Annotated in this window: 55 protein-coding genes and 1 riboswitch (1 of these 56 running past the window's edge); of the genes, 16 read left to right on the top strand and 39 right to left on the bottom strand. The window is 35.5% G+C overall.

The genetic code is table 11. The features are described from left to right. Both MT489_RS20550 and MT489_RS20555 read right to left on the bottom strand, forming a co-directional pair. Positions 1-708, bottom strand: a 708-nt coding sequence (locus tag MT489_RS20550) for an ABC transporter permease (RefSeq protein ID WP_244683498.1), incomplete at its 3' end; no start/stop codon positions are given. A 257-nt stretch (positions 709-965) separates the two neighbouring features. Beyond that, positions 966-1,733 carry a sugar phosphate isomerase/epimerase family protein gene (locus MT489_RS20555; RefSeq protein ID WP_244683433.1) on the bottom strand — a complete coding sequence of 256 codons (768 nt, stop codon included), beginning with the start codon at positions 1,731-1,733 and terminating at the stop codon, positions 966-968. Between the two features lie 436 nt (positions 1,734-2,169). Here MT489_RS20555 and MT489_RS20560 point away from each other — a divergent pair, with 436 nt between their 5' ends. After that, positions 2,170-3,156 carry a LacI family DNA-binding transcriptional regulator gene (locus tag MT489_RS20560; RefSeq protein WP_244683434.1) on the top strand — a complete coding sequence of 329 codons (987 nt, stop codon included), beginning with the start codon at positions 2,170-2,172 and terminating at the stop codon, positions 3,154-3,156. Between the two features lie 45 nt (positions 3,157-3,201). Here MT489_RS20560 and MT489_RS20565 read toward each other — a convergent pair whose 3' ends face one another. The 4 genes from MT489_RS20565 to MT489_RS20580 form a co-directional block, all read right to left on the bottom strand. Further along, positions 3,202-3,852, bottom strand: a complete 651-nt coding sequence (locus tag MT489_RS20565; RefSeq protein WP_244683435.1) for a bifunctional 4-hydroxy-2-oxoglutarate aldolase/2-dehydro-3-deoxy-phosphogluconate aldolase — start codon at positions 3,850-3,852, stop codon at positions 3,202-3,204. After that, positions 3,846-4,994, bottom strand: coding sequence for a galactonate dehydratase (gene dgoD / locus MT489_RS20570; RefSeq protein WP_244683436.1), 1,149 nt, complete (start codon positions 4,992-4,994; stop codon positions 3,846-3,848). Before dgoD ends, MT489_RS20565 begins: the two co-directional genes overlap by 7 nt. 469 nt (positions 4,995-5,463) lie before the next feature. Beyond that, complete coding sequence (locus tag MT489_RS20575) at positions 5,464-6,243, bottom strand: phytanoyl-CoA dioxygenase family protein (RefSeq protein WP_244683437.1); 780 nt, start codon at positions 6,241-6,243, stop codon at positions 5,464-5,466. A gap of 107 nt (positions 6,244-6,350) precedes the next feature. Next, positions 6,351-7,316 carry an ROK family protein gene (locus MT489_RS20580; protein ID WP_244683438.1) on the bottom strand — a complete coding sequence of 322 codons (966 nt, stop codon included), beginning with the start codon at positions 7,314-7,316 and terminating at the stop codon, positions 6,351-6,353. A gap of 290 nt (positions 7,317-7,606) precedes the next feature. Between MT489_RS20580 and MT489_RS20585 the strand changes: the two genes are divergently transcribed. From MT489_RS20585 to MT489_RS20595, 3 genes are all read left to right on the top strand, one after another. Then, a complete protein-coding gene (locus MT489_RS20585) occupies positions 7,607-8,812 on the top strand; it encodes an ATP-grasp domain-containing protein (protein WP_244683439.1) in 1,206 nt (401 codons plus the stop codon). Between the two features lie 118 nt (positions 8,813-8,930). Further along, a complete protein-coding gene (locus MT489_RS20590) occupies positions 8,931-9,368 on the top strand; it encodes a CotY/CotZ family spore coat protein (RefSeq protein ID WP_244683440.1) in 438 nt (145 codons plus the stop codon). Positions 9,369-9,515: 147 nt separating this feature from the next. Continuing rightward, the gene (locus MT489_RS20595; RefSeq protein ID WP_244683441.1) at positions 9,516-11,681 is read left to right on the top strand and encodes a YheC/YheD family protein; all 2,166 of its coding nucleotides are present in this window, start codon (positions 9,516-9,518) and stop codon (positions 11,679-11,681) included. Positions 11,682-11,791: 110 nt separating this feature from the next. Here the strand turns inward: MT489_RS20595 and MT489_RS20600 are convergent, their stop codons facing one another. Continuing rightward, on the bottom strand, positions 11,792-13,009 hold the full coding sequence (locus MT489_RS20600) for an ATP-grasp domain-containing protein (RefSeq protein ID WP_244683442.1): 1,218 nt from the start codon (positions 13,007-13,009) through the stop codon (positions 11,792-11,794). Positions 13,010-13,234: 225 nt separating this feature from the next. On the opposite strand from MT489_RS20600, the gene MT489_RS20605 reads away from it, so the two are divergent. The 5 genes from MT489_RS20605 to MT489_RS20625 all read left to right on the top strand — a co-directional run bounded on the left by MT489_RS20605 (position 13,235) and on the right by MT489_RS20625 (position 18,798). After that, positions 13,235-14,659 (top strand): Mur ligase family protein, encoded by a 1,425-nt coding sequence (locus MT489_RS20605; protein WP_244683443.1) that lies wholly within the window; start codon positions 13,235-13,237, stop codon positions 14,657-14,659. Positions 14,660-14,709: 50 nt separating this feature from the next. Next, entirely contained in the window at positions 14,710-15,141 is a 432-nt protein-coding gene (locus tag MT489_RS20610) for a hypothetical protein (protein ID WP_244683444.1), read from the top strand. 132 nt (positions 15,142-15,273) lie between these two features. Continuing rightward, on the top strand, positions 15,274-16,584 hold the full coding sequence (locus tag MT489_RS20615; RefSeq protein WP_244683445.1) for a YheC/YheD family protein: 1,311 nt from the start codon (positions 15,274-15,276) through the stop codon (positions 16,582-16,584). A gap of 118 nt (positions 16,585-16,702) precedes the next feature. Continuing rightward, the gene (locus MT489_RS20620; RefSeq protein WP_244683446.1) at positions 16,703-17,683 is read left to right on the top strand and encodes a YheC/YheD family protein; all 981 of its coding nucleotides are present in this window, start codon (positions 16,703-16,705) and stop codon (positions 17,681-17,683) included. After that, positions 17,680-18,798, top strand: coding sequence for a UDP-N-acetylmuramoyl-tripeptide--D-alanyl-D-alanine ligase (locus MT489_RS20625; protein WP_244683447.1), 1,119 nt, complete (start codon positions 17,680-17,682; stop codon positions 18,796-18,798). Before MT489_RS20620 ends, MT489_RS20625 begins: the two co-directional genes overlap by 4 nt. Positions 18,799-18,912: 114 nt before the next feature. On the opposite strand, the gene MT489_RS22375 is transcribed toward MT489_RS20625, so the two are convergent. The 3 genes from MT489_RS22375 to MT489_RS20640 all read right to left on the bottom strand — a co-directional run bounded on the left by MT489_RS22375 (position 18,913) and on the right by MT489_RS20640 (position 21,681). Then, a complete protein-coding gene (locus MT489_RS22375) occupies positions 18,913-20,199 on the bottom strand; it encodes an NlpC/P60 family protein (RefSeq protein WP_244683448.1) in 1,287 nt (428 codons plus the stop codon). 130 nt (positions 20,200-20,329) lie between these two features. Next, positions 20,330-20,674, bottom strand: coding sequence for a C40 family peptidase (locus MT489_RS20635; RefSeq protein ID WP_244683449.1), 345 nt, complete (start codon positions 20,672-20,674; stop codon positions 20,330-20,332). Positions 20,675-20,748: 74 nt separating this feature from the next. Further along, positions 20,749-21,681 (bottom strand): NlpC/P60 family protein, encoded by a 933-nt coding sequence (locus tag MT489_RS20640; RefSeq protein ID WP_244683450.1) that lies wholly within the window; start codon positions 21,679-21,681, stop codon positions 20,749-20,751. A gap of 312 nt (positions 21,682-21,993) precedes the next feature. Between MT489_RS20640 and MT489_RS20645 the strand changes: the two genes are divergently transcribed. Beyond that, complete coding sequence (locus tag MT489_RS20645; protein WP_244683499.1) at positions 21,994-22,830, top strand: MBL fold metallo-hydrolase; 837 nt, start codon at positions 21,994-21,996, stop codon at positions 22,828-22,830. A gap of 68 nt (positions 22,831-22,898) precedes the next feature. On the opposite strand, the gene MT489_RS20650 is transcribed toward MT489_RS20645, so the two are convergent. The 4 genes from MT489_RS20650 to MT489_RS20665 all read right to left on the bottom strand — a co-directional run bounded on the left by MT489_RS20650 (position 22,899) and on the right by MT489_RS20665 (position 26,816). Next, a complete protein-coding gene (locus MT489_RS20650) occupies positions 22,899-23,123 on the bottom strand; it encodes a helix-turn-helix domain-containing protein (RefSeq protein WP_213110530.1) in 225 nt (74 codons plus the stop codon). A gap of 485 nt (positions 23,124-23,608) precedes the next feature. Beyond that, complete coding sequence (gene sdhB, locus MT489_RS20655) at positions 23,609-24,376, bottom strand: succinate dehydrogenase iron-sulfur subunit (protein ID WP_244683451.1); 768 nt, start codon at positions 24,374-24,376, stop codon at positions 23,609-23,611. 2 nt (positions 24,377-24,378) lie between these two features. Beyond that, on the bottom strand, positions 24,379-26,139 hold the full coding sequence (sdhA, locus tag MT489_RS20660; protein ID WP_244683452.1) for a succinate dehydrogenase flavoprotein subunit: 1,761 nt from the start codon (positions 26,137-26,139) through the stop codon (positions 24,379-24,381). A 44-nt stretch (positions 26,140-26,183) separates the two neighbouring features. After that, positions 26,184-26,816 (bottom strand): succinate dehydrogenase cytochrome b558 subunit, encoded by a 633-nt coding sequence (locus MT489_RS20665; protein WP_244683453.1) that lies wholly within the window; start codon positions 26,814-26,816, stop codon positions 26,184-26,186. Between the two features lie 266 nt (positions 26,817-27,082). On the opposite strand from MT489_RS20665, the gene MT489_RS20670 reads away from it, so the two are divergent. Further along, positions 27,083-27,544: a YslB family protein gene (locus MT489_RS20670; RefSeq protein WP_244683454.1), complete on the top strand. Its 462-nt coding sequence runs from the start codon at positions 27,083-27,085 to the stop codon at positions 27,542-27,544. 48 nt (positions 27,545-27,592) lie between these two features. On the opposite strand, the gene MT489_RS20675 is transcribed toward MT489_RS20670, so the two are convergent. The 8 genes from MT489_RS20675 to MT489_RS20710 all read right to left on the bottom strand — a co-directional run bounded on the left by MT489_RS20675 (position 27,593) and on the right by MT489_RS20710 (position 36,932). Further along, positions 27,593-28,825, bottom strand: coding sequence for an aspartate kinase (locus MT489_RS20675; RefSeq protein ID WP_244683455.1), 1,233 nt, complete (start codon positions 28,823-28,825; stop codon positions 27,593-27,595). 249 nt (positions 28,826-29,074) lie between these two features. Continuing rightward, a riboswitch (Lysine riboswitch) is annotated at positions 29,075-29,260 on the bottom strand. A 46-nt stretch (positions 29,261-29,306) separates the two neighbouring features. Beyond that, entirely contained in the window at positions 29,307-31,079 is a 1,773-nt protein-coding gene (uvrC, locus tag MT489_RS20680) for an excinuclease ABC subunit UvrC (protein ID WP_244683456.1), read from the bottom strand. 255 nt (positions 31,080-31,334) lie between these two features. Continuing rightward, a complete protein-coding gene (gene trxA, locus MT489_RS20685) occupies positions 31,335-31,649 on the bottom strand; it encodes a thioredoxin (protein WP_244683457.1) in 315 nt (104 codons plus the stop codon). Between the two features lie 79 nt (positions 31,650-31,728). Then, positions 31,729-32,712 (bottom strand): electron transfer flavoprotein subunit alpha/FixB family protein, encoded by a 984-nt coding sequence (locus MT489_RS20690; protein ID WP_244683458.1) that lies wholly within the window; start codon positions 32,710-32,712, stop codon positions 31,729-31,731. A gap of 12 nt (positions 32,713-32,724) precedes the next feature. Continuing rightward, positions 32,725-33,489, bottom strand: a complete 765-nt coding sequence (locus MT489_RS20695) for an electron transfer flavoprotein subunit beta/FixA family protein (RefSeq protein WP_244683459.1) — start codon at positions 33,487-33,489, stop codon at positions 32,725-32,727. Positions 33,490-33,529: 40 nt separating this feature from the next. After that, a complete protein-coding gene (locus MT489_RS20700) occupies positions 33,530-34,303 on the bottom strand; it encodes an enoyl-CoA hydratase (protein ID WP_244683460.1) in 774 nt (257 codons plus the stop codon). A 23-nt stretch (positions 34,304-34,326) separates the two neighbouring features. Further along, positions 34,327-34,911: a fatty acid metabolism transcriptional regulator FadR gene (locus MT489_RS20705; RefSeq protein WP_244683461.1), complete on the bottom strand. Its 585-nt coding sequence runs from the start codon at positions 34,909-34,911 to the stop codon at positions 34,327-34,329. Between the two features lie 320 nt (positions 34,912-35,231). Beyond that, the gene (locus tag MT489_RS20710) at positions 35,232-36,932 is read right to left on the bottom strand and encodes an AMP-binding protein (protein WP_244683462.1); all 1,701 of its coding nucleotides are present in this window, start codon (positions 36,930-36,932) and stop codon (positions 35,232-35,234) included. A 150-nt stretch (positions 36,933-37,082) separates the two neighbouring features. Here MT489_RS20710 and MT489_RS20715 point away from each other — a divergent pair, with 150 nt between their 5' ends. Continuing rightward, positions 37,083-37,997 carry a Gfo/Idh/MocA family protein gene (locus MT489_RS20715; protein ID WP_244683463.1) on the top strand — a complete coding sequence of 305 codons (915 nt, stop codon included), beginning with the start codon at positions 37,083-37,085 and terminating at the stop codon, positions 37,995-37,997. A gap of 142 nt (positions 37,998-38,139) precedes the next feature. Further along, on the top strand, positions 38,140-38,457 hold the full coding sequence (locus MT489_RS20720) for a MazG nucleotide pyrophosphohydrolase domain-containing protein (RefSeq protein ID WP_244683464.1): 318 nt from the start codon (positions 38,140-38,142) through the stop codon (positions 38,455-38,457). Positions 38,458-39,357: 900 nt separating this feature from the next. Here the strand turns inward: MT489_RS20720 and MT489_RS20725 are convergent. The 5 genes from MT489_RS20725 to zapA all read right to left on the bottom strand — a co-directional run bounded on the left by MT489_RS20725 (position 39,358) and on the right by zapA (position 44,826). Further along, on the bottom strand, positions 39,358-39,765 hold the full coding sequence (locus MT489_RS20725) for a DUF350 domain-containing protein (protein ID WP_244683465.1): 408 nt from the start codon (positions 39,763-39,765) through the stop codon (positions 39,358-39,360). Between the two features lie 29 nt (positions 39,766-39,794). After that, the gene (locus MT489_RS20730; RefSeq protein WP_244683466.1) at positions 39,795-42,152 is read right to left on the bottom strand and encodes an endonuclease MutS2; all 2,358 of its coding nucleotides are present in this window, start codon (positions 42,150-42,152) and stop codon (positions 39,795-39,797) included. Positions 42,153-42,168: 16 nt separating this feature from the next. Then, positions 42,169-43,887 carry a DNA polymerase/3'-5' exonuclease PolX gene (gene polX, locus MT489_RS20735; protein WP_244683467.1) on the bottom strand — a complete coding sequence of 573 codons (1,719 nt, stop codon included), beginning with the start codon at positions 43,885-43,887 and terminating at the stop codon, positions 42,169-42,171. A 114-nt stretch (positions 43,888-44,001) separates the two neighbouring features. Further along, entirely contained in the window at positions 44,002-44,544 is a 543-nt protein-coding gene (locus MT489_RS20740) for a CvpA family protein (protein WP_244683468.1), read from the bottom strand. A 6-nt stretch (positions 44,545-44,550) separates the two neighbouring features. Beyond that, positions 44,551-44,826 carry a cell division protein ZapA gene (zapA, locus tag MT489_RS20745; protein ID WP_244683469.1) on the bottom strand — a complete coding sequence of 92 codons (276 nt, stop codon included), beginning with the start codon at positions 44,824-44,826 and terminating at the stop codon, positions 44,551-44,553. A 151-nt stretch (positions 44,827-44,977) separates the two neighbouring features. On the opposite strand from zapA, the gene rnhC reads away from it, so the two are divergent. Further along, positions 44,978-45,907, top strand: coding sequence for a ribonuclease HIII (rnhC, locus tag MT489_RS20750; protein WP_244683470.1), 930 nt, complete (start codon positions 44,978-44,980; stop codon positions 45,905-45,907). A 24-nt stretch (positions 45,908-45,931) separates the two neighbouring features. On the opposite strand, the gene MT489_RS20755 is transcribed toward rnhC, so the two are convergent. The 5 genes from MT489_RS20755 to MT489_RS20775 all read right to left on the bottom strand — a co-directional run bounded on the left by MT489_RS20755 (position 45,932) and on the right by MT489_RS20775 (position 52,940). Then, complete coding sequence (locus tag MT489_RS20755) at positions 45,932-47,023, bottom strand: PQQ-dependent sugar dehydrogenase (RefSeq protein WP_244683471.1); 1,092 nt, start codon at positions 47,021-47,023, stop codon at positions 45,932-45,934. After that, complete coding sequence (locus MT489_RS20760; protein WP_244683472.1) at positions 46,989-47,534, bottom strand: hypothetical protein; 546 nt, start codon at positions 47,532-47,534, stop codon at positions 46,989-46,991. The genes MT489_RS20755 and MT489_RS20760 overlap by 35 nt, the downstream gene beginning before the upstream one ends. A gap of 568 nt (positions 47,535-48,102) precedes the next feature. Then, entirely contained in the window at positions 48,103-50,517 is a 2,415-nt protein-coding gene (gene pheT / locus MT489_RS20765; protein WP_244683473.1) for a phenylalanine--tRNA ligase subunit beta, read from the bottom strand. A 17-nt stretch (positions 50,518-50,534) separates the two neighbouring features. Continuing rightward, positions 50,535-51,572, bottom strand: a complete 1,038-nt coding sequence (gene pheS, locus MT489_RS20770; protein ID WP_244683474.1) for a phenylalanine--tRNA ligase subunit alpha — start codon at positions 51,570-51,572, stop codon at positions 50,535-50,537. A 612-nt stretch (positions 51,573-52,184) separates the two neighbouring features. Continuing rightward, complete coding sequence (locus MT489_RS20775) at positions 52,185-52,940, bottom strand: TrmH family RNA methyltransferase (RefSeq protein WP_244683475.1); 756 nt, start codon at positions 52,938-52,940, stop codon at positions 52,185-52,187. Between the two features lie 98 nt (positions 52,941-53,038). Between MT489_RS20775 and sspI the strand changes: the two genes are divergently transcribed. Continuing rightward, entirely contained in the window at positions 53,039-53,245 is a 207-nt protein-coding gene (sspI, locus tag MT489_RS20780; protein WP_244683476.1) for a small acid-soluble spore protein SspI, read from the top strand. Between the two features lie 41 nt (positions 53,246-53,286). On the opposite strand, the gene MT489_RS20785 is transcribed toward sspI, so the two are convergent. Together MT489_RS20785 and MT489_RS20790 are read right to left on the bottom strand one after the other, a co-directional pair. Then, positions 53,287-54,372: a M42 family metallopeptidase gene (locus tag MT489_RS20785; RefSeq protein WP_244683477.1), complete on the bottom strand. Its 1,086-nt coding sequence runs from the start codon at positions 54,370-54,372 to the stop codon at positions 53,287-53,289. A gap of 28 nt (positions 54,373-54,400) precedes the next feature. Next, positions 54,401-54,892 (bottom strand): dUTP diphosphatase, encoded by a 492-nt coding sequence (locus MT489_RS20790; RefSeq protein ID WP_244683478.1) that lies wholly within the window; start codon positions 54,890-54,892, stop codon positions 54,401-54,403. A 95-nt stretch (positions 54,893-54,987) separates the two neighbouring features. On the opposite strand from MT489_RS20790, the gene MT489_RS20795 reads away from it, so the two are divergent. Next, the gene (locus MT489_RS20795) at positions 54,988-55,377 is read left to right on the top strand and encodes a sigma-w pathway protein ysdB (protein WP_244683479.1); all 390 of its coding nucleotides are present in this window, start codon (positions 54,988-54,990) and stop codon (positions 55,375-55,377) included. Between the two features lie 151 nt (positions 55,378-55,528). Here MT489_RS20795 and MT489_RS20800 read toward each other — a convergent pair whose 3' ends face one another. The 5 genes from MT489_RS20800 to infC form a co-directional block, all read right to left on the bottom strand. After that, entirely contained in the window at positions 55,529-56,119 is a 591-nt protein-coding gene (locus tag MT489_RS20800; RefSeq protein ID WP_244683480.1) for a TVP38/TMEM64 family protein, read from the bottom strand. Between the two features lie 48 nt (positions 56,120-56,167). Further along, on the bottom strand, positions 56,168-56,440 hold the full coding sequence (locus tag MT489_RS20805) for a DUF1294 domain-containing protein (protein WP_244683481.1): 273 nt from the start codon (positions 56,438-56,440) through the stop codon (positions 56,168-56,170). A 366-nt stretch (positions 56,441-56,806) separates the two neighbouring features. Further along, a complete protein-coding gene (gene rplT, locus MT489_RS20810; protein ID WP_213110562.1) occupies positions 56,807-57,160 on the bottom strand; it encodes a 50S ribosomal protein L20 in 354 nt (117 codons plus the stop codon). A gap of 23 nt (positions 57,161-57,183) precedes the next feature. Continuing rightward, positions 57,184-57,384 carry a 50S ribosomal protein L35 gene (gene rpmI, locus MT489_RS20815; RefSeq protein ID WP_244683482.1) on the bottom strand — a complete coding sequence of 67 codons (201 nt, stop codon included), beginning with the start codon at positions 57,382-57,384 and terminating at the stop codon, positions 57,184-57,186. A gap of 21 nt (positions 57,385-57,405) precedes the next feature. After that, on the bottom strand, positions 57,406-57,671 hold the 3' portion of the coding sequence (infC, locus tag MT489_RS20820) for a translation initiation factor IF-3 (protein WP_244683500.1). Its footprint extends 238 nt past the window's final position; 266 of the gene's 504 nt are visible here — the last part of the coding sequence; its start codon lies beyond the right edge, outside the window; the stop codon is at positions 57,406-57,408.

The following is a 57,671-nucleotide window of genomic DNA, read 5'->3' on the forward strand; positions in this document are numbered from 1 at the left end:
GCCTAAAAGGAGAATATCCTCAAAACCAGCGTTCAAAAGGTTTCCGATTGCCAAAATCATGAAGATTAAGATAACTGGCAAAATGGAAGGGATTGTAATCAAATAGATTTGTTTGAATCTGCTTGCACCGTCAAGGGCGGCAGCTTCATAAAGCTGTTGGTCCACACCCGCAATGGCGGCTAAATAGACAATCGATCCAAAGCCGATTTCTTTCCAGACATTCGTGGTCACAAGGATTGCCCAAAAATATTTCGGAATGCTCAGGAAGCTGATTGGCTCGTCAATGGCTCCCACCTTTTCCAATGCGATATTTAGGCTTCCGTTATCTGTTGACAATAACGAACCGACGAATCCCGCCACGATAACCCAAGATATGAAGTGAGGCAGATAGCTCACCGTTTGGACCACCCGTTTAAAGAACATATGCCTTACTTCATTCAACATTAAGGCCAAAATGATCGGCGCCGGAAATCCGATAAAGAATTTAAGGAAACTGATCACAAGCGTATTTCTCATGACTTGAGAAAATTCTGGTGCAGTGAAGAACATATTAAAATGTTTCCATCCCGCCCAAGGACTTTCCGCGATTCCCTTAAAAATGTTGTAATCCTTAAACGCCATGATGATTCCGTACATCGGAATATAACTAAAGATAAAGATGAAGATGATGGCGGGAATGACCATTAATTGGAGTTCCCACTGATTCATTAGTCTAAAGAAGATCGATTTCTTCTTTGGGATGATTACGACATCTTTATTTGCAATTGCCTTTTCCATACGTCCCCCCCATTTACCCATTAGAATTAATAATTTATCTATAAAAAATGCCAGTGTATTATTGAGATATTTAATTTTCAAAAACTTTTTTACATCCAAATCATACAAGCTAGACCAATTTCTACCTTATTAAGCGCTATCAAAATTATTGGTTATAAAAGGGAGAGATTCCCTCTCCCTTCGGAGTTTTACTTGGCTAGATAAGGTAACTTTTCTTTCAAATAGTTAATACTGATTTCGACACTTTCAAGAGGTGTTTTTCGGCTTACGTCTTGCTCAACTATCCACCACTGCACATTGGCTTCGTCGCCAATATTTAATACCGCCTCAATGTCAACTCCGCCAGTGCCTAACTCCGCAAAAAACTTTTCCTCATCTGTTGTCATATCTTTCAAATGAACTAACGGTGTTCTATTATGATATTTTTTTATCCATTCAACTGGATTTTCTCCTGCTTTAGTTAACCAATAAATATCAAACTCAGTTTGCAAATTTTCAGAACTTACATCATCAAAAATACTTTCAAGCGCTGTTCTACCATCTGATAAGCGATCAAGTTCAAAATCATGGTTATGATAGCAAAGTGTGATGCCTTCTTTAAGACATTCTTCACCTGCTTTTTCTAAAAACTGAATAAGCTCTTTATAGTTCTCTTCACTTCTTTGATCTGGCATTAAATAAGGACATACAATATAGTTACTTCCTAAGATTTTTTGTTCTTCAATCACTTTTGCTAGATTGTTTTTTAATTCATCTAATCCAACATGACTGGAAGCTGCTTTCAGTCCGTACTCATCAAGTAAGGATCTTACTTCTTTCACTTCAAGGCCACCATATCCGGCAAATTCAACACCGTCAAACCCTAAATCAGCAACTTTTTTTAGTGTACCAGCAAAATCCTGAGCACTTTCATCACGTAAAGTGTACATTTGAACTGCTACTGGAATCGTTCTCATTTTTATCTCTCCATTTCTACTTTTAGTGAAAAATGCAGACATTCTAATATCATAAAAGATGTGAATGGTAGGTCTTTATTGAAGATGTTTTTACTATTTTAAAATATTTAATAGATTTATAACATCTCCTTTTATATGTAGATCTGCACCAAAGTTAGTTGAAAAAATAATCTGTTAAACGTTTTCAAATTATAAATTTAATAGAGTTAATCGTTTCAACTGATGTAATTGTATATCAACTTTTTCTATCTTTCAACACATTTTTGCGAAATATGCTTACTTTTGTCAAAAATCGTATTTTTTATCAACTATTACTGTAGAAAGTAATATTTACAAACATTTTTTCCTTAAACGATTAACTTATTTCTGTTATTATAGTAAAATAGCTAAAGATATGTAAGCGATGTCATTTTGATATTACTTGGAGGTAGAGACCATGGTAAGCATGAAAGAGATTGCTAAGAGAGCAGGAGTCTCTGTTGCAACAGTTTCTTATGCATTGAATGAAAGCTCAAAAATACCAGAAACAACTCGTAATAAGATTAAAGAGATTGCGAATGAGTTACATTACGTTCCGAATGCAATGGCACGTTCATTAAAAAAACAAGAAACAAAAATAATTGGAATATTTTTCATTCTCGATTATAGCGGAAGTTTTTTTGGACCTATATTGCAAGGTATATATGAATCACTTGCCGATACAGGGTATGAGGTAATTGTTTGTTATGGAGAAAATTCACATCGTTTTTTGCCGGAACAGGTAATTGATGGTGCTATCATACTTGATGCGGGGTTTTCTACTGAAGAATTGACGAGGTATGCTGATCAAGGGCATAAAATGGTCGTCTTAGATAGAGAGGTTAAACACCCGAATGTTAATCAGATCTTGCTTGATAATCGTGGTGGAGCAAAAATCGCTATTGACTATTTACTTGAAAAAGGACATAAAAAACTTTACATAGTAAAAGGTCATGTCGATGCCTATGATGCAAATGAAAGACTACACGCTGTAAGAGAAACAGTAAAACAATATGAAAATATTGAATACCATGAAATTGAGGGTTTTTTTGATAAACAATCTGGGGAGCTGGCTGCGGAAAAAATCGTCCTTGAATACAGTGAACCGGCTGCTATTTTTTGTTTAAATGATAATATGGCAATCGGTATGTATGATTATATTTCTAATACAGATTTTCGAATCGGCGAACATTTTCATATAATAGGATTCGATCATACAGAACTGTCTCAATACGTTACACCTAAACTAGCTACAATTGATTTTTCTAAACGACAATGGGGTGCTCTTGCTGCTAAGAATTTATTAAAACTATTAGCAAATAAACCAGTTAAAAACGAATTGATTCAAGTTTCTCTAATTGAAGGGGAATCAGTGCAAAGTATTAAAAAAGAATTAATTAGCTAATATGATGGACAGGGTAAGCGTTTAGGCCTTGTCCATCATACCTCTTTACTCTTCTTTATTGGCTAATTCTACATATTGTTTTGCCAATTCGGTTAATCCTTTAAAATCTCTGTTTTCAATCATCGTCTTATTCACTATATTACTTCCAATCCCTACACCCATTACTCCATGTTTAAAATATTCTCTAATATTGTTTAAATTCACTCCCCCAGTTGCAATCATTTTTACGTTTGATAAAGGTGCTCTAATTTCCTTTAAATAATCTAAACCGAGAGAACCCAAAGGAAATAATTTAACAGCATTAGCTCCTGCTTTTATTGCCTTCATTATTTCTGTTGGCGTCACTACTCCAGGGAATATTTCAATTCTTTGTTTGCATGATAACTCAACTACATCCTCATCAAGATTTGGAGTAACGATATATTGAGCCCCAGCTTGAATGGCTGCTGATGCCATTTCCGTATTTAATACTGTTCCTGCTCCTATGAAAACATCATCCTGTTTGAAATGTTTCCGCCACTCATTAATAATTTCTAAAGCACCTTCTGTGTTCATGGTCACTTCTATAAAACGAATACCACCTTCAACTAATGCCTCAGCGACAGGGATGCTATCCTTCCGTTCAATACCTCTAACAATAGCAATGATTTTGTCTTGTTCTATTCTTTTAATAAGATAACTTTCATACATTACCATTCTGCTACACTTCCATCCCGATGACGCCAAACAGGATTTTTCCAGTCGTGACCAATCTCAGCCATTTTGCGGACATATTCCTCATTGACTTCAATTCCTAGACCAGGACCTTGCGGAATTGTAACATGTCCTTCATTATACGAAAATACAGTTGGATCTTTTATATAATCTAATAAATCATTACCTTGATTATAATGAATGCCTAAACTTTGTTCTTGAATAAATGCATTATGGGCCGTAGCATCAACCTGCAAACATGCAGCTAGTGCAATGGGACCAAGCGGGCAGTGAGGCGCAACTGCGACATCATAGGCTTCCGCCATTGAAAATATTTTCTTACATTCCGTAATTCCTCCCGCATGTGAAAGATCAGGCTGAATAATATCTACATATCCATCATGCAATAATTGTTTAAAATCCCAGCGTGAAAACATTCTTTCTCCTGTAGCAATTGGAATACTCGTGGAATTCGCAATTTCTCTAAGTGCCTCATTGTTTTCAGGAAGAACTGGTTCTTCAATAAACATCGGGCGAAATGGCTCCAATTCTTTTGCCAATATTTTTGCCATCGGTTTATGTACACGACCGTGAAAGTCAATTCCAATTCCTAAATTATTGCCAGCTGCATCACGAACAGCTGCAATTCTCTCAATAGCTTCATCAATTTTTTTATATGAATCTATGTATTGAAGTTCTTCTGTTCCATTCATCTTTACGGCTGTAAAACCGTTATCTACTGCCGCTTTCGCAGCCAAACCTACATCTACAGGTCTGTCTCCACCTATCCAGGAATAAACTCGAATAGATTCACGACAAGCACCGCCTAATAATTGGAATATCGACGTTTGTAAATATTTCCCTTTAATATCCCATAATGCTTGGTCAATTCCAGCAATAGCACTCATGATAATTGGACCCCCACGGTAAAAACCAGACCGATACATTACATTCCAATGGTCTTCAATGCGTAAAGGATCCTTTCCAATCAGGTAGCCCATTAATTCTTCTACACATGTTTTAACTGTGGCTGCCCTACCTTCCACAATTGGTTCTCCCCAACCAATAATTCCTTCATCTGTTTCAATTTTCAAAAAGAGCCATCTAGGAGGAACTTGAAAAAGTTCAAAACTAGTAATCTTCATTTGATATCCACCTTTTCTTTCTCAAAGTATAAAAGAAGAGACTATGGTAAACCCATTATCTCTTCTTTTTATTATGCTCTGTAACCTTGTATGTTGATTTCTGTTACAGGTGCTTAGCTTTCCTCAAGCACCGAAAAGCAGATGGCGCCTAATCAGTCATGATATGATAAGCAATAAGCAAATGTTTCAGTTTAAAAAGTTATTATATTGACCTTATTGTCTCAGGTTATTTAATCTCTAGGGGACTGCGCCTGCAGCTAGAAAAAGGCGAGACGATCATGACTTATCGTTTAATGTGATCGGTAATTCACTAGCTTATAGGAGCCGGGACTAGAAGAGGCTCCTCAGTCTCAACACCTGTGGATTACCCCTGCCATTACTTCCAAGCTAGAGGCTCCGAGCCTTCCACTATCTTCAACAAAGTAATGTAATTGAAGAATAAGCATTAAACGAGGCCTTTCGTTGGAATTTACTCAACTACAACTTTTTCTTCCTTTGCAAATTCTTGCATGTTTTCCCTATAATGCATCCATATATCTCTCATCGGTGCTTTCCAATCATTCTTCACATCTACATGATTAATTCGGAAAAACGTAGCATACCTGATATTTGGTGAAATATTTGGCCCAATGCCATGCGCTAGTTGGTAATGGCATAAGATGATATCTCCAGCTTTTCCTCTTATTTGGATAGGTTCAGGCATATCTATCGGAGGCATACCTTTCAATAATGCTTCAGGACCATGTTCCCTAAAATATTGTTCATATTGGCGGTGAGTGCCTGGCCATACTGTAAAATTACCTGAGTCTTCTTCTGGTAAATCACTTAACAATATTCCAACTAACGCAGTAAAATTTTGGATTGTCCCTTCAGGAACTCCATTATTAGGTGAATACATTCCATCGATGTGCGGGCTAGCTGGAGGAATGGGATCCTCCAGTCTTGGAAAGCGCAAAGCAATTTGTGCTCCGTTGATCGGATAAGTCTTCTCCAAATCAATAACTGAATTTACAAGATCATAAACCGGAGTCTTATTGAAAAGATCAGAGATGACCGGAGTATGTTGAATCTCAGGACAATATGATTGAGAACGTAAAATATGCAGCTTCTCCTTATTCATGCCTTCTTCACCAAGCGAGTGGTTAATAGCCTTTTTTACTTCATCCAACATAACTTGCGGGATAACGCTTGGAATCACTACAAAACCATTATCAAATAACTCTTTCCTTTGATTATAGGATAACCTCATTTCCCTCACCCCTCTTTATTGTTTGCGCTTTCATTATAGTACAAGCAATAAAGCACTGCAACAAAAATTCGCTCAATTCGAAAAAATGAAACAGTGCTTTCTTATTTTTAGATATTTTGGTTTTCTGCTACCGCTAAATGAGCTGAACCGATTAGTCCGGCAGAATCTCCAAGACTACCAATCACTAATTTTGGCAGCTCACTATTCGCATAGTGGCTTTCAAATACTTCTTGAATAGGATCTAAAATAAACTTACCAGCAGATGCAGCTCCACCTCCAATGATGATTGCTTCAGGATTCAATAGAAATGTAACGGTTAAAAGTTTTTTTGCCAAAGTTCTTCCAACATAATCAAATATTCCTAGTGCTACATCATCATTTTGTAAACAAGCTAAATAAACATCTTTTGAAGTGACCTTATCTTCGTTAGAGTTTAAGATGGTCTGCTTCCCCGACTGTATGGCATCTTGAGCTAGTCTACTAATTCCACTTGCTGATGCGATTGTTTCTAAACAGCCTTCTTTCCCACAATTGCATGGATAATTTACACCTGGCACCGGATCATGTCCTAATTCACCTGCATAAAAATCATATCCTGTGACCATTTGCCCGTTTATCATTACTCCTGCTGCCATACCTGTCCCCAAAGTAATACAAATTAAATTATTGGAACCTTTTCCGCTTCCAGCCAAAGCTTCTCCTCTTGTATAATTTCGGACATCGTTATCAATATAAACCGGAATTCCCAATCTTTTTTCCATTTCTAAAGCAAATGGCACTTCTTCATAACCTAAATTAACTGCTCTAATGACTGTACCTGTATTTGGGTTCACTTTACCAGGAACGCCCATTCCTACACAGCTTATATTATTTTTATAGCCATTCCTTTCGGCTAATGCATTTACCTCACTCGCAATTAAATCGAAGAATTCTTTTGGATTGTTTGTTTTTTCAGGAAAATAGGGTTTCAATGTAGGGATGCTTACTTTTTCTAGTAATTCTAGATCGTGATTAAAGATTCCTATAACAGTATTCGTCCCTCCGATATCTACTCCAATTACTCCATTTTCCATAAAATCGCCCCTCTTCTAAATAATGTTCTTATTAAAATGAATTTTATCATGGTATTTCTTCGTTAAGCAATTTTACAAAAAATATTAAAGAATAATTACTCATTACATTATTCAATCATAGAATACTGAATAGTAGTAAGAGAAACATAAAATCCCCTATTAGATACAAGCAAATGCCTGAGACGAAAAAAAAACAATTTGTATTTTAAGCATATGTATCTCATTTCGAACCGACTGAACCATTACTACATTTTATTATATTTTTCTTCAAAAAAGGAATGATTGAATCGGTGGAAACGATTATCTTTATTGGCTGTAATAAAACTGGAACAAGTGTAGAAGCATTAACAATTGCAAAAGAAATGGGCTATTTAATTGTTTTATTTACAGACCGAAAAACGTCCTGCCTCCCCTCCATTGACCGCCAAATTTATTTAAAAAATTTATTTGAGGAAGAGTTCATTTTCAATGAGATTAAGATTTTAAAAGATGAAGGGCATCAAATTCGAGCATGTATAAGTTTTATTGATCCCTTTGTTTCATATGCTGCAAGCATTTCCAATAGGTTAGGTTCGACAAACATTTCAGTAAATTCCCTTTCCTTAATGGAAAATAAGATTTTAGTCAGAAATAAACTAAAAGAACACCAAAGTTCACCTTTTTATACAACCATACATGAAAATAGTTCACTTGAAGAATTTCATAAGAATAATACTCCCTCTTTTCCATTTATTCTAAAAAGCCCAAATTCAAACGGATCAAAAGATGTTATTTTCGTAGATGGTTTTGAAAAATTTAACAATGCAATTCATCATTTACAAAAAAAAAATATAAATCCCATTTTACTCGAAGAATATATCTCTGGACCCCAATACTTAATTGAAATGATTGTACAAAATAATAAAGTATTCATCATAGCCGTCATAGAGCAAGAAGTTGTATATGATGGAACTTTTATAGTCGAAGGATACCTCTATCCTGCTCAATTAGAAACTGAGGAATATGATAACTTGGTTGAATCTGTAAATGGAATTGTAAAACAACTTGGTTTAACAAATGGTTCATGCCATATTGAAATGAAAAATACGCTTGGTGGATGGAAACTAGTCGAAATAAATCCGAGAATGTCCGGCGGAAATATGAACAAGATTATTGAAGAAGGAACAGGAATCAATCTTATTAAAGAAATTATTAAAATGCATCTTGGAAAAAAACTTTCCATCATTCCTACAAAACATGAATTTGTATATGCCCGCTATTTAACTATAAAGTCGTCTGGGAATCTCTTAAAAATACATGGTAAAGATGAAGCCTTGAAACATACCGGCGTAAAAATGGTCGACATAAAGGTAAGTGAAGGAGATTTGCTTACCATACCGTACTCTATGGGGAATCGATACGGATGTGTGATTGCACTTGGAAAATCAAAAGAAGAAGCAAAAGCAAATACCATGAAAGCTGTAAAAGAAATAAGATTTTATTTAGAACCTCTTTGAGAAAAAGGCTCCAAAAAAATGGGTATTCTAATTAGGTCCATATTTATTAATACTTACACCATCCCCTTTTGTCGGCAATATTATAGATAATAAAGGAAGAAAGGGGCTGAAATCTAAATTGCCTAATCAAAACAAAAGGCACACTATATACTACTCGCTAGTCGAACTAAAAGCTATGCAGGACTTACTAACTGAATCTTCCTCAAAATACTTTGGTAATAATCTTTCAGATTTAATTGGAGTAGATACAATCCCTTTCATTATGTATACAAATAATGGTTTATTTAACCGAATTGGAAGGGATACGACTAAGAATGAAACATTCGTAACAAACTATTTTCGTATTGAATCAATCGATGAAGAAAGCAGAACAGCCACGATTTCTTTGCTGCGCCCATTCGATATCCACGGAAAAAATACCCTTTCAATCGATGACCTAATCGTACTAAAAAAAACTTCCTCACAAACTAATATTGAATTATCACAGATAAAAGCCATCCAGCCATTAGATATAGATTATATAAAAAGAAAGATTATTATTGAACAAAAGTGGTAATACAAAAATTTTCACTCTAGGATGCATAGGGTGATTTTTTATTTATAACTACAATCACGTTAAAAACTACACGTCTGTCAGTTACAAAAGAATATGATTATGAATCTAATATACAAGGATTTAAGAAATGAAAAAGGAGATTATTCAATGACATTGATAGGAATGTTACATCATCGGAAAGACCCGACTACGGTCATTAAGTCATATGCATATGCTGCGGTGGCTAAAGCGGAAGGTGCAACATTTTTCTACTTTTCCCCTGGTCAAGTTAACTTTACCACCAGTAAAATTAATGGCTACGTGTATGAAAATGGAAAATGGGTAGAAAAGGTTATGCCTTTCCCAGATGTTATATATAATGCGGGGAGTCCAGAAAAGTTAAATAAGTCAAAAGACATCATTCAAAAATTAAAAGAGAAAATTCCATTTACTACGCACTCTATTGGGAATAAGTGGAACGTACAAAAGAGACTAAATGAAGCAAAGGAATTTTCTAACTATCTCATTCCATCCGAAATAATTAAATCCAGCGATAGTTTTTTTAAATATGTTGAGACGTTTGATAAAGTTGTTTTTAAACCAATAGATGGAAGAAAGGGTAAAGGTATTTATTTCATTACTAAAAAAGCCGATGGTTTTCAGGTACAAACAGATTTAAATAGTAGATTTTATACAACTCAACAATTAACAAATCTTATTAGGGAAAGAGTAAAAAACGGTACCTATATTTTACAACCGTATATAACATCAGTAACTAAGTCAGGGCAAGTATTTGATTTTAGACTCCACGTTCAAAAAAATGGAGAAGGAAAATGGGTAATCACGACCATATATCCACGTATTGCCCCAATGGGATCCATTATTGCAAATATTAATAATGGTGGATATACGAATTATTTAGACCCATTTCTAGAACAGGAATTTAAAGACAATGCATTCAATATTAAACGAACGCTAGAACATTTTTCATTATCACTTGCAAAACATTTAGATGAGTTACAAATGGTACTCTATGATGAAGTAATCGATGAAATTGGAATTGATGTTGGTTTAGACCAAAATAATAAAATATGGATCTATGAAGTGAATTGGCGACCTGGTTGTCCACCTGCTTTTTACTTAGAGTTAGATGTTGTGACGAATTCTATTCGATACGCCATGTACTTAGCTAAAAATCAACAAACTATAAAAGCACAAATAAGGCAGCTTAAAAGAGAACAAAATAAGGTGAAAAGGGAACTTCCAATCATAGCTATTACTGGAAGTGCAGGTAAAACAACTTCAAAAGCCTTCCTGGCATCCATTCTTTCAAAGAAATGGAATGTTTTTGAATCTAAGGATTATTGGAATACAACAGAACATACAAAGCAACATAAAGAGCTTATTGATCCTTCTCATCAAGCTGTTGTATTGGAATATGGAATGGCATACAAAGGTGTCATTACAGAGCACTGTAAAATCATCAAACCAAATATTAGCATTGTAACGAATATCGGACTTGCACATGTTGGAAATTTCAATAGTGATATTAGAGGAGTAGCCCATGCTAAGTCAGAGCTAATACATGGAATGGACCAGCAGGGCTTGCTTATTGTGAATAAAGATGATGCAAATTCTAGATATTTGGAGACACAGAGATTTAAAGGAAAGATTCTTACTGTTGGAATAAAATCCGCTGCAGACTATAGAGCCTTTGACGTAAAATATGCTAAAGAGGGAATGGAATTTAAAATAAGATTGCAAGGTAAAGTAAATCAACTATATATCCCTATTTTAGGTGAACATCATGTTTATAATGCTCTCAATGCAATTGCAGTTGCAGACCAACTAGGATTTTCTCCTATGGATATTAAAGCAGGCTTAATCTTTAAAAAGCCACCAAGAAGATTAACAATCTACAATTGCAAAAATAATATTACAGTCATTGATGACACCGTTCACTCTCACCCACAAGGCGTTCGCGCCGCGATTGACGTGCTCTCCAATATCGGTAAACACCGAACAATTGCCATTATCGGACAAATGAGGGAATTAGGTGATTTAAGAGAAGCTGAATATAGAAAACTTGGAGAATATGTAGTAAGCAAAAAGATTGATTACTTAATCACATATGGCTTTAGAACAGATGAAATTACTAACCATGCAAAAGCAAAAGGATTTCCTGCACAAAGATTGTATCATTTTACAGATAAAGATAAATTACATGATTTACTGTCAAAAATCATTAGAAGTAATGATACCATCTTAGTTAAAGGAGCTAGTAAAACAAACATGTTTGAAACCGTGAAGTTTTTAGATGAAAAATATGGCTAAATATTAATAGGACACCACATAAAAAGGGTGTCCTTTCAATTTGTTGATAAATTAACTCTCAATTATAAGCCTGGTAAAAATGTTTGTAAACAATATAAGGACACCAATTATTAGGTGTCCTCGTTTAAATGGAATGTAATTTCTTTTGCAGCTTTTTTGGCGTTTCTTTTTGCTTCAATCATACTGTCGCCAGTGGCAATTACATATGCGTATCGATGGCCTAAAGATAATGGGGGTGTAAGTCGTGTCCCTTTTTTCGGCTTAATGTATACCTCTACCACACCTGGGGACTTTTTTGCTCTCCCTCTCCCTGTTACCCTTTCTAATATACCTTTTTTGGTAACAATCACATATTGTGTATAAATATGATTTTTTTCTTTAGGTTCTAATGAAGGAGTTTCTCCTAGAAATAATTTTAGTGTTTCCTCGACTAGACTAAAACCATATGCCGCTTTTAACATATTGTTCATAGCCCCGCCGGAAATTCGAGGGTTTATTTCAATGATTTTTAACCCACTACCTGTACTTCTTAATTCGAGATGGAGAGTTCCATTCACAATATTAAATTTTGAGACAACTGAATTCAATATCTTTTCAATACTAGACATTAAATATACTGGAGGATCTACTAGTATCCCATACCCTGTAATAATAAATCTACGACCTCTAATAATTTCCTGCTCGATAATCCCCGCTATCATCACTTTATTATTATGAATCATAGCCTCCACTAAGTATTGTTTTCCTTCAATGTATTCCTCAGCAATCATTGCTTCGTTTGGGTTTTTTTCCTGCAAATTTTTAGTATGTCTTATAAATTCATCCTTATTCGCAGCAAATAACACATCTTTTGATCCAGTTGATTTAGGAAACTTAACGATTACCGGAAAAGTCATTTTTTCACTAACGGAATCTAAAGAGTCACCTGGATTAATGATAGAAAATTTTGGCGTGTAACTTTGATCCTTTAAGAATGATCGAGTTTCTTCTTTATTTTCCATAATTTCTATTGCTCTTGAAGATGTATAATTTATACAGTATTCATCACAAAGCTGCGAAGCAATATGAACATAGGAATCTAAAAAACTAACAATCGTTAAAATTTCATGCCCTCTTTGCTTCAATTTATTTATTTCGTTTTTCATACTACCATAATTATTTGTATCCACAAATATCATTGCATGAACATCTTTATATACTTTTCTTTGTTGAATCTGTTTTTCATTTTTCGTGAAAAGGACAGTAAAGTATCCTAACTGTTCTGCAGCTTTAATTGCCTCCCTGCTCGATCCAGATTTATTTGTGCCTATAAAGATTATCGTTTTCAAACGGCCCACTCCCTAATAAACTTCAATAAAAACAACTCGATATATATTTATGAAACGAACCGTTTTATGTATAGTTACCTATCATGAAGGAACGATTAATACGAAAATTAGTCTTTTTACGGAGAGTAATATGTTTGGGTAGTGGAAAATAAATTAGTATATTCGTACAAGCGATATGTAAAATTAATCATATTATGTCTAACGTGAGAGGAGTGTATTTTCATTATGAAGTCCTTTGATGTTAGAGAAATCAGAACCATCCTTTCCGGAAAATTACTTTACGGATCCGATGAGACCATTGTTCATCATGGCGCATACCGTTTTAAACATATAAATAAAAAGCATACTATTTTTTTTTCAAAAAAAAGAATTGTCAATTTTAATCACTTAAAGGAATTTTTTCCTTTAGTAATTGTAACTCACAGGAATATTAATATGAGTATGCAAACTGAAGGAGTGACGATTATACAAGTAGAAGACACTGATAAAGCTTATTGGAAATTTGTACATTATTATCGTAGTCTTTTTAACTTACCAGTTGTTGCAATTACCGGAACTTCTGGTAAAACGACAACGAAAGAAATGATTAAGCATATATTATCTGTTGATAAAAACATTACGGGAACAGGTATAACGAGTAACTCCCGCACTGCACATTTACAATATTTATTAAATATTGATGAAGATACCGAAGCTGGCGTTTTTGAAACAGCTGTCGGTTCTCCTGGAGATGTTTTGCTGGCTTGTGAATATTACAAACCTTCCATAGGAATCATTACAAATATTGGTGAACATCATTTAAATAGATGTAAATCACCTGAGGAATATATTAAAGCAAAAGGGGAAATGGTGGCTGCACTTAAAAATCAAGGAGTACTAATACTCAACGCGGAAGATGAAAATAGTAAAAAAATAGATTTACAACATTATCAAGGCCGAATAATAAAAGTTGGTAAAGCTGATAGTAGTGATTTTATTGCTAAAAATATTCAATATAGTAATGATGGAATGGAATTCACATTGAAGTTTAATCAAAAAGAGTATCCTAGTTATGTTCATGGGTATGGAGAACATCAAGTATATAATGCACTTTCCGCTATAGCAGCTGTAAACGAAATTGGAATTGATCCTACTGAAGCAGTTCAGCGCCTTAAAACATTCCGTAAATTCAACAAACAATTACAAGTTTTAGATGGTTTAAATGGCTCTACAATTTTAGATGATACTTGGAGCAGCACAACAACCTCATTGGAAGCAGCACTTAAAGTATTAGATGAAATTGGAAAAGGAAGAAAAAAGATAGCCATAATCGGAACAATTACTGATGTTGGTTCATGGGGATATTATATTCACCAAAAGGCTGGAGAAATAGTAAATAATCACGATGTGGATGTACTTATAACAATCGGTATGCATGCAAAAATAATTGCAGATCATGCAGTAAAATGTGGTTTTAAATCCAAAGTTTATACATTTAACAATAGCATTCTCGTCTACAATTTATTAAGTAAAATTATAGATAAAAATACGATTGTATTGATTAAAAGTGACATGTACAGCAAAGCTATCATTGAACTTGTAGCCAGAATAAAAGTAAAAGAGAAAGCCAAAAATGTACAATTAACCAATGACAAACACATTGCCGAATAACGATCTCCTTTAATATATTGTAATATCCTATTAGAAAGGAGGTATTATTTATGGGTGTAGCTTGTACTTGTGGTGTTGAAGTTAATGCATTCTCTGCTGATAATAATGTAAAATTCACTGGTCAAAACGGAACAACAAAAGGAGATTTAACCTACTTGGCAGATGTTTGCGTAAACTCCCTTGAAACTTCAACCCTATCATTGCAATTTGTTGATACAGAAACTGGCGCAAACTCTTTTACATTCACAGCTAATGCCATTACATCTGTCACATGTAAGAAAGAAGGTCAAAACTGTGTTGTAACTGTAGATGGGACTGGTTTAGTCAATGGTGTACAATTTCCCTTCGAAGCAGTATTTAGAGATGAAGTAGCAACAGCAGCTAAAGACAATGTTCAAAGCTTTGTCATTACAGGTTTCTTTGACCAAAACGGTGCAGCTCCTGTACCTCAGGGCTCCATTGTTGCAGTAGGCTGTAATTAAGTATAATTCGATTAAACTCTTAGCAAAAAATGCTAAGAGTTTTTTCAATCCCCCACCTATTTACCAAAAAATCCAAGAAATTATTTCTTAAGCAGAATAACTTAAATTACGGATCACTAAGGGGATGAACATATGAATATCAGTAGAGGGAGGTTAGGTCAATACAAAATACTTAACTCCGAAAAATCTTTACGTAAGCATCTTTTAGAGACTGAGATTTTATCAGAAAAAGCTTTGTACAAATTATTAAAAAAAAATAAATCTGTTGAAATTAGGCCTTCCTTTGGACCCGGTGAAATAACGATTTCAAAGGAAAATAATACATTTACACTCCATTCACAATTAAATTTTATTAAACAATTAACAAAAGAGGAAATATACCAAGACTTAAAATCCTATACATTAAATCAAAAACATTTCATTATTCAACCCAAAAAACTCTCTTCACGTTTCTTTCAAAACCCATTTCAATATTATGTAACAGTCAATAGAGAATCAGCGGACTCGGATTGGAATTATATATCAAAAACGGAAAAGTATAATTCAGTATTTGGTCGTTTTTTTTATATGTATTTTCTACGGAAGATTGAACAACTGTCGTTATTAACTGCTAAAAAGCTAGGTGAATCCTTTCCTGATTGCAATACGATGGTAATAGAGATTTTATACGATCTGAAAGGTGGTATATGGATTCGTGATGTGATTTTTCATTATTCAATAAGCAAATGGAACCAGAAAAATACATTATCAAGAGTTGACGCACTTTTACCTATAATCCCAAAAACAGATTTGTTAACAAAAGTCACGTTTTACGATTATATCAAAAGATACAAGCAAGTAATCTTGAAACCTACTGATGGTCAGGAAGGAAAAGGAATCGTCAAAATTACTGTTCTAGATGATGTAACGTTCGAAGTCCATACTGGCAGAAAAAAAATAATAAAAACATCTATAGAAGAAACGTATGACTATCTTCAGAGTCATTTTTTTAATAAAAAGTATTATCTTATCCAAGAAACATTACCTCTGGCAACAATTAACAATTGTCCATTTGATATTAGGGTTATAGTACAAAAAAATCATGCCTCATGGAAAGTAACCGGAATAGTAGTTAAAGTAGTAAGTAAAGAATTCTTTATTACTAATGTAGCTGAAAAAATTTTAACACTAGATGAGGCCATCTCTGTTTCAAGTATTTCTCACATAAATACTAATAGTCTCAAAAGAAAAATTAGTGAAATTTGTATTTCTGCCTCTAGACAACTAAATAAAGATAAAAAGAACATTAAGATTATAGGGTTTGATATAGGATTAACTAATCAAGGCGACATATGGATTATTGAAGCTAATTTCGCCCCGGATCTAGCAATGTTTTATCGATTAGAAGATAAAACAATATATCGAAATATTTATGAATCTAAAAAGAATGAGATTCGTTCTTGAAATTTGCAATGGTGGGCATGACTTCCCCCATGCAGACAAAGATACAAGCAAAGTGGAAATACATGCATAAAGTATACAAAAGAATAGCTAGACATTATTACTTCAAGAGGTGAACCTAATGAGTGAAATTGGGTTGTTATACCCGAAAGGAAGGCTTTCAAAAGAGGATCTTTATCAATTGTATGGCCAGGTGGCCAGTAATCTAGGAGTGGATCTTGTATTCTTTACAAAAGAGACGATTAATTGGAGTTCAAAGACCATAAAAGGTCATATTTATAATGATGGAAGTTGGCGTAAGAAAAATTCATCTTTACCTAATTCAATTATAGTAGCTAATGAAAATATTATGAATGAAGTAAATTCACAATTGAGAGAATTAATAGTGCCATTCCCTACATTAGGTTATTTAGGAAAAAATAAATGGACAATCTATGAGAAGCTTCAAAACCGTGAATTTCAATATGACTTGATACCTTTGGTAAAAATTAGATCGTCAGGACAATTTCTTAGAATTCTTAAGGAATATAGGAAAGTAGTGATAAAGCCTACTTTTGATACTTATCAGTACTTAATCGAACAAAAAGGAAATCACTATATTGTTACTGGCAAAGGTGAAGTTAGAGAGAAAAGCCAGGAAGAACTAAGAAGTTTTATTAAAACATTACAAAAACAAGAAGAAAACATCGTTCAGCCACATTTGCTATTTCGAACAAAAGATGGAGAAGCTTTTAACATTGAAGTAAATCTTAAAAAAGATGAAGGTAAAAAATGGGTAATTCATAATATTGTTCCGAGATTTTATTTGAGAAATGTCCAGAAGTTTACAGGTTATAAGGATATAAGCTCCTTTCTAAAGTCCCATTCTCCTTATAATTCTACCCAATTTATCCAAAACATCTGGGATTTCTCCATAGATTTTGTCGAAAAGCTAGAGAGAGTATACAAGGAAACAAATGAGCTTTCTCTGTATTTAAAAATGGATGATCTTCATAAGATTTGGGTGGATGAAATTAAATGGAATATAGAGGAAGTCGATATAGTAAAAAGGCACCTTAAAGATGCACTCTCTTTGCAAAAAAGAAAGGAGAGGCTTAAATGACAATTGATTTTAAGAAAGTAAAACCAACTATTGCTGTTACAGGCAGTGCTGGAAAAACCACTGTGAAGACGATGATAAGTTCCATCTTAAGAGAAAAATGGATTATTTATGAATCCAGTGATTATCATAATACAACCGAAAATACAATTAATCACAAAGAAAAGATAGGACCGATTCACCGATCTGTTGTATTGGAATATGGAATGGGTTTCGCCGGACAAATAACAGAACATTGCTCAATCCTTCAGCCTGATATTTCCGTTATAACGAATGTTGGGTTGGCACATATCGGAAATTTTGATAGTAAGCTAGAAAACTTGGTTGCTGCAAAATCTGAGATTATTAAAGGAATGAATCAGGATGGTGTGTTGTTCTTAAACAGAGATGATCATAATTCTAAGATGCTGCACACATCTAAATTTAAAGGTAAGATCGTTACGATCGGAATTGAAAAAACCGGACCATATCGAGCTCAAAATATTCGCTTCGGAAAAGAAGGTATGGAATTTACTATACAATTAAAAGGACAAAAATATGCATTTAAAATTCCCCTTTTTGGGCTACACAATATTTACAATGCTTTATTTGCCATTGCCGTAACAGATTTATTAGGATTCTCACCGGAAGACATGCAGAATGGCCTAAAATACATTACCAAACCGGAACATCGATTATATTTTTATCATTTAAAAGATAATATTACTGTAATTGATGATACCGTTCACGCCCATCCACCTGCAATGAAAGCAGCAATCGATGTATTGAAACATGCAGGTCGAAGGAAAAGAATAGCTGTACTGGGAAGTATGAGTGAACTTGGCGATAGAAATGAAGCGGATCACCTGGATGTTGGCAAATATGTGGCAAATAACGGAGTTCATCAATTATTTACGTTCGGAAACTATTCCAGAGATATTACAGAAGGTGCTTTAAATTCAGGAATGCCATTGGATAAAGCAAAACATTATACGGGGCTGTACAGAAAAAATCTTCATGAAGACCTATTAAAAGCAATTGAACCTGGTTCAACCATCCTTGTAAAAGGAGCCAGTAAGCAGAATCTGTTCGAAACAGTTGAATTATTACTTCAGCATTATGGCGAGGATGCCAACTAATTGCAATTGGGTAAAAGGGCATTTGTTGATTGTTATAACAAACAACAAATGCCCTTTTACTTTATTTGGTTCCGTTGATGGGGAGAAAATCACATTCATTTACTCAATTGCGAATTAAAGAACTCTTCTGGCTGTATTATAATTTTTCTTTGCCCAATCAGAATTTAAGTTATCCTTCAATACAGTTCTTTCTTTCGATGATAAGTAAATAAATTCATTGTTTCCTAAATAAATACCCACTTCCACAACTGTTTTTCCGCCGTTTGTGAAGTATAGTAAGTCCCCTTTTTGCAGGTTATTTTTATTAACTTCTGTTCCAGCACTTAATTGACCACTTGCAAGTGTCGATTTTAAGTCAATCCCCTCATTTTTGTACAAATAATGTACAAATCCAGCGCCTGTGAATGTCAAAGTATCTTTATCATAAGCATATCCAAACTTAGTTTTGTTAGCGATACTTAAAGCATAGTCTACTATTTTATCAGATTTTGTTAGTTGTACATTAGTATCCTTCTCTGTATCCGGGTTATCAGCTTTAGAAGTCAACCTTCTAGCAGTTACAAAATTACATGCTTCTTTTGCGTAATATTGGTCAAACAATGTTCTTTTCGATGTTTTACCTGTATCAGCAACAATAATTCTCTGTTCGCCTGTGTAAATTGCAGGAATAAGTCGTGTTCCGCTTGTCTTGAAGAGGACAAGATCCCCTTCTTGTAAGCTATCTCTAGTTACTGATTCACCTTTGGTAAGGTAGTCCGTGCTTGTAGTTGCGTTTAAATCAATACCATTTTGTTCGTATATCTTATCGATCAGTTCTAAATTCTTCAAGTTACCATCCATCAACTCATAACTTGTCTTTACGATGTCATTTTTATTTGCTTCTAACAAGCTAGGGATAATTCTCCTTGATTCAATATAACTCTCTGTATAATAAGATTTATTTGTCATATCTGTTACTGTGATACCCAGTTCTTTGTTCGCAGCATGAACAACTTTATTGTTCCCAATATACATTGCTACGTGGTTAGGAAGCCTATCTTTTCGGGTTGTAAAGAATAGTAGGTCACCTTTTTTTAGATCCTTTCGATCAACATGTACTCCCTGTTTAATCATCTGTTTTTCATCCGCATTGTGCAATTCTAATCCATTTTGTCCGAAAACAAAATCGATAAAAGAAGCACAACGGAATTTTAATTCATTATAATCAACCTCACCAAGGTCAACATAAGTTGCTTTTCCAATTAGATTTATCGCTGTCTCAATCACACTGTCTGCTTTTTGTTCTATTTCTGATTGATTAACCTGCTGTACTGTACTGGCGTCAACTTGGATTGAATATACTGGAAATAAACTTAGTGCTAATCCTCCTGTTAGTACAATATTAATGAGTCCTTTTTTCACCTATTATCGCCTCTCTTTTGTTAGAAATATGTGTCAACTGCCTAGCCGACTTATGTAATGTCTTATTACAATGGTAACGAGCTCAAATTGACGATTCTTCTTTGTCAACCGAACTCGTTATTATTAATTTTTATAGCACTCGACGAGCAGTTACATAATTTTTAACAGCCCAATCAGAACTCAAACTATCTTTTACAACTTGTCCATTCGTTGATAAAGCAATATATTGATTGCCACCTATATAGATGCCAGCTTGAGTTACCTTTGAACGTTTATTATTAGTTGAGAAATATAGTAAATCCCCTTTTTGAAGGTTAGATTTTAGGACTGCTTTTCCGACTTGCGCCTGTTGACTTGCTAATTTACTCTTTAAATCAATTCCGTTTTGTTTAAATACATAATACGTAAATCCGGCACCAGTAAAGGTTAAAGTAGATTCGTTGTATGAATATCCGAATTTCGCTTTACCAATCAAACTGGAAGCAAAACGAGTGATATTATCTACTTTCGAAATACTTTGTTGTGGTTGTGCTGTCTCAGTTGCTGCATTTAGTTCAAAAAAAAACGTTTTGCTGTAATATAGTGCTGAGTATAGTAATCTACAAATAGAACTCTGGTATTAATTCCGCTTGAACTTGGAATAATAATTCTATGATCACCTGCATAAATTGCTACCATATTTGGAGTTTTAGATCCCTTTACACTATTAAAGAAAACTAAATCGCCTTTCTTTAAGCTCGCTTTTGATACGGTAGTTCCTTTACTCATAAGTTTTTTAATATCTGTTGTTCCAAGAGTTACACCATTCTTTTTATAAACATAATTTACAAACCCTGTTCCAGTAAACTTTAAGGATGATTCATTGTTTGTAGTTCCCATTGTCACTTTATTCATTAAATTATAGGCTTGTGAAACAATTTTATCCCCTTTAGTTGCAGGATTGGCTGATAATATGCTTGGAAGTACTCTTCTAGCTGAAAAATATTTTTCAGTATAATATGGTTTGCTGCTCATGTCGGTAATGACAATGTTTTGTTTGGAATCTGCCATGTGAATAATTTTATTATCACCAATATACATTCCTACATGATCTGGATCCGTTCCAGTCGTTTTATTTTTAAAGAAAACAAGATCCCCTTTTTTCAATTCACTTCTTGGGACATAATATCCTTGCTTTACCATATAATCTTCGTTATAAGTTGCTAGATCAACCCCCCCTTGTTTAAATACAAAGTCTATAAAACTTGCACATGCAAATTTATAAGGGTAAGTAGTTTTATATTCTTGTTGACTATAAGTAGCTTTTCCTATTAAACCTTTAGCGATTCTAATTAATTGATCTGCTTTTGCGTCAACTGCCTGTTGATTGTTATAAGGGTTTACAGTAGCAGCTGAAACAGTTGTTGGCTGAATTGTAGGTACCGCCAATGAGCTAAGTCCTAATGTAAGTGTTAGAGTAGTTGAAATTAATACCTTTTTCATAAGTGACCTCCTGCTGTTTTTTATTAACTCTTGCAAAATGAATTCTATCATAATAAGCGATTACAACTAGTGGAAAAACTTTACAACAGCTTGGTCCATATGTCGTCAACCTTTGTGCCTATTGGTTTTCCGAGACAACTTTACAGTTTGGTAACAGCTGTTACTGAAAAATAACACTATAATAGAAAATGCTCTTCAAACCCTTGAGACCACTAATTTACAGATAAGTTGATTATTTTTTTGATTATATACTTAAGAAAAAGGAAATAATATTAGAAATGGCTTAATAAAGTCTGGAGGGTATGTATGAATATGGAATATGGTGAAGATTATAAATATATTCCCGTTACATCCATTAACAGCGGAATTGGGCAAGAAATTGAGAAAGATATTTATGGCTTTACAATTCAAGTGGTGAATATATATTTTGTCGGGGATCCCCAAAAAAATGAGGATTGGTTTCTCATTGATACTGGAATGCCCAAATCCTCAAATATAATCATTGAAGAAGCAGAAAAAAGATATGGTCCTAATACAAGGCCAAAAGCTATTATACTTACACATGGTCATTTCGATCATGTTGGAGCATGTATTGATCTTGTGGAACACTGGAAAGTTCCAGTATATGCACATGAATTAGAACTTCCTTTTTTATCAGGCGAACAATCCTATCCAGAACCTGATACTACAGTTGAAGGTGGACTGGTTGCTAAAATATCATCTATATTTCCGAATGAACCAATTAATCTAGGAAAACACGTATATTCTTTACCGAAAGATGGAACTGTTCCGGGATTATCTGATTGGCGTTGGATTCATACACCAGGACATTCTCCTGGACACATATCTTTATTTAGAGAAAAAGATCGGACCCTAATCGCTGGAGATGCATTTATTACAGTAAGACAGGATTCTTTATATAAGGTATTAATGCAAAAAGAAGAGATAAATGGTCCCCCGAGATATTTAACTACAGATTGGAATCAAGCGTGGGAATCTGTAAAGATTCTGGAAAATATAAAGCCAACTGTTGCATTAACTGGACATGGCAGTCCTGTTTCTGGAGATTTTTTAGCAAAAGGATTGTCTAGGCTTGTCCGTGAATTTGATAGTGTCGCCATTCCTGATTATGGAAAATATCTTAAATAATCTTACCTAAAAACAGTAAAAATAATAACCAACAAAACCGGCCACCTAATGGACAGCCGGTTTTGCTTTTATAGCTTTAATTCTCCCATGCGCAAGAGTTCCACGACAGCTTGGGATCGGCCCTTTACTCCGAGCTTTTGCATGGCGTTGGATATATGGTTTCGAACCGTTTTTTCACTGATAAATAATTCTTTTGCTATCTCTTTAGTTGTTTTATCTTGAACTAACAGTTCGAAGACTTCTCTTTCTCTTTTTGTAAGCAGCGGTTTGTGTGTGAATTCATTCTCCTTCAACTATTGTAACCCTCCTTGCCTTCGCCAGCTTTAAACCGCGGGGATGGGTATTTTTGATTGTCACCATATCATATGTGAAGGAAATAATGTGAGTGACATCATGAAGGCAAGAATTAACGAAATAGGCTAAAAAAGCACCCATTTTTTTATTTAATTGATGTTATTAATAAGGAATTATTCAGTAGTGCTCTTCATCAAATACCGCCCTATTCTATATAATGCAAATGCCTGATAGATGTGCCTTTTTTAAAACATTGATATTCATGTTGCAAGAAACTGTAATCCTATATGTGGTGTCCTCATATTGCAAAGTATTTGTCACAAGAGTATTGTAGTGGATTTCAATGTAAAGGTATCAGACCTTTAATAATAACTTTTGTAGTACTTGATCCATTTAATTTCACAAAAATTATTTGGCTTTACTAACAGTTATTCCAACTCCACCAATAAAACAGGGATTACCCTAAAAGGATAATCCCGTATTTTTAATCTACCATATGGTCGCTTCCGAAGAAGTTCTTAAACATTTGAATATTAGTCGCACGATTCATAGCGGCGATGGATGTAGTTAGAGGTATTCCTTTTGGACATACTTCAACACAGTTTTGTGAGTTTCCACACTGAGAAATCCCGCCCTCATCCATTAACGCTTCAAGACGTTCATCTTTATTCATTGCTCCTGTTGGATGTGCGTTGTATAAGCGAACAAGTGAAAGGAATGCTGGACCAATAAAGTCCGTTTTGCTATTCACATTCGGACATGCTTCTAAGCAAACACCACAAGTCATACATTTTGACAATTCATATGCCCATTGACGTCTGCGCTCAGGCATTCTTGGACCTGGACCAAGATCATACGTACCGTCGATCGGAATCCATGCTTTAATTTTCTTTAATGAATCAAACATTCTACTTCTATCAATGACAAGGTCACGAACTACCGGGAAAGTATTCATAGGTGCTAACCGAATCGGTTGTTCAAGCTTATCGATAAGCGCTGTACATGATTGACGAGGCTGCCCATTAATCACCATCGAACAAGCTCCGCAAACCTCTTCCAAACAGTTCATGTCCCAAGCAATCGGAGTTGTTTTTTGGCCTTCAGCATTAACTGGATTTCGACGTATTTCCATTAACGCGGAAATTACGTTCATATTAGGGCGATAATCCAATACAAATTTTTCCTCATACGGCTGAGATTCAGGATTATCTTGACGAGTTATGATAAAGGTGACCTTTTTATTTTCACTCATCATTATTTCACTTCTTTCTGTTTTGAATAGTCTCGTTTACGAGGTTTAATGAGAGAAACATCCACATCCTCGTAGCTAAATTCAGGGTTATTTGAACTTGAATTATATTTTGCAATCGTTGTTTTTAACCATTCTTCATCATTACGATCTGGGAAATCAGGTTTGTAATGTGCACCACGGCTTTCATTACGGTTTAATGCACCGATTGTAATGATACGAGAAAGTTGAAGCATATTCCACAATTGTCTAGTAAATAATGCTCCTTGATTACTCCAGTTTTTCGTATCATTAATATTAATGTTTTTCCAACGTTCCATTAATTCAAGAATTTTATTGTCAGTTTCTTGCAATTTATCGTTGTAACGAACAACTGTAACATTGTTTGTCATCCATTCCCCAAGTTCCTTATGAATGACATACGCATTTTCAGAACCATCCATGGATAAAATATTAGTATATTTTTCTTGCTCATGCTTTGCAGCACTTTCAAATAATGAAGATGAGAATGAATCAGAGCTTTTTTCTAGTCCTTTAATATACTTAACCGCTTCCGGCCCTGCTATCATTCCACCATAAACGGCAGATAGTAAAGAGTTCGCACCAAGACGATTGGCACCGTGTTGTGAATAATCACATTCACCTGCAGCAAATAATCCTTGAATATTTGTATGCTGCTCATAATCAACCCAAAGGCCACCCATTGAATAGTGAACGGCTGGGAAAATTTTCATTGGTACTTTATGTGGATCTTCACCTGTGAATTTCTCATAAATTTCGATGATACCACCGAGCTTAACATCTAGTTCGTGTGGATCTTTATGAGAAAGATCTAGGTAAACCATGTTTTCCCCGTTAATTCCAAGTTTCTCATCTACGCAAACATGGAAAATTTCCCGTGTTGCAATATCACGAGGTACGAGGTTTCCGTATGCAGGATATTTTTCTTCCAAGAAGTACCATGGTTTTCCATCTTTATAAGTCCAAATTCTTCCGCCTTCTCCACGAGCAGATTCACTCATTAAGCGAAGTTTATCATCTCCAGGAATAGCTGTTGGATGGATTTGAATAAATTCACCATTTGCATAAGCTGCACCTTGCTGATACACAATAGAAGCAGCTGAACCTGTATTGATAACAGAGTTTGTAGATTTACCAAAAATGATTCCAGGTCCTCCAGTTGCCATGATAACAGCATCTGCCGGAAAAGATTTAATTTCCATAGAAGTCATGTTTTGTGCGACAATTCCACGACAAACACCTGCATCATCCTGAATAATACCTAAAAAGTCCCAACCTTCGTATTTATTAACGAGGCCAGCGACTTCATGGCGACGCACCTGCTCGTCCAATGCGTATAAGAGTTGCTGGCCAGTAGTCGCCCCAGCAAATGCAGTACGATGGTGCTGAGTTCCACCAAAACGACGGAAATCAAGCAAACCTTCAGGTGTTCTATTAAACATAACACCCATTCTATCGAATAAATTTATAATTCCAGGTGCAGCTTCACACATTGCCTTAACAGGTGGTTGGTTTGCTAAAAAGTCTCCACCATATACTGTATCGTCAAAATGGATCCAAGGTGAGTCCCCTTCACCCTTCGTATTTACTGCTCCATTAATTCCACCCTGTGCACATACAGAGTGTGAACGTTTTACTGGTACTAGCGAGAAGAGATCTACTTGACTTCCCTCTTCTGCTATTTTTATTGTTGCCATCAAGCCGGCTAAGCCACCACCGACAACGATGATTTTTCCATTACTCATCGTATGACTCACTCCTTTTCACAGTTGTTAAATTCTTTAGCTCCTTATCCTACAAATAGTTCAGGATAAACAAATGCTAATGCCGCACGAATTCCGATTATTGAAATTACTACAAAGAACACACCCATAACCCATGAAGAAATTCTTTGGGAGGTTGGTGATTGCGTAATTCCCCATCTAACAAGAAATGACCATAAACCATTAGATAGATGGAAAGTAGCTGAAAGAATTCCAATAAAGTATAAAACTAGTGCAACTGGATTGGATAAAATATTCGCCATCATATCAAAATTTACTTCAACGTCAAAAAAGGCTTTCTGAATTCGAGTCTCCCAAACATGCCATGCAATAAAAGCCAATAATATAACTCCTGTTATACGTTGAATGGTGAACATCCAATTTCGGAAAAAGCTTAATCTTGCTGGATTATTATTTGCCGTAAACGCAATGTAAAGCCCAAGAATTCCATGAAAAAGAATTGGTATGTAAATTACTGCGAATTCAAGGAAAATGACAAATGGAAGATTCCCCATAAATCCTGAAGCTCTATTAAATGCTTCTTCACCGCGTGTAGCGAAATGGTTGACAATTAAATGCTGCACTACAAATATTCCAACTGGGATTACACCCAATAAGGAATGCAGCCTACGCCAATAAAACTCATTTTTACCTGCCACAATTTACCCCCCTTAGTAGTTAAGCCTCTGTGCTGCAGACAATGTGTGTTCGAAATGAATCGGGTGTCAAACAACACAAAATGATTATAACAATTATGTGACATATACATTCTACTCCCGACTTTCGGAAGCGTCAAGGCAACGGTTTCAGCTAATGTGCTATATTATATTTAATTCTCATATATTAGTTCTGTCCAAAATCCAAATTATTTTTCAAAAAATCTTCTTATTGTATATAATAGGACATACAGAAAGAAGGGATTTTAGTGCATTCATCATTGAAACAAGGACCTCAACATTCACCCGAAACTAACAGCTCAATGAATATTCCTGTTTTCGGATATGAATTGCTCCGGGATATATTAATTCCGGGAATTCTTGGCAAAGACACGCCCGAAATATCATATTGGGCTGGAAAACACCTTGCCCGTAAATTTCCACTTCTCTCTAGTAATGAAGTAATTTCCTTTTTCCAAGAATCTTCTTGGGGAGAACTTAATCTCTTAGAGGAAAACAAAAATGAGATGAAATACGAGCTCCAAGGAAATATAGTGGAAAGAAGAATTCAAATGAACTCCGAACCTTGCTTCACTCTCGAAGCAGGATTTATTGCAGAACAAATTCAAAATCAAAAACAATTTATGTGTGAAGCCTTTGCTGAGCTAATTAAAAAAAAGAATAAAGTTGTCTTTACAGTTCGTTGGGACCGGAAGGATCCAATACAATAAGAAAAACATTTAGGCCGTTCAATCATCCAGATTGAACAGCCCTTTTTTTTATTGTACTTCTCCAACAACTACTCCTAAATTGAATGCTTCGTGTAGAACCTGAGCAGCCTCAGTCATTTTATCTTCATTAATGACGGCAGATACTTTAATTTCTGATGTGCTAACCATTTTAATTTGAATATTTTTATCCGCAAGCACTTGGAACATTTGCGCTGCAACACCAGGATTTGAAATCATCCCTGATCCAACAATAGAAACCTTTGCTAATCCTGCTTCATATTCTATACTTTCAAATCCAATATTTTCTTTTTGATTTTCAAGCACGTTAACAGCTGCCTGACGCTCCTTATTTTTAATAGAAAACGATAGATTTGTCTTATTTCCATCAGTTTGGCTTTGAATAATAATATCAACGTCAATTTGATTATTCGCAAGTTCTGAAAAAATAGCAGATAATCCCGTCATTTCATTTTTTAAGCCAAAAATTGTTAATCTTGTCATATCTTTTTCAAATGCTACTCCTCTAACTACGAGGTTTTTCTCCATCGATACTTCCTCCTCAATAACTGTTCCTTCTTCATTTTCAGTACTCGATCTTACCTCTAATGGCACTCCATAATTTTTGGCAAATTCTACGGCTCGTGGATGTAGAACTCCAGCACCAAGATTAGCAAGTTCAAGCATTTCATCGTATGAAACGGATGGTAGCTTTCTTGCTTGCGGTACGTAGCGAGGGTCGGAAGTAAATACTCCTGTTACATCGGTACAGATGAGACAACGCTCAGCTCCAAGGGCTGCAGCTAATGCTACAGCAGTAGTGTCGGAACCACCTCTACCTAAAGTTGTAATTTCTCCGTCTTCAGTAACTCCTTGAAAGCCCGCAGCTACTATGACTTTTCCTGCATTTAATTTTTCTTTAATAGGTTCCGTCTTCACATCAACAATGCGAGCATTGGAATGTACTTTTTCTGTAACAATTCCTGCTTGCCAACCGGTAAATGATACGGCTGGAACTCCCATTTCTGTTAAAGCCATTGATAAAAGTGATATTGAAACTTGTTCTCCGGTAGCAAGAAGCATATCCATTTCACGCTTTTCAGGACTATCCGTAATTTGACCTGCTAGTTCAAGAAGCTGGTCAGTAGTTTTTCCCATTGCAGAAACAACGACCACTACCTCTTTTCCTTCTTTTTTAAATGAAGCAATTCTCTTTGCGGCATTTTTAATTTTATCGGTAGTACTTAGTGATGAGCCGCCGAACTTGATGACAATTAAACCCATGATCCTGCCTTCCTTCTAAAAGTAATATAAGGCTCTTTTCTTAAACTTTATTGCATGTGGATAGAATATTATATTTCGATTTTTCTAGTAAAATTTAGGTGAAATAATAAGGCTACAGCCACAAAACCTATAAATATTCTAGCTTTAAAGCTAAATCCGCAGGGCAAAATAAAAGAGAAAATTACCTAAATAAAAAAGCAATGAGCATTATACTCATTGCTTGTGACTCGAAACTTAAAAATAATCACAACATGAGATAGCTCTCCAAAAGGATATTATCCATTTTGACAATCCTACATTTCTTAAACGTAGGACCAGCAGAAAAGAATAAGGAGTTACTTTTCTACTTCGGCAAACTATCCCTTTCAAAACCAGTCATTGAACCCCTTCTTCTCATGATTCCTACTTTTGATGTTTGCAACCTCTATCGATACTATGAAATTGGAACAATTATAACATTGAGATAATAAATACTCAATAGCTATTTGTCTAAATGATTTTTTAAATTCTCAGCTATATTTTGTGGAATTCCTAATTTAACAATATCCTCAACTGTCGCTTCCTTCATTTTTTTCAATGATCCAAAATGGCGCAGTAGAGCCTTTTTTCTTACTGGACCAATCCCTTCAATATCATCAAGGATAGATTGAAATGCAGATTTCCCTCTTAATTGTCTATGAAAAGTTATGGCAAATCTATGAACTTCATCTTGTATTCTTTGTAGTAAGTAAAATTCTTGACTATTTCGTTCCAAAGGTACAATTTCAAGTGGATTACCAAATAATAATTGGGAAGTCCGATGCTTTTCATCCTTTGCAAGTCCTGCAATTGGAATGTCCAAATTCAATTCGTTTACCAATATTTCTTTTGCCGCATCAATTTGACCTTTACCGCCATCAATGATGATTAAATCTGGAAGAGGGAGGTTTTCTTTGAGAACCCTAGTATATCTTCTTCTAATTACCTCACGCATAGATTCGTAATCATCGGGGCCTTTAACAGTCTTAATTTTATATTTTCGATATTCCTTTTTATTGGGTTTTCCATCTATGAACACTACAAGCGCCGATACTGGATCAGCACCTTGTATATTTGAGTTATCAAAAGCCTCTATTCGATGCGGAGTATATATTTGCATAGCTTCTCCGAGACTATCAATTGCACCGATTGTCCGTTCTTCGTCCTTTTCAATTAAAGCAAATTTTTCTTGCAAAGCGATATGAGCATTTTTTGTTGCCAGGTTTACCAGCTCTTTTTTTTGCCCTTTTTTTGGCTGTATAACTTTTACTTCTAATAATTGTTCGGCTAACTGGTAGTTAGCAAATTCAGGAAGAAGAATTTCTTTCGGTTTAAAATGGTTTGTTTGAGAGTAAAATTGCCCTAGAAAAGTTAAGAATTCTTCCTCATGTTCACTATAAACCGGAAAAAGAGATACATCCCTTTCAATCAACTTCCCTTGTCTTATAAAAAATACTTGTACGCACATCCAACCTTTGTCCATTGAAAATCCAAACACATCACGATCTGTAAAATCGGATGACATCATTGTTTGCTTTTCCATTGTTGTCTCAATATGTGCAATTTGGTCACGAAATTCTTTTGCCCTTTCAAACTCGAGGTTTTCAGATGCTTCATGCATCTTTTTTTCCAAATCTTTTTTTATGGACGTAAAGCCGCCATTTAAAAATTTCGTTATTTCATCCGTCATTTGTTTGTAAGTCTCAGAAAAAACTTCGTTTACACAAGGTGCAAGACATTGTCCAAGATGGTAGTAAAGGCAAACACGATCAGGAAGAGTTTGGCATTTTCTTAAAGGATAGAGCCGATCGAGAAGTTTTTTTGTTTCATTTGCAGAATAGGCATTCGGATACGGCCCAAAATACTTACTTTTATCCTTCTTTATCTTCCGAGTAATAATTAATCTAGGATGCCTTTCGTTTGTTAATTTAATATATGGGAAGCTCTTATCATCCTTAAGCATAATGTTATATTTCGGACTGTGCTTTTTAATTAAATTCATTTCTAAAATTAATGCTTCTATATCTGATGCAGTTACTATATATTCAAAATCCTCAATCTCATTGACAAGCCTCTGTGTTTTTGTATCATGTGAACCTGTAAAATAGGAGCGTACTCTATTTTTTAATACTTTTGCTTTACCAATATAAATAATGGTATCTTGCCGATCTTTCATGATATAACAACCTGGCTGGTCAGGCAAAATTTCTAATTTATGTTTAATTATCTCGTTCATAATATCACCCCTATATACCCAACCCATAACATATAATTATTATATCATGAAAAACGCAAGGAGCCTGCTATCTTCTACAAGCAAATGTTCTGTTAGGTAAAAAGTAGTTTTTTTTGACTTTTTGCATTGAGAGGTCTCTGAACCCCTATCGATGCTGCCTAGAGTTGGTCAAGAAAAGTCTTATTCAAATACTCATTCAAAAAAATATCTTAAACGATAAAAAATCCGAGCTATAAAGCCCGGATTTTCAAAGTTTTAAAGATGTTTATTTACTAATTCAGCAAGTGCTTCTTTTGGTTGAAAGCCGACAGTTTTATCGACAAGTTCACCGTTTTTGAAAACTACCAATGTCGGGATACTCATGATGCCGAATTTACTTGTAGTTTCTTGGTTTTCATCAATGTCTAATTTAACGATTTTTGCTTTTCCGTCAAGTTCTGCATCCAATTCCTCCAAAACAGGAGCAATCATTTTACAAGGACCACACCATTGTGCCCAAAAATCTACTAATACTACACCTTCGCTTGTTTCAGTTGAAAAAGTTTCATCTGTTGCGTGAGTAATTGCCATATGTTATACCTCCTTAATATATACATTCAAAACCTAGCGCAAGTATATCATCATCCATTCAAACGTGCTATCTTTTTGCTCAGCTTTGAGTTCCTTCTTTTATCCTGCGAAATTCCTCTGTTAAAAGTGGTACAACTTCAAAAAGATCTCCAACAATGCCATAATCCGCTACATTGAATATATTTGCCTCTGGATCTTTATTAATTGCTACAATTACTTTCGAATTGGACATGCCTGCCAAATGTTGAATAGCTCCTGATATTCCACATGCAATATACAAATCTGGAGTCACTACTTTACCAGTTTGCCCTATTTGCAAGGAATAATCACAATAGTCCGCATCACACGCTCCACGGGAAGCACCTACAGCTCCACCTAGTACATCCGCTAATTCTAGTAGAGGTTCAAAGCCTTCAGCACTCTTTACTCCCCGGCCACCTGCAATAATGACTTTTGCCTCCGATAAGTCAACACCTTCACTCGTTTTCTTTACTACCTCTTTAATAATAGTTCGTATATCTTTTATTTCAACAGATACAGATTGGATTTCACCCGTTTTATTTTTATCTTTACTTAATGGTTCAATATTATTTGGTCGTATTGTAATGAATATTGTACCTTCAATTATTTTTTTCTTTTCAAATGCTTTTCCAGAGAAGATTGGTCTTGTAAAAACTATGTCTCCATCTTTTTCTTCAATTGCAGTGACATCAGAAATAAGACCTATATTTAGTTTGCTTGCAATTTTTGGAGAAAGATCCTTACCAAGTGCCGTATGACCAAAAACAATTCCTTCAGGATTTTCTTGTTCAATAATATTAAGGAGAGCCTGAGAGTATCCATCCGAAGTATAATGTTTAAGCTTTTCATCTTCGACAGTTAGAACACGATCAGCCCCATATTGAAACATTTCATTAGCTTGACCGTCTATTTTATCTCCGACTAAAACGGCAATGACTTCACCACCGTTAGCAATTTGTTTCCCTGCTGAAATTGCTTCAAATGACACATTTCTTAAAGAACCATCTCGTAATTCACCGAGTACAAGTACTTTTTTTGCCATCTCAATCCCTCCTCAAACTAACTTATTTAACAAACCTGCAAGTTCCTTTACTTGCGTTTCAATATCACCTTCTAATATTCTTCCAGCATCTTTTGCAGGTGGAAGGAAAATTTCAATTGTTTTTGTTTTCGCGATAACATCATCTTCATCTAAATCTAAATCATCTAGTTCAAGCTCTTCTAAAGGTTTTTTACGAGCTTTCATAATTCCAGGAAGTGATGGATAGCGTGGATCATTCAAACCTTGCTGAGCTGTTACTAAGAGAGGCAAAGATGTCTCAATAATTTCGGAATTACCTTCAACATCTCGAGTTAATAACACTTTTTCACCCATAATTTCTAGCTTAGTAATCGTCGTAACGTAGGGGATTCCTAATATGTCTGCAACCCGGGGGCCTATTTGTCCTGAACCTCCATCTATTGCAACATTTCCAGAAAGAATTAAATCTGCTTCCTTATCTTTTAAATATTCACCGATAATAGTAGAGACTGTATATTGGTCGGATTCCTCAATATCATCTTCTATATTGATTAATACAGCCTTATCAGCCCCCATTGCCAAGGCTGTTCTAAGCTGTTTTTCCGCTTCTTCTCCGTCTACAGTTAAAATCGTTACCTCTCCACCGTGTTCATCACGAACCCTAATGGCTTCTTCAATTGCGTATTCATCGTACGGATTAATAATAAATTCTGCTCCATCATCGTTTATTTTCCCGCCAGAAATTGAAATTCTTTCTTCCGTATCAAAGGTTCTTTTCATGATTACAAAAATATTCATTTAACGACCCTCCTAAAATAGGAATCTATTTGGAATTCGACTACTTACCTGTAAAACTAGGATTACGCTTTTCAAGAAATGCATGGATACCTTCTTTACCATCTGCAGAATCAAAAACAACTCCAAATTTCTTTGCTTCGTGTCTTACTCCTTCATAATATTGCGGTGTTTTACTAAATTGAAGTAATTCAATCGTGGCCCTTAATGAAATAGGACTTTTTTCTGCAATTTTCCTTACCATTTCTTTTGCTTTTTCTAATAGCAGCTCCTCAGGAAATGCGTGATTGGCTAACCCCCATTTAACTGCTTCACTTCCTAATAAAGAATCGCTAGTGAATAACATTTCAGCCGCTTTAGCTGTTCCAACTAACCGTGGAAGTCTCTGAGTACCTGCAAATCCAGGTATTAAACCTAACTGTAATTCCGGAAGCCCTAGCTTAGCATTTTCACTTACAAGTCTAATATGACATGCCATTGCAAGCTCAAGACCACCGCCAAATGCAGCTCCATGAATTGCTGCTATAATGGGCTTAGGGAAATTTTCAACTTTTTCAAAAACCTCTTGCCCATTCTCCGCAAGCTTTGAGAATTCTTCTCCACTGCTAATCCCAGTAAATTCCTTTATATCAGCCCCTGCTGAAAAAAAACGGCCTTCACCGTGGATTAAAATTGCACGGACTTCCGAGTCTGGTTCCAGCTGATCTAATAAATATCCAATCTCCTGAATTAGTTCAAAAGATAAAGCGTTTGCAGGCGGACGATTAATTGTTATAATTGCTGCATTCCCATCCTTATAATGAGATAAGTATGCCATACTCATTTACCTCCTTAACAGTTTTATCTTAAAGCACATCCATTTAGCAGCAACTTATGAACAGCTGGTGCAAGTGCAGTTAAATCATACTTTTGATCATTAATTACCCAAGTTGTTACCGTTTCATCTATTGTTCCAAAAATCATTTGTCTTGCAAGCCGAATATCCATATTTTTGTCGAACTCATCTTGGGCTTGCCCAAAGCGTAAGATATCATCGACAACATGTAAATATTCTTTTAGCACTTCGTTAATTTGCATCCTTAGCTCTTTATTTGATTGCCTTAACTCAAGCTGAGTTACAATAGCTAAATTTCTATCCCTTGATAGGATATTAAAATGATTTTCAATCATTACTAATAATTTCTCTGCAGCTGTTTCTTTTCCTGCAATAACTTCCTTCATTTTTTCAACGAAATATCCCATTCTTTCACGAAACACAGATATTAAAATATCTTCTTTATTTTCAAAGTAAAGATAAATAGTTCCATCCGCAACCCCAGCTTGCTTTGCTATCTTGGAAACTTGTGCTTGATGATACCCATTTTCAGCAATGACAACAACGGCTGCATCAATAATTTGTTTATATTTTGGTTTATTTCTTTTCAATACTTTCACCTGCTTCAAAAAAGCTCATGAGTGAACACTTAAGCTTCGAGATAAAAATGAATGACTATTCATTCATAGCTTAATCATAATTAGTCCCTATTTTTCTGTCAAGTGACAGTTAGGTAAGGCAGTCCTTTTGCTCATCAACCAACCTTCCTATAAGATATTGATGTATTAATATTTTCACAGAATAATATAGTCTTAATTAATTATTTTTCCTTTTAACGGAGATTCACTTAACTTATAAAAATTTATAAGAAATTCTACTAATAACTGTTGCCCTGCTAAAAAGAAAAAAGAGCCACTTCGGCTCATTACAATTAACCGAGTTTCTCATCATGTTGCAATTTATTTCTTTCCTCATCAACTAAAACACGGCGAAGTATTTTACCGACAGCTGTTTTAGGAAGTTCTTTACGGAATTCATATATTCTCGGTATTTTATATGCAGCTAAATATTTCCGAGCATATGCATCAAGTTCTTCTTCCGTGACAGCTGCACCTTCTTTCAATACAATATATGCTTTCACAGTTTCACCACGATAAGCATCTGGAACCCCAGCTACAACTAATTCTTGGATAGCTGGATGTTCATAAAGCACTTCCTCAATTTCTCGAGGGTATATATTGAAACCACCAGCAATAATCATATCTTTCTTTCTATCCACTACATAGAAAAAGCCTTCTTCATCCATATAACCCATATCTCCAGTTAATAACCAACCATCTTTTAAAGTGGCAACAGTGTCTTCAGGCCTATTCCAATAACCTTTCATAATTTGTGGACCTTTCACAGCGATTTCACCTATTTCATGAGGCGCAGCTTGTTTTCCAGTCTCAGCGGAAATAATGGCGGCATCCGTGTCAGGCCATGGAACTCCAATACTGCCTTTCACTCTTTTTTGACCATAAACAAAATTTGCATGAGTTACAGGTGAAGACTCTGTTAATCCGTATCCCTCAACAAGCTTTCCTCCTGTTACTTCCTCAAATTTTTGCTGAACCTCAACAGGAAGTGGAGCCGAGCCGCTCAGGCAAGCTTCAATTGAAGACAAATCATATTTACTTAATTCCGGATTGTTTAAAATTCCAATATATATAGTTGGAGCTCCTGGGAAAATAGTTGGCCGTTGTTTATGAATGGTTTTCAATGTTGTTTCAACATCAAACTTAGGCAAGAGAATCATTTTATACCCTTGCATTACTGCTAAAATTAGTACAGTTGTCATCCCATAGACATGGAAAAAAGGTAACAGACCAAGAATGGTTTCTTCTCCTTGTTTCGCTTCATACAGCCATGCACCACAAGCAGTAGCATTAGCAATTAAATTCTTATGAGTGAGCATGACTCCTTTTGGATAGCCCGTAGTTCCACCTGTATACTGAAGTATGGCTAAATCATTTTCAAAGTCGAAATCATCATATTTATAGCTAATTGCTTTTGATTCAAGCATTATATTTTTAAAAAGGTGTTGATTCCCTTCATGCTTTACATTGACAACAATTCCTGTGTCTCTTTTTTGAATAAAAGGATAGATGATGTTTTTTGGGAATGGTAGGTAGTCTTTGATAGCGGTTACAATAATGTGTTCTAGTTTAGTACGTTTTATTACTTTTGATATGCGGGGATAGAGAATATCCAGAGAAATAATAACTTTAGCTCTTGAATCCTTCATCTGGTACTCAAGTTCTCTTTCTGTATAAAGAGGGTTCGTTTGGACAACTACTCCTCCTGCATACAAAATTCCATAATAACTTATGACAGCTTGTGGACAATTTGGAAGCATAATGGCAACTCGATCGCCTTTTTCAATTCCAATTTCTCGAAGATAATTTGACAGTTTTAAAGAACATTCATAAACTTCCTTGAACGTCATTTCTTTGCCCATAAAATGGACAGCTGATTTATTTGGATATGCTTTCGCTGCTTCTGTTAAATAAGATTGGACAGGTATCGGTTCATATTCTAACGTTGTTGGTATTGATTCTGGATACAGTTTCAACCACGGTTTCTTTACCATACAATCCCCCCTCGTTTTAATGAACAGTTTGAAAATTAGCACTTATCCCTTATATTATATGCCAATATTTTACTTCATTCAATTGTTCTAGGCAAAAGAAATCCGTTATAATGATGGATAAAGAAAAATTTAAATATTTAGGAGATAATTATGAAAATAGGAATGATTGGGATCGGGGATATAGCAAAAAAAGCATATTTGCCTGTTTTATCACAAATGAAGGGTATTGAACTACATATTTTTACAAGAAATAAAGAAACGCTCAACGACGTTGCAGCTACATATCATATTGAGCATGTTTATCAAAATCTTGAAGAATTATTAGAAAGTGAGATAGATGCAGCGTTCGTTCATTCCTCAACAAGTTCACACGAAGAAATAATTGATAAGTTATTAGATTACGGAATTCATGTATATGTAGACAAGCCTATTACATACTTCGGAGATACTTCTACTAAATTAATTGAAAAAGCAAAAAGTAAGGGACTCATTCTTATGGTCGGTTTCAATCGTCGATACGCACCTCCATATAGACAATTAACCGAAGTATCGAATCCAAATATGATTATTATGCAGAAAAATCGCAGTCATCTTCCTGACGATATTAGGACTTTCATTTTTGATGATTTTATTCATGTCATTGATACTCTCCTCTATTTATTCCCATATACAATTAATGAAGTGATCATACGTGGGAAAGAGAATAATGGAGAATTACATCATGTCACTTTGCAGCTTGAAGCAAATGAGGGGACCGCTATTGGTATAATGAACCGTGATGCAGGTACAACAGAAGAGATTGTTGAGGTAAAAAGTCCTGGTGAAACGCGAAAAGTAGTAAATGTGAGTGATATAACTTCGCATCAAAATAAAAAAATACTCAGTTTTGGAAGCGATGACTGGCAACCTACACTAGAAAAAAGAGGATTTCACGATATTATTTCATATTTTTTAAATTTAGTTCGAAATAAATCTTTACCTTATACAGCATATGATAGAGATTTAAAAACACATTTACTTGCAGAACAAATTGTTCAGCATTTAAAAAATATTCCTAAAAAATAAAAGCCATTGGAAAATAGGTTAGATTTGTGTGTAAATAATTAATTAAAAGCACTTTCTTATATAACGAAGTTAAGTTGAAGAATTATAAACATAAATACTAGAAAAAAGAAAATAAATGGTTAATTTCATTAAGGGAGAATAAATGAAAAAAAATATAACTATTAAAGAGTTACAGAATTATATTAAGAAGAAGGACTATAAGCCTGAAATGAAACATGCTTATTTCCAAAAATTGATTGAAGAAGTGGGAGAACTTGCTGAAGTTTTGAGAAAAGACAAGAGATTGGAACATCACGATACAATAAAAGGAACGATTGAAGAAGAATTATATGATGTCCTATATTATGTAGTTGGAATAGCCAATGTTTATAATATTGATTTAGAAAAGTGTTTTTATCTAAAAGAAGAACTAAATAAAGAAAAATATAAATATATTACAGATGCTTCAATTGAAAAATAAATATAACGATAAAAGGGCCCGCCAAAAGTCGTATTAATTGACTTATGTTAGGCCCCTCTCTCCTTTATTTAATAGTCCTGCAGGATTATTGATTTACGCTGTAGTTATTAGCTTTCCACGGGCGTAGCGAGGAGCTTCCCCGGCTCCAAACGCCCGTCTAGCTCCGGCTCGTACGGCGCTATGACTCACAGGACGTGCTAGTGCAGGTGTTGCCACAGGAAGTAGCGCCCTTAGCCTGCTAAGTCTTACTTCCTGCGGATCTCCCCTGCTCCCGTATTCCCGCAGGGTCACACTTTCCGCAAAAAACTACATTGAGCAAAAATCGATTATGTGCTTTTTAAAATAGAAAACCGACCCTTTTATCCTCCACTTATTTTAGAGACTTATTAGACAGAGCCTTTTACAGTTTTTGGTTAATTGTTATGCAAGACTATGTTTATTTATATTTGATTTTATCAAAACGAAAACAGGTCCGCTTAATCGTTCACACCTCGTTTAAGTATTTATTAAATAAATAATACCTAATAGAAAAAAAATGCCACATAATACGAGCAGCACTTTCGCGAGTTTTTCCACAATCTTCTACTCCTTGTCCAGCTACAACGCCTATCGACTTGCTAACTTCTTGTACTTCCTACGATAAGTCAACATCAATTACTATTTCTCGGCCTCATTGTGTTTCCGTAATCTTAGTCAGAGGACCTGAAGTTAGTACGTCGTTAAACAGGCGCTTACGCTTTTCTACTTATCTAGCTACAACGGCTATCACTTGCTAACTTCTTGTCCTCATTCCTACGATAAGTCAACATCAAGTCGGCCTTCTCAGACTCATTGTGTTTCCTTAATCTCAGTCAGAGGACCTGAAGTTAGTACGTCGATAAACAGGCGCTTACGCTTTTCTTACGGGATTCCCGCTCCAATAACATATGAAAGTCCAACGGAAATAACAAGTGAAATAAATCCCACTGCGCGGTTATCCTTTTCAATTTCTTCATCAATTTTAAATTTTGGGGTTAAAAATTCAAAAATGAAATATCCAGTCAATAGTAGGACAAAGCCAAATATCCCCCAACCAATCATAACAAAAAGTGTGTCATGATGAAGGATAGAATGTCTAAAAACATTTGCAATCCCAAATATTTTTCCCCCTGTAGCCATAGCAACAGAAATATTTCCTTTTTTGATTTCCTCCCAATTATTGTACTTCGTTACTAATTCAAAAATAAATAAAAACAAGACAATACATAGAACCGTCACGCTATAATAGCCTGCTGTTTGAACAAAAGCATTTTCCCAAAAAGAGTCCATCCATTTTCCCCCTTAGGTGAAATATAGCATTATTTAAATTCTACTATCGTTACACCACTTCCACCTTCACCCGCTTCACCTAATCTTATACGTTTTACAGAGCGGTGATGTTTCAAATAATCCGTAACTCCTGTCCGAAGAGCACCTGTTCCTTTACCATGAATGATCGAGACACGAGGATAGTTTGCTAATAAGGCATCATCAATGTATTTCTCTACTTTAAGAAGTGCGTCTTCATAACGTTCTCCACGCAAGTCTAATTCTAATTTCACATGGAAGTCTCTTCCTTTTATTGTGGCAAGTGGCTTCGTTTCTTTTTTCTCTTCACCTTTTATGAAAACTAAATTTTTCTCAAGAACCTTCATTTTCATAATTCCAATCTGTACTTGCCATTCATCAGTACCAACTTTTTCAATCAAATGACCTTTTTGACCAAATGTTGTTACGGTTACTTCATCGCCAGGCTGGAACTCACGCTTTTGCTTATGATCTTTTGTCGGATCTGTCATTTTATCTAATTTTGGAAGTGCAGTATCTAACTTTCGTCTAGCTTCTATCAATTCGTGTTCTTTTACTTGGGTACCACCTTCAAGTCGCATTTGTCGTAGCTCTGCCATCACTTGTTCAGCTTCGTTTTTTGCTTTTTCAATGACTTTAGCTGCTTTTACTTCTGCATCGTCATACATTTTTTGCTTTCGATCATAAAATTCAATCATTTGCTGTTGTAAATCGTTAAATAATTTTTCGGCATTTTTTAAATAGTCGTGAGCTTCCTTATACTCGTATTCAGCTTCTTTCCGGCTTTTTTCCAATGAGGCAATCATATTTTCAACTTCGTTACTTTCTGTATCAATCATAGTTCTTGCATATGAAATAACGGAATCCGAAAGTCCAAGCCTTTTTGAAATCTCGAAAGCATTACTTCTACCAGGGATCCCTATCAACAATTTATATGTTGGTCGTAATGTCTCTACATCGAATTCTACACTTGCATTTATAACACCAGGACGATTGTAGCCATACGCTTTTAGTTCCGGATAGTGAGTTGTTGCAATAACATGCGCTCCTCGCTGATATACTTCATCCAAAATGGAAATGGCAAGAGCAGCACCCTCTTGTGGATCTGTACCTGCTCCAAGCTCGTCAAAAAGGACAAGACTCTCTTGATCCACTTTCTTTAAAATATCTACTATATTGACCATATGGGAGGAAAATGTACTCAATGATTGTTCAATCGACTGTTCGTCTCCTATATCAGCAAATACTTCTTTGAAAACTGCAACTTCCGATCCTTCTGATGCAGGTATTTGCAATCCTGCCTGTCCCATGAGCGTCAATAATCCGACTGTTTTTAATGTGATTGTTTTACCACCAGTATTCGGGCCAGTAATAACCATAGAAGTATACTCATCACCTAGAGTAATATCATTGGCAATAGCCTCTCCAATAGGTAATAAAGGATGACGAGCCTTAAACAAGCGAATGATTCCATCTTGATTGATTTTAGGTTTTGTCGCTTTCATTTCTTTTCCAAAACGAGCTTTCGCAAAAATAAAATCTAACTCTGCCAATATTCCAACTAGATGATTTAAATCTTCACCAGATTCAGCTACCATAGCTGAAAGCTCTGCAAGAATTCTTTCAATCTCCTGCTTTTCCTTTAACTGCAACTCTCTTAGAGCATTGTTTAATTCAACGATTGCTTGTGGTTCAATAAAAAGTGTTTGCCCTGACGAAGATTGATCATGAACAATTCCACCGTAATGAGCGCGATATTCCTGTTTAACCGGGATAACATAACGCTCATTTCTAATTGTTATAATCGAGTCGGATAACATCTTTTGAGCATTTCTATTCCTGATTAAGCCTTCCAGTTTTTCTCTAATTTTCCCTTCACTGCGTCTTGCTTGTTGTCTAATACTTCTAAGAGTATCACTAGCTGAATCAAGGACCTCTCCATTTTCATCAATTGCATTTTTTATTTGTTTTTCAAGATCAGTTAAAATAACAATTTGATTCACTTTATCTTCCAGTATTGGAATTTCTACTTCATTTTCCAATAACCCTTCAATATAGCGCTTAATAGAGCGACCAGCATATATAGTACTAGCAGTTTGCATTAATTCAATCGCGTTTAAAACCCCGCCAATTTCCGCTCTTTTTACGTGAGGTTTAATATTATGAATTCCACTAAGAGGAGCATGTCCTTTTAGCCTAAGCACATGAGCAGCTTCATCGGTTTCATTCTGCATCTCCACTACTTCACTAAGTTCTGTAGATGGCTTTAAGTTTTTTATTTTTTCTACTCCTAACACAGAAGAGGCAAATTCCTCTAACTGAGTTAGGATTTTATTAAATTCAAGGGTTTTTAATATTTTTATGTTCATCTTTAAAAACTCCGTCCTAATCATTTCTCTTTAAAAATTGCAGCAATTCATGTGGTTCCATCGCATTGAGGACTGATGTTTTTTTCACCCATCCTTTTTTAGCGGATGATACGCCTATATCCATAAATTCTAGACTTTGAATATTATGGGCGTCTGTATTAATGGATACCATAACACCTGCTTCTATCGCTTTTTTCAAATATTCAGCACTTAAATCAAGCCTTTCGGGATTTGCATTCAATTCAAGCGCAGTATTCGTTTCTTTCGCCAGTTTAATCAATAAATCAATATCAACATCATATCCGTCTCTTCTTCCGATTAACCTTCCAGTCGGATGAGCAATCATATCAACATGAGGGTTTTTTAATGCATTGTAAAGGCGCTTCATAATTTTTTCTCGCGGTTGAGAGAAGCTAGAATGAATCGATGCAATCACAAAATCAAGCTCCGCCAACACATCATCTGAGTAATTCAAGCTTCCATCAGGAAGGATATCCATTTCTATTCCAGATAAAATTAATATATCGTCATATTTTTCATTTAATGCTCGAATCTCTTCATTTTGTAGTTTTATTCGTTCTACCGAAAGTCCATTAGCCACTCGTAAAAACTCAGAATGATCCGTAATGGCCATATATTTATAGCCCTTTTTCCTGCATGCTTCTACCATTTCCTCTATAGAATAAGCTCCATCAGACCACGTAGTATGCATGTGAAGATCTCCTCTAATGTCTTCCAACGAGATCAAGCTAGTATCGGAGCTGTAAATTTCGATTTCTTTTCCATCTTCTCTAATTTCAGGAGGAATAAATGGCAATCCGAAGTGACTGAAAAAGTCTTGTTCACTTTTAAATGTTAAGACTTCACCAGTTTCAACATTTTCTACACCATACTCACTGATTTTTTCTCCTCTTTCTTTTGCAAGCTGTCTCATTCTGACATTATGATCTTTTGACCCAGTAAAATGATGTAAAGCTGTTGCATATTCTTCTGGAGCTACTAATCTAAAATCTACGGAAATCTCGTACCTGCCATTCATTATAATCGTAACTTTTGTTTCTCCACTTGCTGTTGCTTCCTTAACTCCATCTATAGCAAGGAGTTGGTCTCTAACCACTAAAGGTGAATTCGTCGCAATAATAAAATCGAGATCTTTAATAGTTTCTCTAGTCCTTCTTAAACTTCCTGCTTTTGAAAAAGCACATATTTCCTTTATCTGCTCTAGATAAGATTCAATATGTCTTGCAATCGGAAGCATGTAACCAATCGGAAGGCGGTCTGGCTGAGAACCTAATTGGGCAATGGAAGCAAGAATGTTATCTTGTGTTTTTTTCCCAAATCCTTTTAAACCAGCCACTTGATTATTTTCACAAGCTTCCTTTAAAGAGTTGATATCTTCTACACCAAGTTCTTGATACAATTTTGAAATTTTCTTTCCACCAAGCCCAGGCAATTGTAATAAAGGGATTAATCCTTTTGGAACTTCTTCCTTTAATTCTTGTAATACAGATGAAGTCCCTTCTTTTATAAACTCATCTATCACAGCACCTGTCCCTTTTCCAATTCCGGGAATATCAGTAAACGTCGTGATTTCAGAAAGGCTGCGATCATCCGTTTCCAGAGCTCCCGCTGCCTTTCTGAAAGCCGCAATCTTAAATGGATTTTCACCCTTAAGCTCCATATATATCGCAATTTGTTCAAGTAAACGTATAATGTCCTTTTTATTTATTTTCATATTATTTCACCAGCCGTTCGTTCATTCTCTTAGACCCTATATTAACAAAAGAGGCCGCCCTAATAAAGTTTGGGGTTCCCTTTATGGGTTCCCACTCTTTTTAGGGACGGCCACTTATTGTTTAATATAATCGAGCCACCATTTTTTTACTTCTTCTGAAAAATATGGTGTATTTTTTAATATTATATCAGCTATAGCAGAATCATTTAAAGCGGTTTGAACCATCGCAAGCGGTACAAGGGCAGCAATATATAAAAGTATAAAAATTAGCAAATACATTTCTATTAATCCAAGAATACCTCCTGCCCAAATATTAACGAACTTAATAATTGGGAGGCTTGCAACAATATCAAGAGCAGAACCAATAATTCCAAGTACAATTCGAACAGCAAAGAAAATGATGGCAAAAGCAATAACACGATAAAAAGCATCATCGAAACTTATTCCATCTAACACCATTTTAAAAGTTGCATCACTGCTTAAATCCGGATATGGAATCCAAAGCTTAAGTAATGGAGCAAGTTCTTCGTAATAGTTATAAGCAATAATCAATGAAACTATAAATCCTACCATATGTATTAACTGCAGGATAAAGCCCCTTCTTAGTCCTATTAAAAATCCAAAAATAAGAATACCTAATAATATAAGGTCAAGCATAAAAATTCAGTCCTTTAATTGTTTAAATTCCTCTACAAGTTTTTCATATTTTTCTTGTAGTTTAATATATTCATGGATCGTATTAACGGCTGTCAATACGGCCAGTGAACTCGTATTAAGATTAGGATTTACAGAATGTATTTCACGCATTTTATTATCGACAATCGCAGCAACTTGCTGCATATGCCCTGTCGTTTCAGTTCCGGAAATGGTATACTGTTGTCCATAAATCATGACAATGGCCCTAATTTTTTCATTTTCCGCCAACCCATTAGCCTCCAATCGCAAGAATCCTATTCCATATCATATCATGAAAGAAAATGGATGGGAATATATTGTCTAAAGATGAGGGACAAATGGTAAAGGATTTTATAGGAAGATTAGTGAATTTATATATTGGAAACTGCTTTAATCATAGAAAGGATGTTTTCTTTTGGCTAATATCGTAATTCAATTATCCTCTGCAAATTTAGAAAAAATTAACTCGTTTTACGAAGGTTATAAAACGAATAAAACTCCTCCTGGAGCCATTTTTATTGCAAAGAAAAATGGTTGCACCATAACTGCCTATCGCTCCGGAAAAGTAATGTTCCAAGGAGCGGGCAACTTGGAAGAAGCCAAACAATGGGGTGCTTCTACTGAAAAATTGGAAAAACCTATCGTAAGAAAATCATCTGGAATCTCACTTCCACCAAATTTCTCTTCCTTGTCTGCCATTGGATCAGACGAAGTAGGGAAAGGTGATTATTTTGGTCCGATGACGGTTGTTGCAGCATATGTAAAAACCGACCAAATGTTACTATTAAAAGAGCTTGGAGTAAAAGACTCAAAGGATTTAACGGATTCACAAATCATTAAAATTGCCAAAGACTTAATTACCTTTCTTCCTTATAGTCTGTTAACATTGACGAATGAAAAATATAATAAATTACAGTCATCAGGAATGACCCAAGGCAAGATTACAGCGATCCTACATAATCAGGCTTTAAATCATTTACTTAAAAAAATTGAACCCGAGAAGCCCGATGCTATTCTCATTGATCAGTTTGCAGAGGCTACTACATATTACCGCCATTTACAAGGACAGAAAGAAATCTTGCGAGAAAATGTGTATTTTAGTACAAAAGCGGAAAGCATCCACCTGTCTGTCGCTGCAGCCTCAATTTTGGCAAGATATGCTTTTTTAAAAGCCTTTGATGAGTTAAGCAAAAAAGCAGGTTTTTCATTGACAAAAGGTGCTGGCCATAAAGTAGATCACGATGCTGCTAGACTTATCAAAACAAAAGGATTATCATCTTTGAATCAATTTACAAAACTTCACTTTGCAAATACTAACAAGGCGAGGAAAATAGCAGGAATATAATAAGGTTGGGTTAGCGACCCAACCTTATTTCAATTCAATTTTAATTAGACGATCGTCGTTTTCTGCTGGTGTTCCTCTTCCGTCCGTATTATTAGTAATAAAATACAAAGAGGCATCCTTAAAGAAAATATCCCGAATACGGCCATAACCCTTTATTTGAATGTTTACCTCTTTTCGTTCAATATCATAGACTCTAATCGCCTCCCCTCTTAAAGAGGCAATATATAATTTCCCATTATGATAAAGCATTCCACTTGGTGCCCACGTGTCTCCATTTGTATGATAGATTGGTGTTTCCATATCGGCTTTCTGCTCATCACCTTGAATATCCGGCCATCCGTAATTATTCCCAGGAATTATCATATTAATCTCATCGTGCGCACTTTGGCCATGCTCCGTTTCATACAACTGTCCACCTTCTGTCCATGCAAGTCCCTGAGGATTACGATGACCATATGTATAGACAGGAGAACCTTTAAATGGATTATCAGAAGGAATGGAACCATCAAATTCAATTCGTAATATTTTCCCCGACAGGTTTTCAGTATTTTGAGCAGATTCTGGAACCGCCGCATCACCCGTTGTGATATAGAGCTTTTTATCAGGACCTATCTTAATTCGGCCACCATTATGAATTTGGGTTCCAGGTATTTTTTCTATAAGCACTTCTGTTTCACGCCATGCATCCTTTTCTTTTACGATACGAATGACACGATTAAAGACATTTCCACTTTCTTCATAAGTATGGTAAACAAAGGCTTCTATATTTGTATTAGGAACAAGTTCAATCCCTAAAAGTCCGCCTTCCCCGCCGGTAAACAGCTTCTTACGGAAATGTACGGGCAATCTTTCGGTCTTTCCGGAAGATTCATGAAAAGATGTAATTGTCCCATGTCTTTCACTTATATAAAACATATCATCCTTATTTGTAATAGACCATGGTACTTCTAGTTTGTCCGCAAGTGTATACTCACTTTTATGTCCAAATGTCGGTTGATTTTCTTCGCTAGGAAGAGAATTCTTTTCTTCTTTATTTTCTGAGCAAGCTGTTAGAAAAAGAATAAAGAACAAAATCCACAAATTACGGCTGGAAAGAAACTTCCCCCAAGGCTTCATATTTTTTACTCACATCCTCTATGCTTAGTAAAATAACATTTAATTCTTTATCATATATCTCGAGTTGGTATATATCCCACAAATAAATATAGAGCTCTTCGATTACATCCATTTGTTTTTTTGTAAGGACGATATCACCTTTTGTAGAATTTTTTAGCTCGAGTAGTGAAGAAAAGATATGTTCCAACACGAAATCTGTTTTATTTACCTCATCTTCTTTTATAAAATGAAAATTAATCCCCATTGTTTTTAAATCGGAGTAGCTTGAAAATACTCGGTCTATTCCACCTATTAAATGATCTAATTGTGATTTTGAAATAGTATTACTTTCTCTAATATCATTGATTGGCACTTTTTTATATAAATCTTGTATCCCCATTCCCACACCATTTACATAGCTTGTGACTTTGTCGGGGGAAAATTGCTGAGAACTTGTTCTTCCTTGAACAGTTACAACAGTAATTATTGCAAAAAACAAAAATAAATATATTAACAAACGTTTTTTCTTCATGTTGTCCGTCCTTTAGTAGTTATTATCTTTTGGCTCCTTTTATCAAAAGTTGTTGTATTTTTATTCATATAAAATAATGAGAAAGAAGCTTCTAACTTTATAAGAACCGCTAAAATTCCTTTTCTTTATTAAACTTTTACAATAACAACAAAACTTACGAATTCAGCCTATATTTATGATTGTATAGAATTTCCTACTCTTTGTTAAGTGAGAATGCAAAAACGCGAGCATTTAGCTCGCGTTGCTTAATTGTCTAAGTCCAGCACCTATCGACTAGAAAACTTCTTACCTGTCTCTTTTGCGTAAGTCAACATCAATTCGCCCTTACGGACGCATTGTGTTTCCTTTATCTCAGTCGAAGGGTCTGTAGTTTTTACGTCCAAGGGCAAGGTGCTGCCGCTTTTCTTTGTCTAGCTGCAGCACCTATCGACTTGAAAACTTCTTACCCATCTTCTTACGATAAGTCAACATCAATTCGCCCTTACGGACTCATTGTGTTTCCTTTATCTCAGTCGAAGGGTCTGTAGTTTTTACGTCGATGAGCAATGTGCTTCCGCTTTTCTTCTTACTATCCTCTTAATTCTGCTCCTGCTTTTTCCTTTAATTCAGCAAGAACTTTATTATGAGCTTTTACAACTTCCTCGTCAGTTAGTGTTCTTTCTGGATTAGAATATGTTAGGGAGAAGGCGATAGATTTTTTACCTTTTTCCATATGCTCACCTTCGTATAAATCAAACACACGAACAGATTTTAGTAATTTTTTACCAGCTTCTTTAATAATAGCTGACAATGTTCCTGCACTTACTTCTTTATCTACCACTAATGCGATATCCCTAGTAATAGATGGGAAACGTGGAATTGGTACATATACAAGTGGAGGCAATTCGTAATTAAATAACGGTCCTGCTTTGATCTCGAAAACATACGTATTTTTTAAATCAAGCGCTTTTTGTACATGTGGGTGTACTTGACCAACATATCCAATAACTTCACCTGATAGTAGTATTTCCGCTGTTCTACCCGGATGCATACCTTCAAGTTCTGCTCTTCGGTATTCTATATTAGTTGATACTCCTAGTTTATCTAATAAGCCTTCTACAATTCCTTTTGCTACAAAGAAATCGACTGGCCTTTTTTCACCTTGCCATTCATTTTCCACCCAAAGGCCAGTAAGTGCCCCTGCGATATGTTCACGTTCTTCAGGCTGCATATCTTGACCATTGCTTAAAAAGACGGAACCAATTTCATATAAGTAAACAGAATCATGTTGGCGAGCTAAGTTATAAGAGACTGATTCCAAAAGTTGTGGAATAATACTCAATCTTAGTCTACTTCTTTCCTCACTCATAGGCATAGCTAATTTAACAGGTTCGCGTGATTCAATAGCAAAACGAGTGGCTTTTTCTTCGCTCGTTAAGGAATAAGTAATAGCTTGATAGAGACCAGCCCCTTCAAGAAAACCTCTTGCTGCTCTTCTTCTTGCCTGGACTACACTTAATCCTCCAGGTAAAGAAGCACCTCTTGGCAATGTTTTAGGAAGATTATCGTATCCATAAAGTCGAGCCACTTCTTCTATTAAATCTTCCTCAATCGTAATATCTCCACGACGAGTAGGAACTGTAACAATAAAGTTTTCATCCTCGGTAGACACTTCGAAATTTAAGCGATTGAAAATGTCAATTACGCTCTCTTTATTAATTTCCGTTCCAAGTACACGATTTATTTTTTCTAGCGTAATAGAAACAACCGCAGGTTCAATTTGCAAATAATTAGCCTCTACGATACCTTCAAGAACTTCTCCATCTGCAAGTTCTGCAATTAGTTGTGCTGCACGTTCTGCAGCTGGATGTACTCTCGCAGGATCTACACCCTTTTCATAACGGCTGCTAGCTTCACTGCGTAATCCGTGATGCTTAGATGTGTTTCGAATTGATTGACCAGCAAAATACGCAGACTCTAATAGGATTGTTGTAGTATCATTGCCAACTTCAGAATTTGCTCCTCCCATAACACCAGCTAATGCTACAGGCTCTGCTCCATTCGTAATGACAAGTTGGTCAGCAGTCAACGTACGCTCTGTATCATCAAGGGTCACAATTTTTTCACCTTCATGAGCTAGACGTACAACTACTTCTTTGGAACCGAAGCGGTCATAATCAAATGCGTGAAGCGGCTGGCCATATTCAAGTAAAATAAAGTTTGTTACGTCAACGACATTATTATGCGGTCTGATTCCTGCAGACATAAGTCGTGTTTGTAACCAAAGTGGCGATGGGCCAATTTTTACATTTTTAATTATTTTTGCTGTATATAAAGGATTATCCTCTTTTGCATCAATTTGAACAGAAATATAGTCCTCTGCTTTTTCATTCGATGCATTTAATGCAATTTCCGGCAATTTTACTTCTTTATTCAAAATCGCTGCTGTTTCATATGCCACACCTAACATACTTAGAGCATCTGCGCGATTCGGTGTCAAATCAAGCTCTAATACCTCATCGTCTAAATTTAATAGATGCAAAGCGTCTGCACCGACTTCTGTATTTTCAGGAAATACGTAAATTCCTTCAGCGAATTCTTTTGCTACTAGCTTTCCTTCAATTCCTAATTCTTGAAGGGAGCAAATCATTCCGTTCGATTCTTCTCCACGAAGCTTAGCCTTTTTAATTTTGAAGTTGCCCGGAAGGATAGCTCCTACCTTTGCTACGGCAACTTTTTGTCCTTTTGCAACATTTGGTGCTCCGCAAATGATTTGCACAGGTGTACCTTCACCAATATCCACTTGACACTTATTTAATTTATCTGCTTCCGGATGCTTTTCACATTCAAGCACATGACCAACAACTACATCTTTCATCCCCGCGCTTAATTGTTCAACTCCATCAACTTCGATACCACTTCTTGTAATTTTTTCGGCTAACTCACGTGCTGTTACGCCCTTAAGATCAACGTAATCTTGTAGCCATTTATATGAAACAAGCATGTTTTACCCTCCCGATATTATTCTTGAACCTCAAATTGTTGTAAAAAGCGAACGTCATTCGTGTAAAAATGACGAATATCATCGACACCATATTTCAACATGGCAATTCTTTCTGGACCCATCCCGAAAGCAAATCCTGTGTATTTTTTCGAATCAAAGCCGGCCATTTCAAGCACATTTGGATGGACCATGCCTGCTCCTAGAATTTCAATCCAACCTGTTTGTTTACAAACACGACAGCCTTCTCCACCACAGATTTTACAAGAAATGTCCATTTCTACAGACGGTTCTGTAAATGGAAAGAAGCTTGGACGCAAGCGTATTTCTCGATCATCTCCGAATATTTTTTTCGCGAACACTTCAAGGGTCCCTTTCAAATCTCCCATAGTAATATTTTCATCAATGACCAAACCTTCTATTTGAGTAAATTGATGTGAATGGGTCGCATCATCATTATCGCGTCGATATACTTTACCTGGACAAATGATTTTTACTGGACCTTTCCCCTCATGTTTTTCCATTGTCCTTGCTTGAACAGGTGATGTATGAGTACGAAGTAAGATTTCTTCAGTAATGTAAAATGAATCTTGCATATCGCGAGCTGGGTGCCCTTTTGGCAAATTAAGTGCTTCAAAGTTGTAGTAGTCTTTTTCTACCTCAGGACCCTCCGCCACTTTATAACCCATGCCAATAAAAAGATCTTCTATTTCTTCAATAATTTTTGTAAGTGGATGGCGGCTACCAGTGTTAACAGGTCTTCCCGGAAGAGTAATATCGATTGTTTCATCTTCAAGCTGTTTGCGAACTGCGGCCTCTTCTAATTCTTGTTGTTTAATACCTATTTCTTCTGTAATTTTTTCTCTTAGAACATTCACAAGTGCACCCATTTTAGGACGCTCTTCAGCAGATAATTTCCCCATGCCCCTAAGCACTTCCGTGATTGGGCCTTTTTTTCCTAAATAGGCAACTCTGACTTCATTCAATGCTTTTAAATCATTTGCATCATTGATTTTAGCCAATGCCTCTGCTTCTAATTGTTTTAGCTTTTCTTCCACAATAATTTCCTCCTTCTATTTAAAAGAATAGATCAAAAGCGAATGTGCCTGTTCAGCGACCTACTTGACAACAAAGATGTGGGGACGTCGATGTTCCTCTTTGGGGTTCTGATGAGATAAAGGAAACACGGTGAGCCTAAAAGGCGTGCCCCTGTTGACTTACGCAAACAGAAACCAAAAATTTGCTAGTAGCCGCCTGGCTGCTTGCTTAAGACGAAACTACTTTCTTAAAAGTTATCCACAAGGTTCCACTCTATAATTTCCTAAACAACAAAAAAAGCCCCAATCCCAAAAAGGGACGAGGCTTAGGTCGCGGTACCACCCTTATAAACATATTGTCTAGCACCTGCACTCAATGCATCCGCTTTTCAATTTATGTTCACTTCATTGTCATAACGGCAATCGCCGGGGTATCTTTACGTACACTGGATATTCAATACGGTCCCGATACCGACTCAGGAGGTGAACTTCACCTAGATTCCACTGAAAATGCTCACAGTCAAGGCATTTTCTTCCTGGTAGTTTTCTCTTAGGGTACTTTTCTCCGTCACAGTCATTTTCTTTATTTAGATATACAAAACATTATAGATGTTATGTTCAGCAATTTCAAACCTAATTTCGCAAATAATATAAAAGAATGCCTGCAGCAACTGCTACATTTAGAGATTCACTCTGTCCATAAATGGGAATATAGAGGTTTTTATCTGTATTTTTGAGAATATCAGGCGCTACTCCAGCACCTTCGTTTCCCACTATTAATGCAAAAGACTCGGTTGGAGCAATTTCCTTATAAGATACAGCTCCCTCTAAAGCTGTTCCATAGACGGGAATATCGGACTTTTTAAATGATTCAATCCATGTATGTATATCACCGGAAACAATAGGCAAATGAAAATGACTGCCTTGTGCTGAACGGATAACTTTCGGATTATATATATCTCCTGTGCCTTCCCCAACTATTACCACGTCAACCCCCACTGCATCAGCAGTACGTATCATCGTACCTATGTTACCCGGATCTTGTACTCCATCAAATAATAAAAATCGTTTCTGTTTTGTTAAATTAATCGTTATCTCTTTTTTACGGCAAATGGCGAAAATCCCTTGTGGAGTTTTTGTATCTGAAATAATTTTGCTTATATCGGCGGTTATCTTCGTTATTGATGGCATGTCACGAAACATCCATGAGTCTGGGATCTGAATGTTTTCTTGGAGGATTATTTCAATTACATCATTCGTTTTCAATGCTTCCTCAATTAGATGTTCCCCTTCAATAATATATCTTCCTGTTAAATCCCGCTCTTTTTTCGTGAGAAGCTTTTTCCATTCTTTAACTCGTGAATTTTTCGTTGATTGAATATATTCCATCAGTCAGGTCCTTTCAATTCATTCTTATACTATTATACATATTCTTGAGGTTTTGCGAAAAACTAAGTTGAACTTACATAGAAAGGAGATACACATTCATGGATATCAATATAAGAAATGCCGTAATTCACAATATTTCAGGAAACTCACAAGACCAGTTAAGGGATACAATCATTGATGCCATTCAGCGCGGAGAGGAAAAACTACTCCCGGGGCTAGGTGTATTATTTGAAGTAATTTGGCAAAACGCAGATGAACAAGAGAAAAACATGATGCTAGGCACATTAGAACAAGGATTAAAATAAAGGAGACGCATGACTTTTCATGCGTCTCCCGTTTTTAAGATTTATCCAAATGTTATTTCATCTACCGTTTTCCGATCTAAACGCTTTACAACTTCTGTAATCAGCTTAACCGCATTTTCAAAGTCGTCACGATGTAGTATTCCAGCATGTGTATGGATATAACGTGTAGCAATTGTGATAGCTAGAGATGGTGCTCCCTCATGAACTAAGTGAGTTGCTCCTGCATCTGTTCCACCACCAGGAATTGCATCAAACTGATAAGGAATTCCTAATTCATCTGCTGTCTTTGTTACAAGATCACGAAGCCCTTTATGCGAAACCATGGATGCATCATATAAAATTATTTGCGGTCCATCTCCCATCTTACCCATTGCTTCTTTTTCACTAACTCCTGGAGTATCTCCAGCAATCCCAACATCTACAGCAATGGAAATATCAGGCTGAACTTTATTTCCAGCAGTTTTTGCACCTCTTAAGCCAACTTCCTCTTGTACCGTTCCAACACCATAAACGACATTCGGATGTTTTTCATCTTTCAAATTTTTTAATACATTAATTGCAATCGCACAGCCAATACGGTTATCCCAAGCTTTTGCAAGTAAATGTTTTTCATTGTTCATTACAGTAAAGTCAAAATACGGAACTGCCATGTCTCCTGGGCGTACTCCCCACTCCATTGCTTCTTCACGGCTTGAAGCACCAATATCAATAAACATATCTTTAATGTCTACTGGTTTTTTTCGCACTTCTGCAGATAAAATATGTGGAGGTTTTGAACCAATCACACCCGTAATATCACCTTTTTCTGTTACAATCGTTACACGCTGTGCAAGCATAACTTGAGACCACCAGCCACCGACAGTTTGGAATCGTAAAAATCCTTTTTTATCAATTTGAGTAATCATAAAACCGACTTCATCCAAATGACCGGCAATCATTATTTTGGGTCCATTTGCATCTCCAACTTTTTTGGCAATCAAACTCCCAAGTCCATCAGTTTCGATTTCATCTGCGAAAGGCTCTATGTATTTTTTCATTACTTCTCTCGGTTCCCTTTCGTTTCCAGGGATTCCCTTCGCATCTGTTAAATCTTTTAGCATTGTTAATGTTTCATCAAATTTTTGCATTTTGCAACCTCCATATAATAAAAATTAATTAATACCCCTCTTGTTGCCTTTTGTAGTTCACTTCATTTTTAGCCTTATAGGCGTTGTGAACATCCGAAATCGAAAAACCTAATGATTGCCCAAGAATAAAGTATTGGCGCATTAATTCTTCATAACTGTCAAATGACCTTTTTGTCCGAAGTTCATCAACAAGGAAGTATATTTTTAAAAAGCTTTGGACTAAATCTTCATTTCCTTCTGATGATACGATTGAAATAGGTTCATTTGAAAATCCGAGTTCAAGGCCAATTGAAAGAATAAAATGAAACCCATCAACAAATTCTTCTAATATAACATGGTTTTCTGATGCAGGTTTTTTACTCCAAAATTTAAAGCATCTTGTTTCATTCGCCAGTTCACCAATTTCAACGAGCAAGGCTAAAATCTTTTCTTCCAATAATTTATGGTTCTCTAGCCCATGTTCGTTCTCTATGTATTTATCTAGCTCAGCCTGCATGGAAAACATTTCTTCTAATTTCATTTCTTTATCCCTCCAAAAAAATTATAACAGAAATTGAAACCTTTTCACTATTTAGACGTATAGGTGGATAAGATTACTCGAATGGAGGCCTCTTCATGATCTTTTTGCTGAGACTCGTGATTTTTGCATTTATTATTTACCTCATTTATAAGATAGTCAAGTTTATAATTGACCCGAAGAGAAAACTCGAAAGTGCCCACGAACAAAAAAAGTATTTTTTCTATGATATTCCTGATAATATAAGAAAAAATTTCCTTATTACTTTCAATGGTGTCATGTTTGAAGGCGAAAAATACTTGGGAACGACTGATCGCTCATTTGAGGTTGTATCGATTTTCATATGGCCGCATAATGCCGATCTTCTCAAAGGCTTGTCCTATGACGATTTTATTTTTATTGAAAATGAGGTTAAACTTCGGTATCCAGAAAGTGAAATCGACTGGAAAAGTCCGATAAAAGAATTAATGGCAAAAAAGAAGTCTTAATTATTTTCCAAGTTTATTCAAAGTAGTTGAACTTTCTACTTTTTATGCGTGAAGATTTCTCTAGATAAATTGCCGTTTCATTAAAAACTTCAAGAAATAGACAACACAGAATCTAGCGTTTGTTATCAAGCTGAAACCCCTGTTTTTACCTTTAACAGGGGTTTTTTCCTTGGTTTGATTGCTTGAAAAAATCTTCCCAGGCAATGATAGCTATTTTTTCACGAAGAATATAAAACAGCAATAGGAGCGAGCCAATAATGACTACTGCAATTGTAGGAGTAAAGTGGGTAATAAATTCCCCAAATACGGTATAAAAAAAAGCTAGTGGTAAATTTGTCGCAAACGACCCTTTAATAAAGCCACGAAAGTCAGGTCTTCTTTCTAGTAAGCACAAATTCAGTAAGTGATAATGGAAAAATGGAATGAGCCTTAATACTGCTATTTGCCCTACAGTCATTTTTGTGTAACGTCCAAACCATTTATATTTTATTTTCATTAATTTAGCATGCGTCCTTGGCATTTTTCTTATGCAAAAATAAAATAAAGAAGAAAGAAGAAGTAATCCCGCCATTGAATATACAGTTCCTAGGAAACTTCCAAAGAGAATTCCTCCAGCCATACAGAGGAGAACGACAGGGATAAATAAAAATTGTCTAAGAACATGAAAAAGAATAAAGATAAAAGGTGCTAGCATCCCCGTTCCTTCCATTATTGCAAGCATGATCAGTAACTGTTCATTCATCGTGATCACCTGCTTTCCTAACACTATTTTATTTTTCCTGCTCGTCTGTTATGACACAAGGGTGAAAAGGTAAAAATAAATAAACAAATCAATTATTGCCAAAATAGGAAATCCGTATTTAAACTGAAAATGCTTTGTTTTATGTCGATACACCTTCATACCGATAAAAGTCCCTGGTGCTCCCCCCATTAGAGCAACTATCCAAAGATTTTTTTCACTAATTCTCCTCTGATGGTGTATAGCTCTTCTCTTATCGCTTTTCATGATTTGTATACCGAAAACATTGATAATAATAAAATACCAGATTAATAAGAACCTCATAGTCACACACCCCTTTTTATAAAACAACCTATTTAAAATTTACATAGGATTTGAAACAATATCCAGTATTTTAGAAATTCTATTAGATGTAACTGAGATTTGGAATAAATTTTCCTTGTCGGAGCTTCCATATTGATTAATGTCGAATTCGAGAAGGATATTTTCTTTTCACAATTTCTTTCTCGAATGTAGCTCTTTTATTAAGAAACGTTTTATAGTTGCCGTAGCAATCCACCTTGAGAGAAGGAATAATTCCTCATATCAATAACTTCCCATCTACCATCATCTATTTAATTATCTAAAATAACTTTAATAAAACAAAAAACCACTCTCCATTTATATCGGAGAATGGCTTTTTTATAAAAATTAAAGAGATGCTTTTGCTTTGTTTGCTAGTTCTGCAAATGCTTGTGCATCAGAAACTGCAAGATCTGCAAGCATTTTGCGGTTTACTTCGATACCAGCTACTTTTAAGCCGTGCATTAAACGGCTGTATGATAGTCCGTTCATGCGAGCTGCAGCGTTAATACGTGTAATCCATAATTTACGGAAGTCACGCTTTTTGTTGCGACGATCGCGATAAGCGTACATATAAGATTTCATTACTTGTTGATTTGCTACTCTAAATAATCTATGTTTTGAACCAAAATAACCTTTAGCTAATTTTAATACTTTTTTACGACGTCTGCGGGTAACTGTACCGCCTTTTACACGTGGCATAATAATTCCCTCCTAATTGGATCTTATTTCAGATTGTCTAGCAAGTGGCGAATACGGCGGAAATCACCTTTAGATACCATTGCTGCTTTACGTAGCTTACGTTTTTGTTTTGTCGATTTATTTGCAAACAAGTGGCTTGTATAAGCTTGCGAACGTTTCAATTTTCCAGAACCTGTTTTTTTGAAGCGTTTTGCTGCGCCACGGTGTGTCTTCATTTTTGGCATAGTGTCTTCCTCCTCAAAACATTACTTTTCAATTTTTGGTGCTAAAACTAAGAACATGCTTCGACCGTCCATTTTCGGAGCAGATTCAACCGTTGCTAAATCATTACACTCTTCAGCAAAACGATTTAATACACGTTGTCCGATTTCTTTGTGAGTAATCGCACGTCCTCTAAAGCGGATAGAAGCTTTAACTTTATCGCCTTTTTCCAAGAATTTGCGGCCATTACGAAGCTTTGTATTAAAATCATGCTCATCAATTGTAGGACTCAAACGAACTTCCTTAATGT

The sequence above is a fragment of the Lederbergia wuyishanensis genome, from assembly GCF_022900255.1.
Classification (GTDB): Bacteria; Bacillota; Bacilli; order Bacillales; family Bacillaceae_C; genus Lederbergia; species Lederbergia wuyishanensis.

Coding starts and splice junctions, on each gene's coding strand:
- MT489_RS20555 (WP_244683433.1), bottom strand. CDS start 1,733: ATGAGAACGATTCCAGTAGCAGTTCAAATGTACACTTTACGTGATGAA.
- MT489_RS20560 (WP_244683434.1), top strand. CDS start 2,170: ATGGTAAGCATGAAAGAGATTGCTAAGAGAGCAGGAGTCTCTGTTGCA.
- MT489_RS20565 (WP_244683435.1), bottom strand. CDS start 3,852: ATGGTAATGTATGAAAGTTATCTTATTAAAAGAATAGAACAAGACAAA.
- dgoD (WP_244683436.1), bottom strand. CDS start 4,994: ATGAAGATTACTAGTTTTGAACTTTTTCAAGTTCCTCCTAGATGGCTC.
- MT489_RS20575 (WP_244683437.1), bottom strand. CDS start 6,243: ATGAGGTTATCCTATAATCAAAGGAAAGAGTTATTTGATAATGGTTTT.
- MT489_RS20580 (WP_244683438.1), bottom strand. CDS start 7,316: ATGGAAAATGGAGTAATTGGAGTAGATATCGGAGGGACGAATACTGTT.
- MT489_RS20595 (WP_244683441.1), top strand. CDS start 9,516: ATGACATTGATAGGAATGTTACATCATCGGAAAGACCCGACTACGGTC.
- MT489_RS20605 (WP_244683443.1), top strand. CDS start 13,235: ATGAAGTCCTTTGATGTTAGAGAAATCAGAACCATCCTTTCCGGAAAA.
- MT489_RS20610 (WP_244683444.1), top strand. CDS start 14,710: ATGGGTGTAGCTTGTACTTGTGGTGTTGAAGTTAATGCATTCTCTGCT.
- MT489_RS20615 (WP_244683445.1), top strand. CDS start 15,274: ATGAATATCAGTAGAGGGAGGTTAGGTCAATACAAAATACTTAACTCC.
- MT489_RS20620 (WP_244683446.1), top strand. CDS start 16,703: ATGAGTGAAATTGGGTTGTTATACCCGAAAGGAAGGCTTTCAAAAGAG.
- MT489_RS20625 (WP_244683447.1), top strand. CDS start 17,680: ATGACAATTGATTTTAAGAAAGTAAAACCAACTATTGCTGTTACAGGC.
- MT489_RS20640 (WP_244683450.1), bottom strand. CDS start 21,681: ATGAAAAAGGTATTAATTTCAACTACTCTAACACTTACATTAGGACTT.
- MT489_RS20645 (WP_244683499.1), top strand. CDS start 21,994: ATGGAATATGGTGAAGATTATAAATATATTCCCGTTACATCCATTAAC.
- sdhB (WP_244683451.1), bottom strand. CDS start 24,376: ATGAGTGAAAATAAAAAGGTCACCTTTATCATAACTCGTCAAGATAAT.
- sdhA (WP_244683452.1), bottom strand. CDS start 26,139: ATGAGTAATGGAAAAATCATCGTTGTCGGTGGTGGCTTAGCCGGCTTG.
- MT489_RS20675 (WP_244683455.1), bottom strand. CDS start 28,825: ATGGGTTTAATTGTCATCAAGTTCGGCGGCTCATCACTAAGTACTACC.
- uvrC (WP_244683456.1), bottom strand. CDS start 31,079: ATGAACGAGATAATTAAACATAAATTAGAAATTTTGCCTGACCAGCCA.
- trxA (WP_244683457.1), bottom strand. CDS start 31,649: ATGGCAATTACTCACGCAACAGATGAAACTTTTTCAACTGAAACAAGC.
- MT489_RS20690 (WP_244683458.1), bottom strand. CDS start 32,712: ATGGCAAAAAAAGTACTTGTACTCGGTGAATTACGAGATGGTTCTTTA.
- MT489_RS20695 (WP_244683459.1), bottom strand. CDS start 33,489: ATGAATATTTTTGTAATCATGAAAAGAACCTTTGATACGGAAGAAAGA.
- MT489_RS20700 (WP_244683460.1), bottom strand. CDS start 34,303: ATGGCATACTTATCTCATTATAAGGATGGGAATGCAGCAATTATAACA.
- MT489_RS20710 (WP_244683462.1), bottom strand. CDS start 36,932: ATGGTAAAGAAACCGTGGTTGAAACTGTATCCAGAATCAATACCAACA.
- MT489_RS20715 (WP_244683463.1), top strand. CDS start 37,083: ATGAAAATAGGAATGATTGGGATCGGGGATATAGCAAAAAAAGCATAT.
- MT489_RS20720 (WP_244683464.1), top strand. CDS start 38,140: ATGAAAAAAAATATAACTATTAAAGAGTTACAGAATTATATTAAGAAG.
- MT489_RS20725 (WP_244683465.1), bottom strand. CDS start 39,765: ATGGACTCTTTTTGGGAAAATGCTTTTGTTCAAACAGCAGGCTATTAT.
- MT489_RS20730 (WP_244683466.1), bottom strand. CDS start 42,152: ATGAACATAAAAATATTAAAAACCCTTGAATTTAATAAAATCCTAACT.
- polX (WP_244683467.1), bottom strand. CDS start 43,887: ATGAAAATAAATAAAAAGGACATTATACGTTTACTTGAACAAATTGCG.
- MT489_RS20740 (WP_244683468.1), bottom strand. CDS start 44,544: ATGCTTGACCTTATATTATTAGGTATTCTTATTTTTGGATTTTTAATA.
- MT489_RS20755 (WP_244683471.1), bottom strand. CDS start 47,023: ATGAAGCCTTGGGGGAAGTTTCTTTCCAGCCGTAATTTGTGGATTTTG.
- MT489_RS20760 (WP_244683472.1), bottom strand. CDS start 47,534: ATGAAGAAAAAACGTTTGTTAATATATTTATTTTTGTTTTTTGCAATA.
- pheT (WP_244683473.1), bottom strand. CDS start 50,517: ATGCTTGTTTCATATAAATGGCTACAAGATTACGTTGATCTTAAGGGC.
- MT489_RS20775 (WP_244683475.1), bottom strand. CDS start 52,940: ATGGAATATATTCAATCAACGAAAAATTCACGAGTTAAAGAATGGAAA.
- sspI (WP_244683476.1), top strand. CDS start 53,039: ATGGATATCAATATAAGAAATGCCGTAATTCACAATATTTCAGGAAAC.
- MT489_RS20785 (WP_244683477.1), bottom strand. CDS start 54,372: ATGCAAAAATTTGATGAAACATTAACAATGCTAAAAGATTTAACAGAT.
- MT489_RS20790 (WP_244683478.1), bottom strand. CDS start 54,892: ATGAAATTAGAAGAAATGTTTTCCATGCAGGCTGAGCTAGATAAATAC.
- MT489_RS20795 (WP_244683479.1), top strand. CDS start 54,988: ATGATCTTTTTGCTGAGACTCGTGATTTTTGCATTTATTATTTACCTC.
- MT489_RS20800 (WP_244683480.1), bottom strand. CDS start 56,119: ATGAATGAACAGTTACTGATCATGCTTGCAATAATGGAAGGAACGGGG.
- MT489_RS20805 (WP_244683481.1), bottom strand. CDS start 56,440: ATGAGGTTCTTATTAATCTGGTATTTTATTATTATCAATGTTTTCGGT.
- rplT (WP_213110562.1), bottom strand. CDS start 57,160: ATGCCACGTGTAAAAGGCGGTACAGTTACCCGCAGACGTCGTAAAAAA.
- rpmI (WP_244683482.1), bottom strand. CDS start 57,384: ATGCCAAAAATGAAGACACACCGTGGCGCAGCAAAACGCTTCAAAAAA.